This is a genomic window from Bradyrhizobium sp. SZCCHNR1051 (assembly GCF_032489615.1).
Taxonomy (GTDB): Bacteria; Pseudomonadota; Alphaproteobacteria; order Rhizobiales; family Xanthobacteraceae; genus Bradyrhizobium.
This window is the reverse complement of the sequence record NZ_JAUEYJ010000024.1, coordinates 55954-112515: the sequence shown is the minus strand read 5'-3', so window position 1 is coordinate 112515 and position 56562 is coordinate 55954. Positions and strand designations below refer to the sequence as shown.

The following is a 56562-nucleotide window of genomic DNA, read 5'->3' as shown; positions in this document are numbered from 1 at the left end:
TCCAGCGCATCGCGCTGCAGCCGAGCGTGCTTCTGCTGCTCCTGGATCATCCGCTGCGCGGCTTCCTCACGGCGCCAGCTGTTCTGACCGCCGTTGAAGATATCCCAGGACGCAACGACCTTGCCGCTGACCTCGTCGTAGCGATTGGTGTAGGTGATCGATTCCTTGCCGGTCGTCGCGCGGCCTTCGAGCGAAAGCGTCGGCAGGAAGGTGCCGGTCGTGGCATCGAAGCCCCGCTTGGCAGCCGTCACATCCGCCGCGGCGGCGCGCAGGGTCGGATTGAACTTGTAGGCGATATCGAGCGATTCCGCCTTGTCTCTCGGCATGTCGGACAGCCGGCCCGGGAAACGCAGGTTATAGGGCTCGACGCCGACGACCTTGCGGTACTTCGCCCGCGCCACTTCCAGGCTGAGACGGAATTCTTCGAGCGCGGCCTGCGCTGCAGCGACCCGCTCCTCGGCCTGCTGGGTGTCGCCCTCGCCGGCCCGGCCGCCCTGGAAACGGGCCAGCACGTTCCTGCGCAGCTCGAGATGAACCTTGAGGTTCTTCTCGGCCAGCGCGACCAGCCTGGAGTAGCGCACCACGTCGACATAGGCCTCGGCGGCATCGAGACCGATCAGCTCGGTTCGCTCCAGCACGCGGTACGCGGCGGCATCGACCCGCGCAGCCTGGCGCCACACTTCATTGATCGAGGAAAAGCCATCGAACAGCAACTGACGGACCACCACGCCGGCCTCGCGGCCGCGCAGGTAGCGGCCATTATTGGCCGGCGCCGGTGAAACATACTGCTTGAGCATCTCGGGCCCGGCGCTCGCATCGAGCCGGACCTGCGGCAGCAGCGTCCCCTGGGACTGGCGAAGCTCGGCTTCGGTGGCCCGCCGGCTGGCGGCGGCCTCCCCGACACCGGGATTGGTCTTCACCGCCTGGTTGATGGCGTCCTGGATGGTGAACGGCTCAGCGCCCAATGCCGGGCTAAAGCTCATTCCCACAACACATATCAAAATCGGTGTATATATGCTCTTGAACATATGGAACCGATAACAAACGTGAGATCAGCTCGCAACGCGACTCGCCACAGTTGCGACGAAAAACCGCCCGGTTGTGGCAGAATAGCTACGCTCCGCCACATTCTTCGAGGCGAAGGATTCAGGATCCTGAAGCAAAATCAATGCGATGGGGATGACGCGAAGCCGAGGCGGTTGATTTAAAGCCAGCTATTTTTCTTTTATAAAGAAAATCTCGCGACAGAGAATGTCGCGTTTCCCGTGGTTGCTTCAATATATCGATCGCTTTCGCGGCATTAACTCGGCTGTGGCAACCGGAACGTCACCCCGCGAGGGAGGACCGGCAACAAGCGATCAATAGCCCACCGTTGCCAAGCCGGCTTGTCCGGAGCCTGGGTTCTGGCGCGTCGTCATGGCAGCCGTGAGCGATTGCCGCCGAGGGATCGAGGAACAACCAAGGATACAATGGAGGTCACGATCGACCGTTGGATTTCCGGATCTCGCCATGACCCAGATGCGCCCCATTGATTTCGGCGCTCCGTCTGCAGGGAATGCGGCGGCAATGCCCAGGGGGGTCCCCGATCCTTGCAAAATCTCATGGAGCTGAGAGGCAGTAAATTGGTGGGGGAGGCAGGACTCGAACCTGCGAAGCCATGAGGCGGCTGATTTACAGTCAGCTCCCTTTGCCACTCGGGACACTCCCCCGTATCGACGGCAATTCGGGCCGGCCGCGGAACAGCAGCGTCGGGACCATCAGCGCCATGGAGACGGTAAGACCGCGGGGCCCGGATGAGTGGGCGCGCGCGGCCGGGGTCGTTATGATCGAACCCGCCCCTCGAAGTCAACCAAGGGACGACGAATTTTCCCGTCTCAGCGGTGCCAAATTGCCAGAATCCGCAGGCCGTGACAGAAGCTCGGGCCATGAGCGAACGCGACCGAAAGCCACCTTTTCGCCGTCCGGGCGGTAAATTCTCCGGCAAACCGCGCGGATTCGAGCGCCCCCAGCCGCGGCGGGAGCGCGGTCAGGACTCGGATGGCCCCGTCATTCTCTATGGCTGGCACACCGTGACCCTGGCGCTGGCCAATCCGAAGCGGAGGATTCGCAAGCTTTACCTGACCGAGAACGCTGCCCGCCGGCTCGCCGACGAGCGGATCGAGACAAGGGTGACGCCCGAGATCGTGCGTCCCAGCCAGATCGACCAGCGGCTCGGTCCGGACGCTGTGCACCAGGGCCTGTTGGCGGAGGCCGATCCCCTGCCCTCGCCGGACATCGACACGCTCGCCGCCGAGGGGCTGATCCTGGTGCTCGACCAGATCACCGACCCGCACAATGTCGGCGCCATCCTGCGCTCGGCGGCGGCGTTCGGCGTGAAGGCCGTCGTCACCACCGGGCGCCACAGCCCCGAGGCCACCGGAGTGCTGGCCAAGTCCGCCTCCGGCGCGCTGGAACTGGTGCCGATCGTCACGGTGCAGAACCTCGCCCGCGCGCTGACGCGGCTGAACGAACGCGGCTTTCAGACAGTGGGGCTGGACAGCGCGGGCGAGGAGGACATCGCGGCGGTCGCCTTGCGCGAGCCGCTCGCGCTGGTGCTCGGCGCCGAGGGCAAGGGCCTGCGGCAGTTGACGCGCGAGACCTGCAGCGTCGTGGCACGGCTCGACATGCCCGGCGCCATCAAGAGCCTCAACGTCTCCAATGCCGCCGTGCTCGCACTCTATGTCGGCGCGACCCGCATCGGATTGATGCCGAAATGACGAAGCGCCCGCGCGCATGCGGCGCGCGGGCGCTGGCGTGAACGAAGGTGCGGCTGATCAGTAGTAGCGGCGCAGCACGCGCTGGCCGTGATAATAAGGCGAGGCGCCCCAGCGATAGGCGTGGCGGGGCTGGGCATATACCACTTCGGGGGCGACGCGGGTCGCCTCATAAGCATGCCGGCGGTGGTGATAGCGATAGACCGGGAGCGCCTGCTCCTCATAGGCCGGATACGGCGCGAAGGCGCCGGGACCGCTGTAGGTCGGACCCTGGTTGACATAGTAGTACTGCCGCGTCGGCTCGGGCAGCCGCTCATAGCTCGCGCCGCAGGCACCGCAGCCGTGGCCATAGGTGTAGCCGGGCTGATAGAAGTATTGCGGCTGATACGTCACCGTGGGCTGGTAGGTCACGGTCGGCTGATAAGTGACCGTCGGCTGATAGGCGACCTGCGGCGCGCACGGCGTGGCGTAGCCGCACGGCGCGCAGGCGGAGGCGCCGCAGGCGGCGGCCGGCGCGCTGCCAGCGACGGCCAGACCGGCAATGGCGACTACTCCTGAAATTATTCCACGCATAACTCTCTCCTGTTGATCTATTTTTGCTTGATTTGACTGTTGATGGCGAGCTGCTCGCTAGCGGCGGTAGGCCGGCGGTGAATTAGAATACCCGCGCGGGCCGCCATCAGGCGGAGCCAGGATGACGGCAGGCGGATACATCGGCACCGCCGGCTCCGGCGGCTGCATCTGCGACTGGGCACCCCATGAGCGCGAATAGCTCTCGGCCGGCTTCGGCAGCTTGCGATCGGCTGGCGGCTCGATCTCCATGCGGCCATAGCCCGGCCTCGCTCCGAGAGTCGGATAGTAATGGCCGACATGGGGCTCGGGCTCGACCGGCCGGCCGCCATAGATCGTCGGCTGCATGTAGTTGCCCCTGCCAAGACCGTACTGGCCTTCGACAACGGCGTAGGACGCATCGATGCCGTTGATGACGACGGGCACGCCGGGCCGCTGCGGAATGACGATCTCGAAGCCTTCGCTGGCGAGCGCGACGGAAGACGCTCCAATCAGAATCACAAGAGCCGTTGTAATACGCATGAATTCACGCCCCGGTTGCCATCCTACCAATACCGCAACGCGCGCCCCGATGGGTTAAACGCGCACATCAATCTGCTGGTAAGACTAACGCGCGAGCCACCATTCCGGGTTAAAGCCCCGGTGGGGTTCGAGCGCGAGGGTTAATGGCTGATCATCAGCCGAGAGCGACAATACTGCCAGCATCAACCCCGCCTGCCCTGTCCGCGAGACTAACAGCCTTCGGGTCGGAGCAAGCCGGACCGCAACCGCTGCTCCGGCCTCGCAAAGCAATGGCCTCATGTCGTTCCAAAACATTCCCGGCGCGGCGGGAACGACGGGACCAGCTTGCGCTTAGCAGGAGGGGCGCAACGACGGAGTATTCCATGACACGATTTGCTGTACTTGGGGCTGCTGTACTCGCAACGGCGCTCGCCGGCCCGGCCATGGCGCGCGACATGCACCACCGGCATATGAACCACCAGCAGGAAGGAATGATGCAGCATCGGCACATGGCCCGCCAGGACGGGGCGATGATGCAGCAGCGCACCGATGCCGGGTGGAATACCGGATGGAACAACAACGGCTGGGATCGCCGCAACAGCGGCTTCTGGCCGGCTGACGTCGCCGCTGGAGCGGTCGGCACCGCTGCTGGCATCGCAGGCGCAGCCATCGGAACCGCCGGCGCCATCGCCACGGCGCCGTTCCGGACCGCGGATGCCTATGCCTACAGTCCCGGCCCCTCTTACGGCCAACCGAGCTATGATCGCGGCCCGAACGGCTACTATGGCGACTGGAACAGCTACGCGACCCGCAACGGCCTGGTCTGCCGCCCCGGCACCATGTTCAAGGGCAGCGACGGGCTGATGCACATCTGCCAGTAAAGATCGCGCCGGAGCGGCTTCGATAATCGGCTCCGACAAGGGCGGCCCAACGGCCGCCCTTTTTGCTGGGTTGATGGGAGAGGCGGCCCTCACTCGGGGAGTAGCCGGACTGCATCAACTCTGGTAGGAACACCGCGCTTCGCGAGACCTCGTCGCAATCTGAGGACGAGATCTTCGCCACCAATGTGCATTCGCCGGCTTAGCTCAGCGGTAGAGCAGCGGTTTTGTAAACCGAAGGTCGGGGGTTCAATCCCCTCAGCCGGCACCAGCTTCCGTGAAGTTGGGATTTGCTGCGGCAATCGCTATCACCGGCCTTAGGCGTCAATTCACCCTCGTCCTGACCGCTGGCTTGGCGATACCGGTCGCCGACGGCGGCTTGGGCGCAGTCCACTCTGGATCCGGCAACGGCCCGCCGCCCTCGCCGGTCGCTCCGATGAGTTGGCCGGGCACCTGATCCGTCACCAGCACCCAGCCTTGCGTCGCGCAGAACAGCCCGAGCAGACAGCCCTTGACCGCCAGCATCTTCGGGCTCTCGCGCCAGATCGAGACGGCATAGGTCTTGCCGTCCTCGGCGTTGTAGACCTCGCCGCTGTGGCGGCCGTCGGCGTTCAGCTTCAGGCCGAGCAGCATCTGGTGGCCGAGCAGCAGACGGCCGCGCCTGGCCGGATCCGGATTCAGCCGGTCACGGAACGGCTGCCCCTTGGCATCCGCCGTCTCCTTCATCCAGACGATGTAGCCGCAGACGCGATCGGCCATGGCACCACAACGCTCGACGCGGACGCGGGCGCGGCCGTCCTCAGTCAACCATGTGCCGAGCGGATCGCTGACGGGGGCGGCGTGACCGCGGCCCTCCGCCATCGACAGCAGCAGGCTGACGACGATGCGCAGGCCAACGCGCAGAACGAATCTCAATGTCATGTCCAGGGACCCCGTTGTCTCCACGGCCTCGATCCACGCGCTCGTACGGCGAGATTGACGTCGCCAATGGCTGCCGGACATTTGCCGGTGCCCTCGATGCGAAAGCACGCGAAAGACGGCTGCGCGGCGGGCCGCCTTCTGGGGCCCCTTCGCATGCGTCTGCACTGCTCGCTCACTGGAGCTGCGCGACCAGGGCATCGGCCCCCTTGTCGATCCCGGCTTCTGCGGCCGCGAGCGCGCCGACGCTGGCCTTGATGTCATACGGAGAGGGATATTGCTTGCTGACGAAAGCGTTCAGCAGCCGCCCGCTCGCTGCATCGAAGATCTCGGCCGCGTAGAACACCGAGCCGGTCAGCAGCCCCTCGCCGTCGCGGGCGCTTTGCACACCGTTGTAGACGGCGCCGGCGAGATCGAAGCGCGAGGCGGTGCCGAGCACCGGCGTGTTGGCGACGGCGCCGGTCAGGGTAAGCCGCACGCGCAACGTGGCCGGCCCTCGCTGGCTCACGACCCGGAAGCGCGCCGACAGATTTTCCAGGAACCGCGACCGCATGTAGGCGGCGAGCCTCGCCTTGTCCTGCTCGGACATGTCGCCGAACTGGTGATCCCTGCCGCGATAGATCACGACCGGATCGAGCATCACCTTGTCATAGCTGCGCCAGTCCGCGGCAGCCGCGTAGCGGTACGGCACCCGCCCCGACAGGTCGGCGGAATTCGGCGCCAGATAACGCGCCGAGGCCACCTCGGAATAGGCCACCGGCGTCACCGTATTGCAGCCGGCGCAAAGACCCGCCGCGGCAATCGCCGCAAAGCCGGACACCCGGACTCGAATCGTCATTCCCTTTCTCCTCACCTGCGCGGCTTGTTGCGAAGCACAACCAGCGCCCAATCAATAAAACCGACCAGACGGTTTGTAAAGAAGCTCGGTGAAGATTGCGTTAATGTCTCGGTGGGATGCGACCCGGCGCCTGCCGAAGAAGCGGCTTTCGAGGCAGATCAGCGGTCGGACGGGACGCGGTGCTCGAACCCCGTCCATTGGCGGTCGTCGAGCAGGCGCGCAAACAGGCGGTCCAGGTCCGGCTGCTCCAGCGGCGAGACGCGCAGCATCGTCATCAACGCAAGCCCACGGGCCGCCGCCCATCTTAGGACCGCGAGATCGGCGTCCTCGGCCTCGCCGCGGATCTCGGCTACTCTCTCGGCATCCTTGGCACGGGCATCGGCCAGCAATCCCGGCTCCTGGGCGAGCGCGCCGAGCATGGCCTGCGCCACCGAATATTGCTGGGCGATCAGCTCCCGCGAGATCGCGATCTGCGTCGCGAGCTCGGGCTGATCAGCCGCTTTGCCGGCTTCAGCCCTGTATCTGCTGGCGAATTCGTCGAAATGCAGGAATTGCTGTTCCAGCAGAGCCTTGAGCACCGCTTCCTTGTTGGGGAACTGGTGCATCAGCCCGCCCTTGCTCAGCCCGCTCTCGCGGGCGATGGCGTCGAGCGTCAGCCGCCCCGGACCATCGCGGGCGATGATGGTAAGAGCGGCGGTGAGCGCGGCCTTGCGCGACCGCTCGGAGCGTGAAGGGTTGTCCATCGAAGACTGCGAAGTGCTCGGGCGGCGCACGAAGGTTGCGAGCAGGAAGATGCCCCGACACCGAGGCGGCTCCGTCATAGGGGCGAGCCACCCTCCTCTGTCAAGAAGAGCTCCGGAAAAAAACCGCCGCGCCTCAGGAACCATCTGCGCGGGATTGAATTTCTGCTATCACCTTCCGCGGGTGGGAGACGAAACGAGTTCAGACTGTGGCAACATTGTTGTCACATCTCATCTAGAACTCCTGCTTATCCCCAGAAGTCACTGGTCTTCAACTTGATTTCGTCAGCCGCTTTTGTTGCAATTGAGGCATCGGGGGACAAGCGTCATGACGTGGAAGGAAGAGCGTGATGCACTGATCGCGCAGACCATGGCCTTCGTGCAGTCGGTCACCGGAAAGCCTGCCGACTTCGCCCAGTTCGAGCTGCCTGCCGTTCCAGCCGACACCCCCGCTACGCCGCAGCAGGCTGCGGTCGAGCGACCGACGCATGTCACCTTGGAGCGTGTGCTCGCCGCCCGAGCCGAAATCGGGGCATGGCGCGGCGGCAACGCGCAAGGCGAGATCCCCGGCGCGGTCGCGGAGGCTGCAAGGCCGAGTGCGCCCCACTCCATCGCGTCCGAGGCTTCGTCCTCAGCCCTGAGCCCAGCCCCCCCGGAGCGTTTCACGAGCATCGCCTCGCAACTCGATCTGCAGCGCGACATGCAGGCAGAGATTCGTGCCCGGGTTGCTCGCTTCCGGGCCCACCAGGAGCGCTTCAACCGGGAGCGCCAGGAATATTTCAGCGCGACACTCGCGCGCCTGAAAGCATCGGCCGAACGGAGCGCCCTCCCTGAGGACTAAAGCCGGCCGCGCCAGAGGTGCACAACGGCCGAGAGTGCACAAAAGAACGAATCCCGCAATCGACGCGCCCGCTCACAGCCAGGCGCACAGCAGCGCCACATTGGCGACGAAGGCGAGCAGCAGCCCAAAGGCGAGCGTCAGCTGGATCCGCCCGCAAAAGATGTGGAGATCGGTTCCCATGAGCTTAACCATCTGGCGATTCTAGCCCCGGAGTCCCACGGATTCTTTTTTCAAAAATTTAGGACTCGTTTACGACTCGGCCGCGCCGAAAAGGCCCCTTTCCTGCCCCAGGCGCGCCAGTGTCTCGCTACACGTGCCGTTCATTCTCGGTTCATCCTTCGCTTCTCTGGAGCTGCTTGGAATGCCCTACGCGCTATTTTGCAACGACGCCAAGTTGAGCAAAGCCTATCCGACCGAAGGGGATGTCTGGCGGCTGGCGCGGCAGAGCGGGCTTGTGGTGGACGTGATGATCAATGCGCGATCGACCGCGCATCTGCAGCTCGACAATGATTACGAGATCAGACCCTGCGCCGCCGAGCCCGAGGAAGATCCCTGGCAGAACCGTGCCGAAGCCGAGCAGGAGTTCAACATCCCGTTCGCATCCTGACCGGCTGCGGCGGAAGCCCGCCTTGGGTCACACGCGGCAGAAGAGATGCACGCCGTTATGCCCGTCCGCTCCCGCGGACGGCTTGCTTTCATCAAAGATTTTTCGACAGACAGACCCGCGATCAGCGGGCAGCCGGAGCTGCAGCTGGAAGGTCGCCATGAAGCCCGTTCTCAGGGCGTCGCCGTCGCCAGCGATACCGTCTCGGCCGGAAGGGCGACACAGGCGCGCTTGCGGCTGACACCGCGGATCGCACCGGTCACCTTCAGAACCTTGCCCGACGGGCAGGACGCGGTTTGCACCAGCGCCACCTCGTAGGGGGCCAGCATCAACGGTTCGGACTTCAGAACGGTCTGGGCGGAGCACGGCAAAACAGCCGCCGACAACAACAGCACGGACACCAAGATACGCATGTGGGATGATCCATCAAACCAGCGGGCTGATAATATCAACTGATGGCGAAAGTTTCACGAAGGTTTGAAAATTTTTTTGCACTGCGTGAGCGATCCCGAAACCGACGGCCAACCGCCGGACAGCAATACACCCGCACCAGATGGCGCGGGCGTGTTGGAAGTGAGGCGTGAACCGGTCCCCGCCGGTAGCCGCCGGCCGCGGGCTCGGTGACCTCGCTTAGTACTTGCTGGCGGCCGGCCCACCCCAGCCGAAGCGGTAGTTCACGCCGACCTTGACCGTGTACTCGTCGCTGTTGAAGCGGCTGCCCACAACCGGAGCCGGCCCACCCGTGAAGGTCGTATTGCCGAAATTGTAGTACTGGTATTCAGCCTTGGCCGACCAGTTCGGCGCGAACATGTATTCGAGGCCAGCGCCGACGGTGTAGCCGCCCTTGGTATTGCCGGACGTGGTGAAGCCCGTCGGCACGCCGGCGACGCTCACCCCGAGATTGTTGCCGTCCCGCCAGGCGTAGCCGCCCTTGGCATAGAGCAAGGCCGGTCCCCAGGTGTAGCCAAGACGGCCGGTGACCGAGCCGAGCTGGTTGGCGCCGGTCGAGGTCACGACCGCAGCCCCCGGGAAGCCGAAATTGGTCGTATTGCGATCCATCCAGCTGTACTGGGCTTCGATGCCGAGCACCCAGTTCGGGGCAAACTGGTAGTCGAAGCCGCCTTGCACGCCGCCGAGGAAGCGGCCGTTGTTGCCTTCCAGGCTGTTATTGCCCGCGAAGGCGCCACCAAGGTGACCACCGAGATAGAAGCCGGTCCAGTTGTAGATCGCCTGGGGCGGCGTGTAGACGGGCGCCTTGGTGTAGGTGCGCGGAGGCATGTCGGCGGCGAAAGCCGGGGCAGCCAATGTGGTCAGGGCCACTGCACTGAATAAAAACCGCTTCATGGGACGTCCCCGTTATTCGTCTGCGACATCTATCGAACATCATGGCCGCATTTGGGTTGCCCGGCGGCGGTGACACAGCTGTGATTGCTGCTGCGGTGTCACCAGAGGGCAACAAAGGCCTTTTGTTCCATAGGCTTCCCGAATATTTCGTGAAGCTGACGCCGCGCCCGATATTTGGTCGCCGCGAGGCGGCAAAGCGTTCGGGCCATCCCCGATTTGTGATCGGGCAAGCCGCTTGGCAAGGTGCTGCGACGACGTGGCAGGCGGCCGAAGACGTCGCGGCCTAACGCGTGAGGCCGGCAAGCTCCGGGAATGGCGCGTAGGTCGACCCGGCACAGAGCTCGCCTGCATCCTCGACCAGACGATCGAACCGGCCGTCGACGTACACCGCCGCGCGCTCCTGCGCCGGACGGTAGCTGCCGTCGGACTCGCGCGCCGCATAGCGGAGGCAGCTCACATAGCGCAGCCGGCCACCGACCGTCCGTTGCACCGGCTCCGCCATGACGCCGTCGCGCACCCCGACCGGATTGTTCAGGTAGGTCCTGAGATAGGACAGGATCTCGCTGCGGTGGTTGGCCGGAAACGGCTGGCTGCCGACGCCACGATCGCCGGTGTAGGAGATGCCGCGATTGTCCTCGCTCATGAACGCGGCGGGACCTCCGCTGGCGCACCCCGCCAACAGCAGCGCCAGCGCGGTTGCCGGCCACCAGCTCGTTCTCCCCATCCCCAAGGCGCCCAACTCTTGAAAGCCAATCCCGCGGCCGTTCTAGCTCAAAGCCGGAGGCCGGGAAATCCGTCCCGGCTCACGCCTTCGTCAAGCCGCTGCCGCCGGAGCGCTCTGGCGCGCTCCGGCGGTCAACGACCAGATCGGCTCTGCGTGACCTTGGCCGGATCAGCCGCGGCGGGTCGCCGGCGTCACGCGCTTGAAGCTCACCTTGTTGTGATGGCTGAGATGCGCCACGTGGCGATGCTTGTGGCGGACAAGCGAGGCATGCGGCTTGGTCTTCGTCTTGCCGACGGTGGGCTTCATCTCGTTCGCCTTGTCGCCGGCCTGCGTCGCGCCCGGCTTGGTGGCGTCGGTCTTGGCCGCATCGGTCTTGCTCACATCGGTCTTCGCGGTGCCAGTGGTCTGGCTGGACTTCGCGGACGTGTCGGTTTTTGCAGGACCAGCAGCGAACGCGGGCGCAGCCAGGATCGACGCGGCGAGCAGAGCAACAGACATTGACTTCAGCATGGTCGTCTCCGTGATGTGAAGATCTGGAGGCACCATCCAGTCTGGATGGGCTCGTGATCATGGAGGCGACGATAGGGAACCGGCACTGAACCGCCCCTGAAGTAAAGTGGTGTTTTCAGTTCATGGACATGAAGGGATAGTCATCGAGGTGACTGGTCTGTCATCATGTCGTCCGTATAATGAACCGATCGCGGCGCAAAATCCGCGCAAATGGCCGGGAATATTTCGCAGCTGCGGGAGTTCTTCTCCGTACGCAGTCACCTGTTGGATCGACAACTCGGGAGATACGAATGAAAAAGTCTGCGATCAGGATTGCCACGCTGGCTCTGTTCTCGATGGCCGTGGCCTCCGGGCCGCTGCTTCTGTCGAAGGCCTATGCCGCGGGCAGCGATACCCCGTCGTCGCCGCCGGCGTCGGATTCGGGCAAGAAGAAGAAGGACAAGAGCTCGAGCATCGAAGATCCGAAGTTCCTGGCGGCCTATCGCACGGCCTACACCTCGATCTACGATCGCGGCGACTACGCCACCGCGATCCAGCAGCTCAAGGCGCTGAACCGCGAGGACGTCGCCGACGTTGCCAACCTGATCGGCTACTCCTATCGCAAGCTCGGCAACTACCAGGCCTCCAAGCAGTACTACGAGCAGGCCCTGGCGGATGATCCGAACCACGTGCGGACCTGGCAGTATTACGGCCTGTGGCAGCTCGAACAGGGCAACCGCGAGCAGGCCAAGTACCACCTCGACAAGGTGGCGCAGCTCGCCGGCACCAACAGCGCAGAATATCGCTCGCTGGCCGACGCGCTCGAGAAGCAGCCGGGCACCGGCCTCGTCTACTAAGACGCGATCGGACCAGATCCGATCTCGACAGTGGCGCAACCCGAAGGGGTTGCGCCATTTTCTTTGTCCGCTGCCCTTCGTCCGCTATGGATGGGATGTCGTGCAGTCCATTTTCATCACGTCTTTTGAACGGGAGATTGCCTCGTGGAGTCCTGGCTGGGCGCAGCACTCGATTACATCAAGGATTGGCTGGCCTTTCAGGTCGCCGTTTCGGAGCAACCCGGCTGCATCCTTGCGATTGCCCATCGCGGTGAGATCGTCCTGGAGGCGGCCTATGGCCACGCCAATCTCGACAGCGGCGAGAAGCTGACGCCGCGGCACCGCTTCCGTATCGCCTCGCACACCAAGGCGTTCACCGCCGCCGGAATCATGCGCCTGCGCGAGCAGAAGCGGTTGAAGCTGGACGATCCGGTCGGCGGCTACGTCAAGGATTTGCATCCGGATGTCGCCGCAGCAACATTGAACCAGCTGCTGTCGCACACGGCGGGCCTGATCCGCGACGGCAAGGATTCCGGCCAGTTCACCGACGGCCGATCCTATCTCGACAAGGACGAGCTGCTGGCCGAGCTGAAGCAGCCGCCGGCGATCGATCCCAACAGCCGGTTCAAATATTCCAACCATGGCTACGGCCTGCTCGGCCTGGTCATCGAGGCGATCACCGGCGAGCCCTACCCGGCCTGGCTGCAGCGCGAGATCATGACGCCGCTGGCCTTGCGCGAAAGCGCGCCCGACATGACGCTGCTCGGCAAGGGTGTCCCGTTCGCGCGCGGGCATTCGCGCATCGTGCCCGTGGGCCGCCGGGTCGTGATTCCCGGCGACAATCCGACCAACGCGATCATGGCGGCCGCCGGCATCGTCGCGACGGCGGCCGACACCGCCCGCTTCTTCGCCCAGCTTGCCCCGAATGCGAAGAAGAGCCTGCTGTCGGTCGCAAGCCGCCGCGAGATGATCCGCCGCCAATGGCGCGTGCCCCAGGACGTCGAAGAGGCCTATTACGGCCTGGCGCTCATGAGCGGGACAACGGCCGGCTTCGACTGGTTCGGCCATGGCGGCGGCTTCCAGGGCTACATCTCGCGAACGTCGGTCATTCCCGCGCGCGAAATTGCGATCACCGTATTGACCAATGCCGTCGACGGCTGGGCGCCCGGCTGGGCCAACGGCGTCAAGTTCATCCTGCAGGCCTTCGCCACCCATGGCGCGCCGTCGCGCAAGACGCGCGATTGGACCGGCCGCTGGTGGACGCTGTGGGGCGCAGTCGATCTCGTCCCGTTCGGCGAGCAGGTCATGGTCGCCAATCCGGTGTTCATCAACCCGTTCCTCGATGCCGCCCGCATCGAGGTGACCGGACGCGACACCGGGCGCATCGTGCAGGCGGCCGGCTATGCCAGCCATGGCGAGGCGGTCAGGCGCGTGCGCACCAAGTCCGGCGTCGGCGAGATCTGGCTCGCCGGCGCACGGATACGGCCCGAGCGCGTCGTGAAGGCCGAGATGGAGCGGAAGTATCCGAAGGGCCGGCGCAAGAAGGACTCATAGCCCGGGTGTCGCTGCACTCATCGGGCCTCCTCCCTGCCCTCCTTCATCAACGCCTCGGCCTCACCGCGGAACGCTTTCCGCGCATCGTCGCGGGAATAGAACATGTGCCCGCCCGGATAGACCACGAGCTTGACCCGCGGCGGTCGCGCGAAGGCCGGCAATTGGTCGAGCAGGATCTTGGAGCCGTAATACGGCGTGGCGAGATCGAACAGGCCGTGGCCGACCAGCAGCTTGAGCTTGGGATCGAGCGCGAGGATCTGCCGGAGCTCGCCGGTGGACTCCGGCGGGCTGATGCTCCGGCCGAAATCCCATGACCGGTTCACGGCCCCGCTCAGCAGCTCGTAGGAGCCGTCGGGGTGCCAGTTCAGCCTGCGCGTCAGCTCGACCGCGGCACTGGTCAGCGGCGCGGTGAGCACATCCCCGGATGGATCGGAGCTGCGCGAGCGACTCGAATCCGGATAGGGATCGATGCCAAGCACCGAGCCGTCATAGCGTCCGGCGATGCGGCCGTTCTTGCGGTCGAACTCGCGGCGAAACTCCGAGACGTCGAACCGGCCGGCCAGCCTGCGGCTGACCGCCTGGTCGATGCCGGTGAGGCTCGCGACCCTGTCGGCGAGCCGGTTGGTGGCTTCCGTATCGGCCTCGCCCTTGACGAGGTCGAGCAGGAAGTCGCCGCTGGCGTAGCGCTCGACGTCGGCAAGATCGGCGCGGGTGACCGGCCCCTTCATCTGCTTGGCGACGGCGGCATAGCTTGGCAGGCTCGCGACATATTGCATCAGGCTCGAGCCGGAATAATCGCGAAAGTCCATCAGTGGTGAGAGCAGGATCAGGCCGCTGACGCCGATCCCCTGGTCATGTTGAAGGTTGTTGACGATCTTCGGACCGCGAATGCCGCCATAGCTCTCGGCCGTGATGAATTTGGGCGAGGCGAGCCGGTCGTGCTTCTCCAGCCAGCGACGCACCACGAGCGACAGCGAACGTACGTCGCCGTCGACCGAGAAGAACCGTTTGCGCACCTCGTCGCCGGTCGCGACGAAACGGCTGTAGCCGGTCCCGACAGGATCGATGAACACGAGATCGGTAAAGTCGAGCCAGGTGTCGGCATTGGGCATCAGCTCCGGCTTCGACGAGGGCGTCACGCTGGCCGCATCGATTCCGATCCGCCACGGACCGGCATTGCCGAGCTGCAGATAGGCGGACGAGGCACCCGGCCCACCGTTGAAGAAGAAGGTCACCGGGCGGCTGGCGCGATCAGCACCATCGAGCTGATAGGAGGTGTAGGCGATGTCGGCCTGCGGCTCGCTCTTGTCGTCGAACAGGCGGATCGAACCGGCAGTCGCCGTGAACGACAGCGTGCGATCGGGCAGCTCGACCTTTTGGGTCGTGGTGGAATCCGCCGGGAGCTTGTGCTGCTCGGCTGCCGATGGCGAGCTCGGCGGGCTTGCGGCGCGATTGCCGGCCGATCCGGTTCGGTGCGCGCCGGGAGCCGTGGTGTCCTGCGCCGCCGGTGGCGCGTCCTGCGCGTATACGGCTTGGCCGGCGAGCAGCGCCGTCAAGGTCAGGGCCATCACACGGGACCACACGACGGACGATCTCGAACCTGCCATCAACTCACTCCCTGGACGATGGATTGGCGCAACGCGCTACCCTTTATCGCTTGCTTTACAAACGCATGAACCGCGGCTTGGGACCAAGCTCAACCAACTCTTCCGTGATCCAGGTCACATCCGGAGCAGTGCCCGTTCTTCGTAAGGTGTGTTATGGGCTCGAACCTCTCCATCGCCTCCGGCGTCCCACCACTGGGACACCCAGGTTTGGGCCAAGAGGCGCGCCGCCGATCGCGATCACGGAGTTCATCATGAAGTTGCCGACGCTCATCATCGCAGCCCTCACCGGGCTCGCCGGACCGGCCATGATTGGACCGCCGGCGGCCTGGGCCGGTCCGCCGGCGGCGCTGGTCGAGGACGTCCAGGGGGATGTGGCCGGCGCCGAGCTGATGGACTATGTCGCGCCCGGCCAGGTGATCAAGCTCGGCCCGGATGGCGCCGTGGTGATGAGCTACCTCAAATCCTGCCGGCGCGAGACGGTCAACGGCGCCGGCAGTGTCACTGTCGGACCCGGCGAAAGCACGGTCGACGGCGCGACGCTCAAGAGCGACATCGTCAATTGCGACGCCAGCCATGCCCAGGTCACCTCGCGTGAGACCAGCGAGGTCGCGGCCACGATCGTGCGCAGCGTCGGACCGGACAGCGCGCCGGTGGCGCAAGCGGTCATCTACAGCGCGTCGCCCATCTTCGAGGCCAAGGGGCGCGGCACGCTGACCGTCGAACGGCTCGACCAGCCCGGCGAGCGCCAGCAGGTCGAGCTCTCGGGCCGGCAATACAAGGGACGATTCTACGATTTCGCCGGCACCAGTCACCCGCTTACTCCCGGCGGCACCTATGTCGCGAGCTTCAGCAACGCGCGCATCGTCTTCAAGGTCGACGCACAGGCCAAGGCGGGCCCCGGCCCTGCGGTCGGGCGATTGATCCGGTTCAACTGAGACCGAAAGCTCTTGTCGGTGGCGATCGGACGCCGGACGCGCGACGCGGTTGCCGTCATCGCCATTGCGCTGGCGTGCGCGGGCCTGTTCGTGTCGCCGGCCTTCGAGCGCGGCCGCGGCCTGTCGCTGGACGCGCTGACATGGCTGCACTTCGAGACCTTCGGCAACCGCCACGATGCAGCAGCGAGCCCGGCCGTGGTCATCGCGGTCGACGAGGAGAGCTATCAAGCGCCCCCCTTCAAGGGCGCGCCGCTGTTGACCTGGACCGGCGAGATCGGGCGCGTGATGACGGCCGTCCTCGACGGCGGCGCCAAGGTGGTCGGCTTCGACATCGTGTTCCAGACATCGATCGAGCAGTCGGAGATTCCGCTCGGCGACAGCACCCTTGGCGAGAAGACGCGCGGCTTCGATCGCGACTTCCTGCGCGCGCTCGCTGCCGCGGCCGCCGGCGGCAAGGTGGTGCTGGGCGAGATTTTTGCCGAGCCGCCGATCCTGCCCGCGCCCGGCCAGCGCATCGCGGTGCGCCAGCAGCAGAACCTTCGTCCGCTCAACACCTATACCGACAGCGATGATGTCGTCCGCCGCCATCCGTTGACGCTGTCCGTCGATGGCAAGGCAGTTCCGAGCATGGCGCTGGAATTGGCGGGGCGCGCAACCGGCACCGCGCCGGTCATTGCCGCTGATGGCGTCACACTCGGTGAGTACAAGGTGCCCGGCAGCGTGCCGGGCACCATGACCCTGAATTTCGCCGGCGGCGCCCAGGACATCCCGACGTACTCGTTCGCCGATTTGCGCGCCTGCGTGCTCAAGGGCGACAAGGACTATTTCCGCCGCGAGTTCGCCGGCAAGGTCGTCCTGCTTGGCACCGTCGGGATCGAGGATCGGCGGCTCACCTCGAAGCGCTTCGCGACCCGCGCCGAGGGCGCGCGCCGGCCGCGCTGCGTGCTGGACGAGCGCAGGATCACCGAGACGTTCGCCCGCAGCACCATTGCCGGCGTCTACATCCACGCCACGGCGGTGAACAATCTGGTGCGGCAGGACGCGGCCACCGAGCTCGGACGCCCAGCAATCTTCGCCATCGCCGCAACCATCGCCCTGCTGGCTGCGCTGCTCGCCCGATTGCTGCGCCCCGCCTCTGCAGCGGCCATCCTGGCAGGGCTCGCGCTGCTCTACACCGCGCTCGCCGCCGCCTTCTTCGACCATGCCTACGCGCTGCCCTTGACGGAGCCGCTCGCGGCCGGCGTGCTCGCGCTGGCTGCGACCACCGGCTATCGCTTCATGGTCACCGACAAGGACCGCAGGCTGCTGCAGAAGAGCTTTGCCTATTATCTCGCACCGCACGAGATCGACCGCATGCTGGCCTCGCGCCGGCTGCCGCAGCTCGGCGGCGAGACCCGCGAGGTCACCGTATTCTTCTCCGACATCGAGGGCTTCTCGCGCCTCGCCGAGCAGATGACGCCGGAGCAGCTCATGGCGCTCACCAATGAATATCTCTCGGCCATGACCGACGTCATCGAAAGCCACGACGGCTATGTCGACAAATACATCGGCGACTCCGTGGTCGCCGTGTTCGGCGCTCCGCTCGACGATCCCGACCATGCACGCAGCGCGGCGCGTGCGGCGCTCGACTGCAAGGCGAAGCTCGCCGAGCTCAACCTGATGTCGACGGCATTCCAGGGCATCAAGGTGGCGCAGCGCATCGGCATCAACAGCGGCGCCGCGCTGGTCGGCAATTTCGGCTCGCAACGCCGCTTCAACTATTCCGTCATGAGCGACGCCGTGAACGTGGCCTCGCGGCTCGAGGGCGCCAACAAGTTCTACGGCACCACGATCATTGCCTCCGAGAGCACGGTGACGCTCGCCGGAAACGAGTTTGCCTGGCGCGAGCTCGACACCATCCGGGTCAAGGGGCGCGAGCAGTCGTTGAAGATCTACGAGCTGCATGGCCGCGCAGCCGAGCTCACGCCGGAGGAACAGGCTCTCCTCACCGGCTACGCCGCAGGCCTCGCGCATTGGCGCGCCGGCGAACTGCCGCAAGCGGTCGACTGCTTCGCGCGGGGCGCACCGAGCGATGCTCCAAGCCACTTCTTCGCGGAGCGGGTGAAAGCAACCTTTGGGACCGGCTCCTTGGCCTGGGACCCCGTGCGCAGCCTGCAGGAAAAATGACGCGGCGATGACGGCCGCGCGTGCGCGCACTTCCGGGCCATATCAGCCTCATCCCGGCCCCATTGCCCCGGGATACCGGCCGCGATGGACAAGCACGGGCAAGGTCGGCTAGACGACACGGCGCCTGTCACCGGCCAACCGACCAGCGAGCCCTGCGACGCATGACCACGTCCAAGCGATATGAGCGGATCGCCTTCGTCGCGAGTCCGAGTGCCGAAGCCCAGGCCGCACTGACGCAGCTCTCCGCGCTGTACGGCAACTCCGATCCGGACCTGGCGGACGTCGTGGTCGCGCTCGGCGGCGACGGCCTGATGCTGCAGACGCTGCACGACCACATGCGCTCGGGAAAGCCGATCTACGGCATGCATCGCGGCACGGTCGGCTTCCTGATGAACGAGTTCAGCACGATCGATCTGCACGGACGGCTCGAAGCGGCGCAGGAATCGGTGATCCATCCGCTGCTGATGCGGGCGACCGATGCCGCGGGCGTCGTTCACATCCACCACGCCATCAACGAGGTCTACCTGTTTCGCCAGACGGCGCAGACCGCGCGGCTGCGCATCCTGATCGATGAGCGCGAGCGCATGCCGGAGCTGATCGCCGACGGCGTGCTGGTGGCGACGCCCGCCGGCTCCACGGCCTATAATCTCTCGGTGCAGGGCCCGATCCTGCCGATCAACGCCGCGCTGCTGGCGCTGACGCCGATCAGCGCCTTCCGGCCGCGGCGCTGGCGCGGCGCCCTGCTTCCGAACACGGCCTATGTGATCATCGAGGTGCTCGAAGGCGACAAGCGCCCAGTCGCGGCGGTGGCGGATCATGACGAGGTCCGCAACGTTCAGCGAGTCGAGGTGCTCTCGGACAAGACGATCTCGATGCGGATGCTGTTCGACGCCGGCCACAGCCTGGAAGAGCGGATCCTGAGCGAGCAGTTCGGCTACTGACATCGGGCGCTTTTCCGCGCCTTTTTCCTCCTTCGCCGCCCTGGGCAACGCTTTGTTAACCCGCGGCTCCGTATGGTTAATGCGGGTATACCGCCATCACCGGTGATCCTTTCAGGCCGGCCAAATGTACCGCATCGACTTCAACAAGCTGCGCTTTCTCGTCTGCGACGACAACCCGCACATGCGCCGTATCCTGCGCACGCTGCTGCATTCGTTCGGCGCCCGCGAGGTCAACGAGGCCGAGGACGGCGCGACCGCGCTCGAGATGTATACTCATTTCTCCCCGGACATCGTCATCACCGACTGGGCGATGCCGATCTTCGACGGGCTCGAGCTCGCGCAGATGATCCGCCAGCCGGAAGCCAAGGGCAATCCCTACGCGCCGATCATCATGCTGACGGGACATTCCGAGAAGCGCCGCGTCACCGTCGCGCGCGATGCCGGCGTGACGGAATTCCTCGCCAAGCCGATCTCGGCGAAGGGACTGTATCAGCGCATCCTCAACGTGGTTGCCAATCCGCGTCCGTTCATCAAGACCAAGACCTACTTCGGTCCGGACCGGCGCCGCAACACCAACACCGCTTATATCGGGCCGGAGCGCCGGATCGGCGGCGAGGCCGAGATCTTCCAGCAACCGTCACTTCTGGATAAGGCGCGCTCCGCGGTTTAAGAGCGCGGCAGTGAGCCCGCGTTAACGCAATCCGGGGATCGACGCCCAGAGCGCCCAGTTCCTCGGCTATGAATCGGGGCAATGAGTCGATTTGCGTTGGTCGGCATCATCAGGGGATATCGAGATGGCGAAAGACAAGGCCCCGGCGATCCAGGTCAAGACCTACGCCTCGCATCACGTCATCACCCAGCCCAATCCGCTGAAGCAGGTGCTGCGCCGCGCCGAGGAGAAGGATCTCGACGATCCTATCGCGCGCGCGGAAGCCGCGCTTGCCGGGCTATCCGGCGAGTTCAAGTCGTGGATGGACACCGAGGCCGATCGCCTGACAAAGGCTTACGGTGCCGTTCTGAACAATGGCTTCGACGACGACGCCTGCGAGGAGATGTTCCGCGCCGCCCACGACATCAAGGGCGATGCCGCGACCTTCGGCTATCCCGCGGCCGCCGAGGTCGCCGACAGCCTGTGCCGGATCATCGAGCACGCGCCGGATCTCGAAAAGGTCCCCGTCGAGCTGTTCGAGCATCACGTCAACGCCATCCAGGCGATCGTGCATGATCATACGAAGTACCACAGCCCGACCGTCGCTGCCGAATTGAGCCGCCGGCTGCGCCGCGTCGCCGACGACTACCTGCTCCAGGTCAACCGCAACCGGCCGGAGCATCTCGAAGCGATCCTGGCGCCGAGCCTGGTGCCGAGCGATCAGCCGTAATCGGATGGCGATCACGTAGGGTGGGCAAAGCCGCCGCCGCAAAGCGGCGGCAGCGTGCCCACCATGGATCAGCAATCTCTGCGGCAAGTCGGTGGGCACGGCGCCACCGCGCGCTCGAACGTGGCGATATCTGCGACGCGCCTTTGCCCACCCTACGGCAGCGGACGCGCCTCACGCCGCGATCAGTCCGAACTCCAGCCCGGCCACGAAATCCTCCGCCATCACCTCGTCGCAGAACTCGCGGGCCTCGTCGCGGGCGGATTCGGTGGCGAAGCGGCGCAGCAGGATCAGCAACGGCTCGGCGGCATCACGGTCGGTGGCGCAATGGGTGAGCACGCGCTCCACCATCTTGCGGCGCAGGATCGCTGCTCCGCTCAAGGTGTCGGCAAATCCATTCTCGCGGCAGACTTCGAGCGCGATGCTGAACGCGTCGAAGGTGGTGTCGGGAATGCCCGCCTTGCGCAGCAGCCCCTGCAGGCTGGCGCGGCCGCGATCGTTGAGCAGCGCCGACACCCGGGCCCGCGGCATGTCGGCGAGCTCCGACAGCGCGATCTCGAACAATTCGACGTTGCCGGAGAGAAGTGCGCGCAGGATCAGGCCCGCGGTGAGTTGCGAGGTTGCACGCAGATGCTGGACCAGCCCGCGCAGCTCCTCGCCGCGCGACCGCGCCGCGATGGTAATGGTCGAGCGGTCGCGCGCCTCATTGGTGATGCGCCCTGCTTTGTCGGCACTGAGCCAATTCCTGGCGACGACGAACTGCGCCAGTGTCTCGGAGAGCTTGTCGACCAGCGCCGCCCGCGTCGCGGCCGGCAGGTCGTCCAGGACCAGCATCGCTTCGCGGATGGCGGCGAGATGGCCGTGGCGCTCGACGATGCGGTCCCAGGAGAACGGCGCTAGCTCGGCATAGGCGTTCTCGATCAGCTCGAGCGCGGCGGCGGCGCTGCCGACTTCGGCGATCGCGGCGCAGACCGGCGCCGGCAGGCCGACGCGGCGCGCGATCGCGCATTGTGTGTCGGAGTTGCCGGTCGCGACGATGTCGACGAGGTCGGCATCGATCAGCAGCGGCGAATGTTCGAGGATGATGGCGGCGACAGAAGCCTGGTCCGTGGCGAGCGCCTGGACGATGGCGGCCGGCGCCTCCTCCGAGCGGGCGAACACCTCCGCCATGGCCTGACGCACCAACGGCGACGGATCGTCCAACAGCATGAGGAGCGCGCCCTCCGCGGCGCCGCGATCCTCATCGCAGAGATCCGACAACAACCACGCCCGCGCGAGCGCCCTGGTGGCCTCTGCCCGCTCACCGGCGGGTGCGGTTCTGACCCAACTGAGAAACTGCCGAACGATCATGGTCTTTCCGGCTTACGCAACTTGCAGACAAAGGCCACGAGGGCCTCAACAGCACCGAAAATAAACCACGACGCTTAACAAAGCGTTCACCATAAGTAGCTGGTTTTGTTGATGTTTTGTTAAGGAGGGAAATTAAAACTATATTATGCTACCTCTGAATGTCTCATTTGGCCGTAATCCAACGGGCGAAATGCGGCCGCCGCCGGCAGTGCAAGCCGTGGCGAAAGGTCGAAAATAGTTCTTTTTGATCAATGGTTCAGCGACGAGTGCGGACCGCCTTAGCCGGCACATCAGCCCGAAAAGGTGCCGTGGGGATCGCTGAACAGGTCGAGTCTGCGCTGGCCATTGCCGCCGCCATCGTTACCGCCGCCCTCCGACGAGGCCGCGCTAGCGACCGATGAGCGGCCCCACAATTCGCGGACGGTCGGCGAGACCGCCTGGCTCGACTGGCCGTCAACCTGGAATAGCGAGCGAAACATCGGGTCCGCCGGCCGGTTGGCGGCCGATGCGTCGGCCGTCGTCGAAGATGCGGCTTGCGACGAGCCGCGCGCATCCGGAAACATCGACAGGAAGGTGGCGGTGTCCGTCGTCGGCAGCGCACCACCGCCGGCCGCATTGGCCGCGACATTCGCCGATGCCCCTCCATAAAGGGCGAGCGCCCCGCGCGTCGCCGAGGAGTTGGCGGCGCCGGCATAGCGCGTGTTCAGCACCGCATAGACCTGGGACACGCTGCGGGCTTGTCCGTCGCGATCGTAGAAGATCGGCCGGTTGGCCGCGGCGGCGCTGGGAAACATCCGCGCGGCCGACGCATTCGGCGTCTCTTGGGTGCTGGTGATCAGCTTCGCGGCGCCGCCGACACCCATGAAGTGCGCCATGTAGAGCTCGGCATCGGTCGGCCGACGGCCGATCTTGCCGGCGAGCTGGAAGCTGTTCGATTGCGTGAGCGCAGCGGCCATCGCGGACGACGCCTGCGGATCGTCGCGCAGCTTCATGATCGCCTGCCGCATTCCGGGATCGCTGACCGTGTAGTCGCCGGACGATGTCCGGGTGATCGCGTCGGCATATTGGCCATAGCCGAGATCGGCGCCGGCTTCCTTCACCGTGCCGAGCCAGGTCTGGTCGATGAACTGGTAGAGCCCGCGCGCTGATGACGTCGAGGCGCCGGCGGTCGGATTGAAGTCCGACTCCATCTTGGCGGTCGACAACAGATATTCGAAGCTGGTGCCGACGCTGTCCGCGGCCTGCTTGATCGCGCCGGCGACCTTCGCCCGGACGCCATCGAGGAAACCGGTGGACGAGGAGTTGGATGCGTCGACCGACATGGGAAGACCCGCTGTTTGCAGATTCGCTGGCAGACGAACGCGCCGGAAACGTCCGGCAAAATGCGGCGGGTATGGTTAATGGCGGGTTAATTCGCAGGGCCCGACCGGGCCAATGAACGACCGGGCACGTCAGGACGCAGGTCGCTGGCCTACTTGCGATAGACCTCGGCGGGATCGAACAGCCTGTCGGCATCGACGAACACGAGCCGCGCGCCGCTGCCGTCATCCGATCGCTCGACCTTGCGATAGAAGCAGGAATGGCGGCCGGTGTGGCACGCCGCGCCGGCCTGCTCGACGCGCAGCCAGACCGCGTCCTGGTCGCAATCGGTGCGCATCTCGACCACGCGCTGAGTCTGGCCCGAGCTCTCACCCTTGCGCCACAACGCATTGCGCGAGCGGCTGAAATACCAGGCTTCGCCGGTCGCCACCGTCTTGCGCAGGGCCTCCTCGTTCATGTGGGCGACCATCAGCACGTCGCCGCTCACGGCATCGGTCGTCACACAGGTGACGAGGCCGGCCGCGTCGAACTTGGGCAGGAAGGCCAAGCCCTCCTCGCGCTCAACTGAGGATGAAGACACGAAACTCTCTGCTCAACGGGTTGGCAGGCTTACCGTTGCGGCGACCGCACCATGGACAGGAAGCGCGACTGCTCGGCCGGATTGTCCCTGAACATGCCGGTGAAGCGGCTGGTGAAGGTGATGGCGCCGTGCTTGGCGACGCCCCGCACCGACATGCAGGTGTGCTCGGCCTCGATCATGACGGCGACGCCGCGCGGCTTCAGCACCTCGTCGATCGCGGCCGCGATCTGGGCGGTGAGATGCTCCTGGGTCTGCAGGCGGCGGGCGAAGATGTCGGTCAGGCGCGCCAGCTTGGACAGGCCGACCACCCGCTCGACCGGCGTATAGGCGATATGCGCGCGACCGTAGAAGGGCATCATGTGATGCTCGCATTGCGACGTGAACTCGATGTCGCGAATCAGCACGAAGTCGTCGTAGCCGGCGGTCTCGCCGAAGGTGCGGTCGAGCACCTCGGCCGGGCACTGGTGATAGCCCTGGTACAGCTCGTCATAGGCCTCGACGACCCGGCGCGGCGTATCGACCAGCCCCTCGCGGGTCGGATCCTCGCCGATGTAATTCAACAGCGTATAGACTGCGGCCTCGGCCTCGGCCCGCGACGGCCTGGCACGGTCGGGCCGCACGGCGGCAGCGAGAAACTCGGCGGGATCGAGCTCTGCAGCGCGAGCGTCAGTCAGCTTGGCGTCTAACGGCTTGCCCTCGGGCTTGTTCGCACGCAACGTCTTGATCAAAGTGTCCATCTCAACTCCGTTCGACCGGTCGGCGGTCCGACCGGAGTGTCACCGGCACAGCATCACCTTGAGGGCGTCACCTGCAGAGGTGCCACACGCAGGCTTGGCGCCTCTCGCGCCGGACGCCTGTGGATGTGGCTGGAATTCCTGCCAATCGTTTCCATATACTCGCAATATAGGGCGATGAAACCCGGCCGCCAAGGCCGCCACGCCGGTAATTCCGGGACGTCAGGCACATGCTGAACGACATCTACAACAAGCGCATCATCGAGCTCGCCGGCAACATTCCGCGGCTCGGACGGCTGGACCACCCGGACGCCACTGCCACCGCCCATTCCAAGCTGTGCGGCTCGACCGTCAAGGTCGACCTCAAGATGGACGGGCCCGTGGTGACCGACTTCGCCCATGACGTGAAGGCCTGCGCCCTCGGCCAGGCCTCCTCTTCGATCATGGCCCGCCACGTCGTCGGTTCCAGCGCCGCGGAGCTGCGCGAGCTGCGGGAGACGGTCCGGAGGATGCTGAAGGAGAACGGTGCGCCGCCGGAGGGCAAATGGGCCGACATTGCCCTGCTTGAGCCGGTGCGAGACTACAAGGCCCGCCACGCCTCCACGATGCTGACGTTCGACGCCGTGGTGGATGCCATCGGCCAGATCGAGGCCAAGACCAACGGCGAGCAGCCGGCCGCGGCTCAGGGCTGAGGCGGCACCGCTTCCCACCCGTGCGTGCAGACTGACAGATCCATAGCCCGCATGAGCGCACCGGCATGCGGGAGCGGTCGTCGGCAAGCTCATGATTGGACGCGGAGGTCCGGCTCGCCCCGGCGACGTCGATGCCTATTGCTGCGGCGTCGTGGCGACCGTCGCTGGCGGCAGAGCCTCGGCGGTACGCGACAGTTGCCCCTTGTCGCGGTCCAGCGCCACGGAGAAGCGGTCCTGCTGCTTGTCCTTGGCCTGCGGCTTCTGTGCGAGCTCGGCGACCGGCACGGCCCCCTTCGGCGGCAGCACCTCGGCAACCAGATCCGTGGTCACGACGTTGGTGAGCCGCAGCTCGGCGCGTGACAGCTCATGCAGGTCCTCCCAGGGCGGCACGTTCAGCGCCAGCGACAGCAGATCGCCCGCTCCGCCCATCTCGAAGGTGTATTTGGCGAGACGCCCGATGTCGCGCTCGACGATCATCAGGTCCTGCGCCGTATAGCTCGCCGCCTTGGCGTCGTCGGCGCGGTCTCCCATCCAGATCTGGTGAACGCGGACATGGGCCGTGTCCGGAACATAACGCGTGGTTCCAGCCAGCAGCAGGAACACGCACATCGACTCGCAATAGGCCTCGGGCATGACGCGCGGCCGGTCACCCGCGCGGCTCGGACGCTGGGTCATGCCGACGGTGGTGCGCATCTTCAGCCCACGGAACCGGCGGCCCAAGGTGATGGCGTCGTTGACCGAGCCGCCGCTGGAGTCGAGCACCAGGGTGGCCCCCGTCAGGTCGCGATCCCTCGCGAAATCCTCGAAATCCTTCGGCGTATCGCCGGTGACGATCCCAACCGCACTGACCCAGCCGCAATTCGGCTCGCAGGCGACCCAACCGAACCGCATCGGGAGTTTGCGCTCTTCGAGCGCGCCGCCGGCGCGCGCCGTGTTTGACATGATGGTGATCGCGCTACCGACCACCGCACCAAGCGCTGCAACACCAAGTAGCATCCAGCGCAATTCACGCGACCGCAGCAATCTCACGCGCAATCCGTCCCCCTCGTCAAGCTCGGTACGCAGTTCCTCAGTTTTCTCGCGGAAAGACCTGACAACCTGGCCTCAAATCCGTTATTAGTCTGTCACATCCTTGTCGGGAAACGTATCCGGGCAATCACCGACCGTCCAGCTGCGGCGTGCTGCGGCGCCGCTGAAAACCGGCCATTGTTGCATCACATCACCACAAATGAACGCGAGCCGGGTTCCCTGCCGAGGAACCGGTCAAAAGTTCGCACATCCATCTGGCATCGCGCTCATGAAGCACTCATGCTCTGACATCGGCTGCCATTCTGCGCACATCGGGTCGCTGCTGGCCCGACTCCCGCGGCGCGCTGCTCACGCGCTGATCTGGCTGTACCGCCACACATTGTCGCCGCTGGTCGGCTACAATTGTCGGCACCTGCCGACCTGCTCGGTCTATGCCGATGAGGCCATCGAACGCTTCGGACTCTGGGCGGGCGGGTGGATGACGCTCGCCCGTCTGCTGCGCTGCCAGCCCTTTGGCACCTCGGGCATCGACAACGTCCCAACAACGGCTCCCGCAGGCGCTCACTGGTATCTGCCTTGGCGCTACGCGCGATGGCGCGGCGTCAACGGCCCGGGCTGATGTGCAGCGCAACAGACGTCGCGCTCGTCAATTGATCTGCAGCACATGGCCCTGGCGAAATCTCGGGCTACGATTATTCTTACGTCACGAGCCGGCGCTCCCATCAGGAACCGCGCTGCCTCGACCTGCATTGATGTGATGCTTCCTTCGGGAGGAAAACAACGATGCGCTGGACAATCAGCCCCAGAAGCAACCGTTCCCGCAAGAGCATCGGTCCCGATCAGGCCGGCCACCACGACGCACGCCAGGTGGATCTACTCTGCATCATCGCTTTGTTGATCGTCATTGTCGGTGCCTGGCGCTATCTTGCCGACAGCACCGCCCTGCCCCCGCCGACGACGTCCTACATCGTGCCCAGCCAGAGCGTGCACTGGTGATATTCACCCCCTACCATCTCGGCCAGAAGATGAAATCGTCGCGCCGCGGCGGCGGATAGAGAGGAACCGGCTCCAGCGGCCGCGGCACGCGCCGGGCGCGCGGCGGTGGCTGGTAATCCGTTTCTGCAGGGGCGCTCGCTTCGGCCGAGACCGTCGCGTCGGCCGGAGGCGATCTCACCGCAAGCAGGACATTCGATTCACGCGTGCGCCAACGATAGCCGATCCCGAATTCCAGCGGCTGCGCACGCTCGAACAGCCTCGCATAGCTCCTCTGGTACATGTCCGGGAATTTGTCGATCGGCCCGGCATAGCGCCCGAACGGCAGGAAACGCCAGGCCCGCGCCTCATAGCTCGCGAGCGGGATGCCGGAATCGTCCTGGATGACGGTGGCGCTGTTCTTCAGCAGCCAGCTGCGGACCCGTGCGAAGCCGTTCTCATGCAACAGATAAGACGCGCTCTTCAGGAGACTGTCGCCCGGCCCCAGCGGCTCGCAGAACTTGAACAACCCACTGGCCTTCACGCCGGAATCGGAGAGATCAGCGGAGAAGTAGTAGAGCGTCTTCGCGACCCCGTCGGCGCCGGCAAACAGGATGCGCGCGCCCTTGGTCGCATTGCGCGTCGGCGGCTCGTTGTTTCCGTGCAATCCGCCATTCTCGTCCAACCAGATCAGACTGGCCTCGCGGATCGTCTTGCCGGTGCGCGCCAGGAAGACGTAGAGGATTGGCAAGGTCCCTTCGAGTTCGCCTTCGCGCAAGTCGACCTTCATGTCCCTGGTGATAAAGAAGGAGAAACTCAGGATCGATTGCAACGAGCGTTCGACATAGGACAGCGCAGGGCCGATGCTGCCTCGGGGCAATCTGGTCAGGTCCGGGATCGGGCCGGTCGGCTCGAGCGCCACCAGGACATAGGTCGTTGCCTTCGGATGAAAGGCATCGGCATAGAGAAAATCCGGCCCGGAGAAGAAATAGAACATCGCCGGCCGCGGCGCGGCCAGATTGGCATCCGCCCAGGCCCTGATCTTCGACAATTGTCGCTGCTCGAGCTGATTGAAGGCGTTGTCGAAGAACGCCGCGTGCCGCCGCCATGCCGGATCCTGCACGAAGGGCACGAGCGGCGAGCCCGCCGCTGGCGCCATGCCCGCCAGCACCCGCGCCGTATCGTCCGGCGTGATGGTCTGAGCTCGAGCCTCGAAGCTCATGGCAAGGATCAGACATGCGACGGCGAACCAGACTCTCGAGGCCAACAGCATTTCAATCCGAACCCGATGCGAGCGTTGCGGTGATACGGCGCGATCGCGCGTGAGCGAGCCAATAGATCAGCAATCCCGACGCCATTGCGCCTGCGCCGAGCCCTGCCTGCAAGGGCCGCGTCGCGACGAGATAGTACATCATGAAGAAGGTCACGCTGAGGAAGATCAACGGCGTGACCGGATAGCCCCAGGCGCGGTAGGGTCGCGTGAGTTCGGGCTGCGCGATGCGCAGCTTGAACAGTCCGAGCACAGCGAGAAACGAGCAGGACAAGAGCGAGAACTGGACGAGATCCAGCACCGCCTCGAAGCTCTCCGTGAACAGCATCAGGGTGGCCACCGTGAGCTGGAACAGGACGGCATATGCCGGCGCCCCGTTGCGCGAGCGCCGCGCGAACACCGACAGCGCCGGAATGTCCTCGCCCATTGTCATCAGCACGCGCGGGCCGATCCACATCATCGCGGCAATGGAAGGAACCAGTCCGATGCAGATCATCGCGGCCACGAAGCGCCCGCCGGTCTCGCCGAAGATATGACTGCCCGCGATGCTCGCGACCTGGAGTTGGCCCGCGAGCGCGTCCATCGGTGCGGCTCGCAGGAAAACCGCGTTGAGCGCAATGTAGAGCACCAGAACGATCACCGTGCCCAACAGCAGCGCGCGCGGCAAGGTCCGCTCCGGCGCATGCAACTCGCCGATGATGTAAGTCGCCGCGTTCCAGCCGGAGAACGCGTACATCACGAACACCAGTCCGGTCGCGAACGCCGCGCTCGTCACGTGACCGACATCGGTCACGGTTGGCAGGAACGTCACCGGTTGCGGGGTGGCGATGGTGTAGCCGGCGATCAGGAAGGCGGTGATGAGCCCGAGCTTCAGCACGGTCGACAACAGCTGGAAACGGCTCGACTGCCTGATGCCGCCGAGTTGCACTGCTGTCACGAGCCAGACAGCGCCGGTGGCGAGCAGCAGCGGCGGAGCGCCCGGGATGACGGCACGACCATATTCTCCGAACGCCATGGCCGCGAGCGCCACCGGCGCCGCGAAGCCCACCGTCGCCGAGACCCACCCGGCCATGAAGCCGATCGCCGGGTGGAACGCCCGCGTGAGAAAATTGTACTCGCCGCTCGAGCGCGGAAACATCGTGCCGAGTTCGGCATAGGACAGTGCCCCGCAGATCGACACCAATCCCCCGACCGCCCACAGCACCAGAATGGAGAAGCCCGACGGGATGTCCCGGACCTGGAAGCCGAGGCTGGTGAAGACGCCGACCCCGATCATGTCGGCGATGACGATAGCAGTCGCGACCGGAAGCGACACGGATGGAACCCGGTCGCCGTCTGTCCGGCCCCGGCCGGGATCGTCCGCCTCGGATGCAGCCATCTCGTCGAAGGACGCCCGGCGCCCCTTCCTCTGCCTCGGCCCAGGTTCCCGCCGAAGCATTCAAACATCGTTAACGGGCGTTAAATATGACCTTCATCAAGGGTATTTATGAACCGATTTCGGACAGGCTGGGCTGCGACATTGCATTGGGTCGCCAGGCGTCCCACAATCGCGACACGTTCGCGTGGTGTGTCCCGGTGCGCCCGGGGTTGACCGGACACGATCCTTAACGCGACCTCAATTTCGGCGGCGCAGGTTGAACGAAATCCGCTGGTTGAAGAGCCGTGTTGCGCTCGAACTCGTCTTTGGGGACGGATGATCGGGGAAGACCATAACGTCTTGAGGTCTGTGCGCAGAGGTTGGTGCCTCTGGTGGCGCGCGGCATTCGCGCTGGCGATCTGCCTTTCGTTCACGCATTGCGGCAAGGCCCCCAATCCCGAGGCGTTGGCCGCCAACGCGTCGACGGCCCAGGGGCTGACCTTCGACGATCGTTTTCCGGCACCTGAATTCAGCGACCGTTTCCCGTCTGCGCAGGAGAGCTTTCGGCTTCACACGCCCTCCGACTTCGCCCCGAAGCCGGCGCCCTCTCAGATCGCATCGCTGGAGCCGCAGCGGCCGGGACGGCCGCAGCGTGAGGAACTGACGACCCTCGTCAGCATGAAGTCGTCGGCCTTTCCCTATTTCGGCAACAATCCGGCGTCCGACGCACCGTTCCTGAACGTCAGCAGCGGTGAGCGCCGCGGCCACCGCAGCTTCTCCGGCCGCGTCTACTGGCAGGACCAGACCTACAACGACAGCCGTGTGCTGGTGCACGTCCCCGAACAATTCGATGTGCGCAAGCCGGGCGTGATCGTCGTGTTCTTCCATGGCAACGGCGCCACGCTGGAGCGCGACGTGCGCGACCGCCAGTTGGTGCCGCAGCAGATCACCGCGGCCGGCGTCAACGCGGTGCTGCTCGCGCCGCAGATGGCCGTCGACGCCGCCGATTCGAGCGCCGGCAAGTTCTGGCAGCCCGGCGGCTTCAAGCGCTTCATGGACGAGGCCGCGGCCAGCCTCGCCCGCCTGACCGGCGATCCAGCAAGCGCGAAGACTTTCGCCGGCATGCCCATCGTAATCGTCGGCTACAGCGGCGGCTTCCTCCCCACGGCATGGAGCCTCGAGGTCGGCGGCATCAGCGACCGCGTGCGCGGCGTCGTGCTGCTCGATGCGGTCTACGGCCAGCTCGACAAGTTCGCCAACTGGATCGAGCGCAACCGCTCCGGCTTTTTCATCAGCTCCTACACGCGCTATACCGCGCGGCATGATCAGGAGCTGATGACGATGCTGCGCGATCGCGGCATCCAGGTCTCCGAGGACATGGACCGGCCGCTGCGCCCGGGCAGCGTCGTCTTCGTCGAGACCGACGAGGGCATCACCCATCGCGACTACGTCACGCAGGCCTGGACTCGCAACCCGATCAAGGATGTGCTGGTCAAGATGGCGGCCGCCCAGCCGCCGATCCGGATTGCGGCCGGAGCCCAGGACATGTCGAACCGCGTGTCGAGCCGCTGAGAGAGCGGCCGCCGCAACGCCTCAGGACTTCGGCAGCTTCTCGACGAAGCCGTTGAAGCAGGCGAGCCGCTCGTCCTCTTCCTTGGTGAACTTGCAGTCGCCGACCGCCTTGGCCTTCATCGCCTTCGGCTTGGCGGCTGGCGGAATGACGGCGTCGTAGCAGTTCAGGCGCTCCTTGGTTCCGTCATCGATCTCCAGGCAGGCCTGGAGCTTGGCGGCCGCCGATTGCGGCTTGGCCGGCGCTGCGGCGGCGGTCTTCGTCCCCTTCGGCTTGACCTGCACCAGCGGTCGGTCACCGACCATCGGCGCGCTCTGGGCCAGCGCAGGGGTGCACAGCAGCACTGCAGCCAGGCTCAACATCATCTTCTTCATGCCATATCTCTCTCATCCGACCCGTGGGCACGCGAGGACGTCCGTCGATGCTACTCGCCGGCCGTGGCAGAATCCACGCCCCAGCAGCCCCCACGACATCGGCCTTTAATCCGGTCGGGCCGGCTTTGCCAAGCGTCAACCCGCTGCTCAGGCCGGAACCGCGATCCGCGCGCGCTGGCGGCTGGCCAGGATTGCCAGCAATGCCAGGGTCAGGAACATCAGTGCGACGTAGCCGGTGGCGCCGAGCAGGTCGCGCGCGAACAGGCTGCCGCCGATCGCGGAGCCGATGGCTTGGCCGATATAGAGCACCGAGGTGTTGAGCGACACCGAAGCCGAGGCGAGCGGCGGCGCGGCTGCCACCAGCCGAACCTGCTGCATCGAATTGGTGGACGCAAACCCCAACCCCCAGATTGCGACCGCCACCGCCATGAGGCCGTAGGTGCCTGCCGCCAGCGTCCAGGCCGACACGCCGGCGAACATCAGGCAGGTGAACAAGAGCGATGTCCGGTAGGCCCCCCAGCCATCGACGATCCGGGTTGCGATGACGACGCCGAGAAAGCCGCAGGCGCCGTAGATCGCGAACACCAGGCCGATCTGGTTGGAGTCGGCGCCAGTCAGGCGCTTCAGCAGCGGTCCCATGAAGGTGAAGATGACGAACTGTCCCGACATCTGCAGGGTCGTGACCAGGAGCAGCAGGACCACCAGGCGGTTGCGGCCGAGTTCGGTCCAGGTCTTCAACGCGACCGGCGCGCCCTTCAGGCCGGATGGCAGGCGCCACGTCAGCAGCACGAAGCTGACCGCGCCGGCCGCACCGACCGCGAGATAGGCGGCTCGCCAACCGGAATGACTGCCGATGAAGGTGATCATGGGCAGCCCCACGGCGGCCGCCAGCGACCAGCCCAGGAAGACATAGGCGATGGTGCTGCCGCGTCTCTCGACCGGGCTGATCAGCGCCGCCGTTCCGGCGGCCTGCGGTGTATAGAGAGCGCCGACCGCGAGCATCACGAGGCGCAGCGCGAGCAGGCTCGCATAATCGGGCGCAAACGCCGAGCCGAGATTGCCGAGCGTGAGCACCAAGAGCGTCGCTGCGAGCAAACGGCGGCGGTCGAAGCGGCTCGTCAGCCAGGCGGTCAAGGGCGAGCAGATGCAGAGCACCACCGCGCCGAAGGTGATCAGGAGCCCCGCCGTCTGAACGCCGACAGCAAGATCTGAGGCGAGCTCCGGCAGCAGGCCGGCGGGCGCGAGCACCGAGCAGCCGGTGACGAGATTGCCGAGCATGAGCGCGGTCGGCGCAAAGCGCCCGGGAGCGGATGTGGATGTCATCGCGCCTCAATAGCAGAGAATTCCATGCATTTGCATGAAAATGTCTCATGCCGTCCATGACTTTCTCTCGTCCTGCCTCCTTCGTCCATTCTCGTCAGCGCGCGGGGGCGGACTGCGCCGCCGAGGCCTGCGGCGAGGGAATCTGCGTCCACGGAACCGGCGTACTCGTCGGACGGGCGATGGCCTTGGACGGCGGGCAGCTGTCGGTCAGCATCTTCAGGGCAGATTGCAGGCCTTCGCTGCTCACCGGAAATGTCGAGACATTGCGACGCGCGACATTCAACAGGGAATCGCTCAGCTCGGCCGACGGCATCAACGACAGCGTTTTCACCTGGCTTGCATTCAGGAACACGCCCCAGGTCTCGCGATCGCCCGACCGCCGCGGCGGCGAGAGGAAATTGAGCCGCATATCTCCGCTCGCCATCGCCAGCGGACCCGGCGGCGAGCCGGCCGGCGCGATGCGCTCGACGTCGAGCTCGAAGCGGTCCTGATCGAAGCAGACCATCTGCAAGCGCGTGGTCTGGAACGTGCTCTCACCGTCCCTACGTGCGAGAATGGTCTTGTAGGCAATCCCTCGGCTGGCGGTCTCGAACATCCAGGGGCTTTCCACCCGCTGCCGCCTGTCGAGCGCAAACCGCGCGATCTCCTCCCGCGTCAGGATGCGCATGCTCTCGAACGGGACAGACCGCGCCACCGTCAGCAGACCGGGATCCGCGCCGAGCTTGGTGATGTAGTCGAGCACCATCTTGTCGGCCCGAGCCATCGCCTGCTGCATCGCCTGCGCCCGCATCTCGCGGGTCGGCACGCCGCCCGTGAAGTTCAGGATGACGCGCGGAGAATGCACCGCGAGCGTCGCATCCGCTGCGATGTCACGTGTGGACGCGCCGAGCAGCAGGTAGGGACAGGCCGAATTGCACGTCGCCCCCCGCGTCCAGACCTCGCCATGCAGCTCGCGTCCGGACAGCTTCAGCTTGCTACAAGCTTCGCCCTCCTGAGGCTCGAAGCCGCACTCGCGCAAGGTGGTACGTCCCACCCGCACGGCGGCCTTGCGCTCGCGCAGCATGTCGCCGATGGCGAGCGCCTGCTGCAGATTGCCGCCTGGAGAATTGAAGTAGATCGGCAATCTGCGCTCGCCGATCTGCTTCATGAACTTGCGGAAGCGCGCGGCGGCGCCGCCGTCGATCTTGCCTTCGGCGGCGATCCAGCTGTCACAGCCATGTCCACAGGCGTCCGAGGAGCCCTTGACGAGCGCGAACGCAATCGGCGCCGAGCCATCTGCGATCCGCGGCGACGGGGCGCGGCGCGCGGCCGGCCTGGACTCCGTTGCAGGTCTGGCCGGGGGCCTTGGCTGCGCCGCCGGCTTCGGCTGCAAAGCCTTTTGCTGCGAAAGAGGTCTCGGCTGGACCATGGATCTGGACTGGTCCGCGGGCCTTGTTGCCGCCGGAACGGCCGCGAGCGACGACAGGCTCGACAGCACGCACATGATCAGTGCGGCCCCAACATGAATGCCGCCGCGCCGACAAACGGAGAGCGGCGCCTCCCCTGCAGACTCCATCGCCAAACGCGTCCCCACGCCCCGAACACTTGAAGTTGTATCATACCGGCCCGCGGCAGCAATCTCCGCATCGCCGCACCGGCCGCAATTGGGCGGTTTTCCCGTCCCTCTCCCGGTTGCAGCCTGAAAATCCCCTGCTATACCCCTTGCTCCCGCTTACCTGCGCTCGTTCGCAGGAGTGAGCTCAAGGAGTGACCCATGTCCGATCCGAAATCGCCTGATTCCAAGTCCGACCAGCAAAAGTCCAATTTCCAATACAGCCTCAGTAACCTGAAGCCCGCCACCCCGGTCGAGAAGATCACCATCAGCTTCCCAGACGGCGCCCGGCGTGAATATCCCAGGGGCACCACCGGTCTCGACATTGCCAAGGGCATCTCGCCCTCGCTCGCCAAGCGCACCGTCGCGATGGCGCTGAACGGCGACCTCGTCGACCTCGACGATCCCATCACCGATGACGCCAAGCTCGAACTCGTCGACCGCGACGACCCGCGCGCGCTGGAATTGATCCGGCACGATTGCGCGCACGTGCTCGCCGAGGCCGTGCAATCGCTGTGGCCGGGCACTCAGGTCACGATCGGTCCGGTGATCGAGAACGGCTTCTATTACGACTTCTTCCGCAACGAGCCGTTCACGCCCGAAGACTTCGCCGCGATCGAAAAGAAGATGCGCGAGATCATCGGCCGCGACAAACCCTTCACCAAGGAGGTGTGGGACCGCGAGAAGACCAAGCAGGTGTTCCGCGACAAGGGCGAGGCATTCAAGGTCGAACTGGTCGACGCCATTCCTGGCAGCGAGCCGATCAAGATCTACTACCAGGGCGACTGGTTCGACCTGTGTCGTGGTCCGCACATGACCTCGACGGGGAAGATCGGCAACGCCTTCAAATTGATGAAGGTGGCGGGCGCGTATTGGCGCGGCGATTCCAACAACCCGATGCTGACCCGCATCTACGGCACCGCCTTCGCCAAGCAGGAGCAGCTCGACGCCTACCTCAAGCAGATCGAGGAGGCCGAGAAGCGCGACCACCGCAAGCTCGGCCGCGAGCTCGACCTGTTCCACTTCCAGGAGGAAGGTCCGGGCGTCGTGTTCTGGCATCCCAAAGGCTGGAGCATCTTCCAGGCGCTGATCGCCTATATGCGCCGGCGTCTCGCCGGCGAGTATGACGAGGTCAACGCGCCGCAGATCCTCGACAAGTCGCTGTGGGAGACCTCCGGTCACTGGAACTGGTATCGCGAGAACATGTTCGCAGCGCAGTCCGCCGGCGACGAGGCCGAGGACAAGCGCTGGTTCGCGCTCAAGCCGATGAACTGCCCGGGTCACGTGCAGATCTTCAAGCACGGCCTGAAGAGCTACCGCGACCTGCCGCTGCGGCTCGCCGAGTTCGGCGTCGTGCATCGCTACGAGGCCTCCGGCGCCATGCACGGCCTGATGCGCGTGCGCGGCTTCACCCAGGACGATGCGCATGTGTTCTGCACCGAGGACCAGCTCGCCGACGAGTGCCTGAAGATCAACGACCTGATCCTGTCGACCTACTCGGATTTCGGCTTCGAGGGCGAATTGACGGTGAAGCTCTCGACCCGGCCGGACAAGCGCGTCGGCACCGACGAGATGTGGGATCACGCCGAGCGCGTGATGGCCACCGTGCTGAACGAGATCAAGGCGCAGAGCAACCACATCCGCACCGAGATCAATCCGGGCGAAGGCGCGTTCTACGGGCCGAAGTTCGAGTATGTGCTGCGCGATGCCATCGGCCGCGACTGGCAGTGCGGCACCACGCAGGTCGACTTCAACCTGCCGGAGCGGTTCGGCGCGTTCTACATCGACGCCGACGGCGCCAAGAAGGCGCCGGTCATGGTCCACCGCGCCATCTGCGGCTCGATGGAGCGCTTCATCGGCATCCTGATCGAGCACTATGCCGGCAGCTTCCCGCTGTGGCTGGCGCCGACGCAGGTGGTCGTCACCACCATCACCTCGGAAGGCGACGAATACGCCAAGCAGGTGCTGGCGGCGTTGCGGCGTGCCGGCCTGCGGGCCGAGATCGACCTGCGCAACGAGAAGATCAACTACAAGGTCCGCGAGCATTCGCTGCAGAAGATCCCGGCCCTGCTCGTCGTCGGCAAGAAGGAGGCCGAGACGCATTCGGTCTCCGTCCGCCGGCTCGGCCGCGACGGCCAGACCGTGATGCCGACCGCGGACGCCATCGCCGCCCTGGTCGACGAGGCGACGCCGCCGGACGTGCGGCGCCGTCAGCGCGAGGCGGCGTGAGCTGTCCCGGTTCGTAGCCCGCATGAGCGCAGCGACATGCGGGAACAGTTTCCCCGGGTGTCGCTTGCGCTCACCCGGGCTACGGGCGCTGCTATGCCGATAGGCTGGCCGCTGCATCCGTCGCACTCCCATCCCGGCCCGCCGCCTGCCGCGCCACCTCGGCGCATTCGGCCATGTAGAGGAACATCGTCGCGAGCATCCGCTCGATCGCCTCGCGTCCCCTTGGCAGGATGGTGATGGCCTCGGTGCCGCGGACGAGCAGGCCCTTCTCCTCCGCATCCCGCAGCAAGGTCAGCACGTGCTTGCGCGACACCGAAAAGCGCGTCGCCAGTCCATTGATGGAGAGCGGCACGGGACCAGCGGGCGGGAACGGCTGGTCCGGCCCGCCCCCTTGGGCCAGGCTGAACAGGATCACCATGCCAGCGGTGCGCTCGGCAAACGGCTCCAGCTCCGGCGCGCCATCGAGCACCCGCACGCCCGCGATGAAGCGGCGGCCAAGCTCGAGCACGAAGGTCTTCACGAAGGCCGGATCGTTCAGCGCCGCCCGATAAGCCACGGCGGCCGGCAGCACCGCGCTCATCGCGTCGAACTGCACGCCCCACCGCTCGCGATGCAGCGCGATGAGCTTGTCGGTCGGCACCAGCGGACGCCGGCGTCGGTCGAGATTGGAGGCGGACGCGACCAGCCCGGCCGCGCGCATAAGCGCCAGCATCGCCTCGCAGCGGCCGCGGCTGCACAGGCCGAGCCTGACGCACATCTCCTTCATGGCGCCGACGGTGAGGCCGAGCTCGCCATCGCGCTGCTCGGCGAAGTGCAGGTACAGCGCGACATGTGGAAACAGCGCCCGCGCCCGGTCGCTCAGCAGCGCATTGAGGATGCGGTCGCCCCGGTAGAGCCTGACGGCAGCCTCGGTCGACGCCCGCATCGCCACGGCGAAACCCGGCTCGCGGCGCAGCCGCACGACGGCATCAACTGAAGGCGTCAGCGCTGTCATTCCCACCGCAAGTCTGCTGCCCCGGCCGGCCGCGAGCTGCGGTCTCCAGCGTCATCTTTTTACCGATCCACCCAAATTTCCACAATTGCCACGGCCGAGGCTGGCGGCGGACCGATGGCCGCAGCCAACCAGGCCGGGGCCGGCGTGTGAGGCGAAAGATTGCAGGATTCACGTCACGGCTGCACGGCAGCTTGAGCAGAGCGCGCACCGCCTGCGGCTGCGGCAACACGCGGTAGAACCGATCAAAACGCCGTTCCGTGGTCTCGTTGCAGGCGAAGGCGCATGCTATCTGTCCCGCGTGCAACCAACGAGACATCACGACGTGACCGATGCGATTGAACTGCTGAAGACCCGCCGCTCCGTGAAGCCGCGCGAGATGAGCGGCCCCGGCCCCTCGCCCGCCGAGCTCGACACCATCCTGACCATCGGCGCCCGCGTGCCCGACCATGGCAAACTCGCGCCGTGGCGCTTCATCGTGTTCGAGGGCGACGGCCGCCGCCGCGCCGGTGAGGTCATCGCGTCCGTCTTCGCCAAGAACAACCCGCAGGCCAGCGCGGCCGAGCTTGAGGTCGAGAAGAACCGCCTGATGGAGGCGCCGCTGGTGATCGGCCTCGTCAGCTTCACCCGGCCGCATCCCAAGGTGCCGGCCTATGAGCAGGAGCTCTCCGCCGGCGCCAGCGCGATGAACATCCTGACCGCCGCCACCGCGCTCGGCTATGGCGGCTGCTGGCTGTCCGGCTGGTTCATGTTCGATCGCGATGTGATGAACGGGCTCGGCCTGAAGCCGGAGGAGAAGCTCGCCGGGCTCATTCATATCGGCAAGCCGACCAAGCCGAACGAAGACCGCCCGCGGCCGGCGCTGGCGGAGATCGTGACGCGGTTCTGACAACGAAGCCCGCAGTCCGTAGCCCGCATGAGCGAAGCGACATGCGGGGACGGTGTTCCCGGGGCCGCTCCGCTCGCCCGGGCTACGCACTGCGCACTCGTCAACCATCACGCTGCCTTCGACGACCGCGCGCCGAATTGCGCCAGCAACCCCGCGATCTCCGATGCCGGCTTTGCGGCGCTGAACAGAAAGCCCTGGACCTGGTTGCAGCCTTCGGCGCGCAGCCAGTCGAGCTGATCCGATGTCTCGACGCCCTCGGCGGTGGTGATGATGTTGAGGCTCTTGCCGAGGCCGGAGATGGCCCGGACGATGGCGAGGCAGTCGGAGCGCTGCGCGAGGTCCTTCACGAAGGAGCGGTCGATCTTGATCTTGTCGAACGGGAAGCTGCGCAGATAGCTCAGGCTGGAATAGCCGGTGCCGAAATCGTCCATCGAGATGCGGATGCCGAGCTGGCGCAGCTGATGCAGCGTCGCCAGATTGGCCTCGGTCTCCGCGAGCAGGATCGACTCGGTGATCTCCAGCTCGAGCCGCTCCGGCGCCAGCGCCGACTGCGCCAGCGCCTGGACCACGACCTGCACCAGGTTGCGGCTGCGGAACTGCACGGCGGAGAGGTTCACCGCCACCTTGATGCCATCGGGCCATCGTGCCGCCTCGTGGCAGGCCTCGCGCAGCACCCATTCGCCGAGCGGCACGATCAGGCCAATGTCCTCAGCCACAGGGATGAAGTCGGCCGGCGAGATCATGCCCTTGTCGGGATGACGCCAGCGCAGCAGGCATTCGAAGGCAGAGATGGCGTTGGTCGCGACATCGACCAGCGGCTGGTAGTGCAGCTCGAACTCGCCATGCGCGAAGGCGCGGCGCAGATCGTGCTCCATGTCGCGCCGCTTCTGCGCCTGGCGGTCCATCTCCTTTTCGAAGAAGCGATGCACGCGGCCGCCGTCCTGCTTGGCGCGATACAGCGCCATGTCGGCGTTCTTCATCAGCTCCTCGCAGCTCGCGCCGTCGCCCGGCGACAGCGCGATGCCGATGGAGGCGCCGATCACGAGCTCATTGCCGTCGATGTCATAGGGCGCGCCGAGCGCCGCGATCAGGCGGGCGGCACATTCGCTCGCGTCGTTGACGCCACTGCTCTGGCTGATGATCACCGCGAACTCGTCGCCGCCGAGCCGCGCCGCCAGCTTGCCGCCATGCATCTGCTGCGTCAGGCGGCCGGCGACCGCCTGCAGCAGCCGGTCGCCCATCGGATGACCGAAGGAGTCGTTGACGGTCTTGAACAGATCGAGGTCGATGCACATCACCGCGATGCGCCGGTCGGCCGCGCCGGCGCCGTCGAGCTCCTGCGTGAGGCGCTGCTGGAAGAACTCGCGGTTCGGCAGGCCGGTCAGCCCGTCATGGTGCGCCATGTAGGCGATGCGCGCCTCGGCGCGACGGCGCTCGGTGATATCGACGATCGCAACCAGCACGCCGTCGCGGCCATCGAAGGTGATCTCTCGGCCATAGGTCAGCACCTCGATCTCGCTGCCATCGGCCTTGCGATGGCGCCAGTCGCGATGAAACAGGTCACCGTCGGCAAGCCGCAACAGCGCGTCATCCAGGCTTTCCCATTCGCCCGGCGGCCAGAGATCCCAGACGTTCATGCAAAGGAGGTCCGCCCGGCCGTAGCCGTAGTGGCCGACCATCGCATCGTTGACATTGAGGATCTGCGCGGTCTTCGCGTCGAGAATGCACATCGGCACCGGATTGGCGTCGAACAGCAGCCGGAACGACGCCTCGCGCCGCTTCAGCGCGGTCACGTCGGCAATGGTCAATGAGATGATGTCGCCAAAGGCGTGGGCGCCGAGCCTGAGACTGCGGGCTTCGCTGTCGAGCTCGAACTGGTCGCTTCGCCCCTGCGTGACGACATCGAACAGCCGCGCCATCACCTCGGGCGTGCACAGCATGTTGCCGCCCTGCTTCAGGCGATGCCATTGCAGCGTCGCCGATGGCAGCCTGAGCAGCTCGGCCGCCGCGCGATTGTGATGGACGACCTGAAAATCGCAGGGCATGCCGACGCTGTCGCGGATGGTTGCGAGCGAGACCACGCCGTCATCCGTCGTCGAGAAGATCGCATCGAGCAGATTATATTGCGCGTCGCGCTCGTTGACATAGGTCCCGACCAGCGTGCTGCCCCACCGCGAGTTGGTCGGCAGCGCCAGGACGTCATAGCTGCGAACCATGCCGTCGCGCACGCAATGCGCATGGGCGAGATAGGGCTGGCCGCTGGCGAGCGCGCAGTTGGCGGCCTCCACCAGCACGGTGGCGCAATCCGGCGACACGGCCTCGACCGCGACGCCCGAGCGTTCGTCCTGCAACCATTGCTGGACGTAGCGGCCGCTGCGCGAAATCTGCAGACCGCCGTCTTCGTTGTTGAGCACCGCGATATGATCGGCGAGACGGCCGAGGCTGCCCAGCATGACGTCCTCGTAGCGCGGCAGGCGCTGGCCGGGCTTCAACGCGGCCTGCCATTTGCGCCTGAGCACCGGGATGTCGTCAAACAGATCGCTGCTGATCGTCGTCAACGCCTTGGTCGTCGCGGCACTCATCATTTCCACTCAATCGCCACCCTGTCGGTCCCGGCGGTATCTGAAGCAGACGCGGCTTTAACGAGCTGTAAATGCATTGGCTTCGCGCGTGGCGCGCAGCCATTGTGACAGTTTTAAGTGGTTCCATGGTTATCGCGCATTAGCGACTGTGACAGCATCGCTTCACGTTCGTCGCCTATGTCGCAACGGCGAGGTCGATACCGATACGGCATAGATGCGGATGTGAACCTGCGATCTCGCGACAATATCTGCCCGAGTTTTGCTAATCGAACCGCCCTCTTCGAACGGAGGGCGCAGGGAGAGCCGGACCTCGACTGAGGTCCGTGGCCCGCCTGCGAAAAAAAATGCAGGCGGCAGGTACCACGGGTCAGCCGGAAACCCGGCCCTCCCTGCGCGATGGCTGAACGGCTGCTTCGCGTTCTCCCTGGCGCGCCGGGCTTTCTGGCCACCATCCCCACGCGAAGCGAAGCCTCAACGTGAGTTGATATCAGCATCGGGATATCAGGACCGCGCGACTTGACCGTGCGCAGCGAATTGTTCGTCGGCGCGAGAGACTCGCGCTGCAATCCACCACGCCCACCGCTCCCCGCCTCGCGTCTCGTGACGACCGCGATACGCCCCTCATCTCGAGGCGGGATGCGCGGAAAGATCGACCTGATTTGCCCGACGGCGCAAGAACTAATAAGTGCGACAAAGTAACCCGACGGGCAGATGTGGCACGACTTAGCGAGTCGCGTCGCGCACCACTGCCTCGACAATCACCGCTGTCGTCCCGGCCTTGAGCCGGGACCCATAGTCACCGGCCGCGGTGATGCGGGCCACTGACAGCGACGTCCCCCGATAGCATCCGCGGTATGGGTCCCGGCGTTCGCCGGGACGACACCCGTGGTCAGGCGCGCTCCTGCCAAAAACGCTGTTCTTGCATCACTCCTCCTCCAGACGGATGCCTGCGTCGCTCAGCGCCTGCATGATCCGCTCGATGTCCTCGGGTTCGACTGTGTTACCCGGGCAAAGTGCGTTCAGCTCGTCGAACGTGATCCAGCCCTTGCGCTCGCCGATCTCGATGGCATGGCGGATGACGTCGGATATCTGCATGCGGCTCTCCCGGAGACTGGCTCTCATAGATGGCGGGGAGAGTCGGTGTCCTTCTGCGGGGCCATTTCGCGTGCGAGCCGCTTACCGCGCGAGCACCTCGACCTCGCCGTCGACGCCGTTGACGACGCTGAAGGAGCGCTCGAACACCTTGCCTTCGTTCTTGGCGATGGCGCGGTAGTCGCCTTCGGACAGCACGACCTTGGGGAAGGCGCCGATCGATTCCTTGATCACGTCGCCGCCGGGGTTGATGACCGACCAGGCCGTGTTGGCGAGCGCCTCGCCGCCCTTGTCGGAGACGAGCTTCAAGGTGATGACCGCGGCGCGATGCGTCACCGTGACATCGGTGAGCTTGCCGGCCTGGACGCGGATGTCGGAGCGCACCACCGAGTTGGCGTCGCCATAGTTGGAGACGATGTAATAGGTCCCCTCCGGCAGCATCAGCATGTCGCCGGCGGCGACGTTCGGCACCAGCGGCGCCCGCTCGCGGCCGTCGAACTGGCTGCCCTTGTAGATGGCAAACGAGATCTGGTTCTGCGGGATCTTGCTGGTGCCGACCCTGCCCTCGAGACGCAGGCCCCCGGCCGGCAGCACGAAGGATTCGCGATCGGTCTCCGGCTTCAGGTTCACGGACCTGACCGCGCTGACGAGGCCGAGCGCGACATGAACGACATAGGTGCCGGGCGGCAGCACGATGTTCGGCGTTGCGCCGCGATCCTCGCGCAGCATCTTGAAGGCGCCGGATTCGTCCGGCCGGTCGGCGAACACGCGCCAGACCAGCCCGCCATTGATGTTCGGCAGGTCCTTGCCGAACCGCGCCGACAGCGACAGCACGCCCTGATTGGGGGCTGCGGCCGGCGGAGCGGCAACCGGGGGGATCGCAGCCGGCGCGCCGGGCGGAATCGCGGCGACCGGCGGTCCCGGCAGCGCCTGGGGTGCCGGCGCCGGAATGGGGCCGGAGGGTGGTGCCAGGCTGACCGCTGCCCCGGGATCGGGCACCGAGGCCGGCGGAACCGGCGGCGGCCTGTCGCTGAACAGTTGCGCTGCGGCCGGCGACATTGAGAGTCCGGTCAGCGGGCACGACAAGGCAAGCACAAGCCATAGCCGCCCGCTGCGCCGGAATCTGGTGAACCCGCGACCTGTCGTCATCGTCCTGCTTTTGACCGAAAACGCGGCAAATTCAAGCCTCTACTCAACTGTCCCCGAGGAACCGCATGAGCGGCGTGCGACTTGGTCGCATTCTCCGGCGGTGAGCGGCCGGGGCGCGCAGTTCCGTCCAGGGGAGCGTTCACATCAGCGGCATCCGATGCTTCCGTCGACCCGGCATAAAGGATGCTTCTGGTAGGCTGGTGCTAGACTGTCATGCGTCATGAGTCCGTTGCCGACTCATTGCACACAGTATGCGTAGGCGTGGAGATCTCGGTGCTGGATATTCTGAAAGGACGCCGTGCGAGCGGAACCGAAGGTTCCGATGTCGGTCTTGGGACGATCCGCAAGCCGGTCATCGGCTTGGCACTCGGCGGCGGTGCGGCGCGCGGCTTTGCCCATATCGGCGTGCTCCGAACCCTGATGGCGCACGGCATCGTGCCCGACGTCGTGGTCGGCACCTCGATCGGGGCCGTGGTCGGCGGTGCCTATGCGGCCGGCCAGCTCGATACCCTGGAGGAATGGGCGCGCAGCCTGCAGATGCGCAACATCCTCGGCTATCTCGACATCCGCCTCAACGGCTCCGGCCTGATCGGCGGCGAGAAGCTCGCCGCCCAGCTCGAAGCCTCGCTCGGCCGCGTCACCATCGAGGAGCTGCCGATGAAGGTCGCAACCGTAGCGACCGAAATCCGCACCGGTCACGAGATCTGGCTGACCCATGGCAGCCTGGTCGATGCGATGCGCGCCTCCTACGCCCTGCCCGGCATCTTCGCGCCGGTCCTGATCGGCGACCGCTGGCTGGTCGACGGCGCCATGGTGAACCCGGTGCCGGTGTCGGCGGCGCGCGCGCTCGGCGCCGAGATCGTGATCGCCGCCAACCTGTCCAGCGACGTGTTCACGCATTCGACGACGATCTACTCGCATGGCCAGCCGGTCGAGGTGCCGGAGACGGTGATGGAGAGCGCGCCGCCCAAGCGCCGCTTCGGCAGGCTGTTCTCGCCGGAGCGCGCGGTGAAGCGGCAGTTCTTTGGCGGCGGCGGCCGGCCGGGCATCTCGTCGGTGATGGTCGATGCCTTCAACATCATGCAGGACCGCATCACCCGCGCACGTCTCGCCGGCGATCCGCCGGACCTTCTGATCTCGCCGCGCGTCGGCCAGATCGGCTGGTTCGACTTCCACCGCGCAGCCGACCTCATCGCGTTCGGCACCAGGGCGGCCGAACGTGCGCTGGATTCGATCCAGGAGACCATCGGCCAGGCGACCGGCGCGGTGACGCCGACCGGCGGCGGAGCGAGGACTACGCCGTCTTGATGTACTGACGCAGGGCTTCCTGCTCGGTCTCGTATTCCTGGACGCGCCACTTCACGACGTCGCCGATCGAGATCAGGCCGACGACGACGCCGCCCTCGATCACCGGCAGATGGCGGAACTTGCCGTTCGTCATCACTTCCATGATCGAGGCGACGGTATCCGCCGGCTTGCAGCTCACCACCCGCCGCGTCATCACGTTCGACACCGGCTCGGTCAGCGCCGAGGCGCCGCGCTCGCCGAGCGCGCGGACGATGTCGCGCTCGGATAGGATGCCCTCCATCCGGGAGCCCGACATCACCAGCACCGCGCCGATCTTGCGGTCAGCAAGCCGCTTGGCGGCTTCGGCGAGTGTGGTCTGGGACTCGACGCTCTCGACCTGATGGCCCTTGATGTCGAGGATCGCACGTACTGTCATTGCTCGTCTCCTTCAGGGGCCGGTGTGCCTTCTTGAGCGAGGCGTCGTTGCGGCCGATGCTTCCAGCGATCGTCAGTCAAGCGAGTCTTCAATCAACAGTCTGGCAACGCAACGGATCCAATCCTCCCGATCACGCTTTGGTTGCATTGCACTCGGCAGGCTGGCCTGCGCGGCACAAAATGGCCTGCTTTCGTTCATCCGGAATCGTGCTCCGGTTGCAGTGGACGCAAATGATGAATGAAATCACCTGCGCTCGCAAGCGCAGGATTGCGGCAACTAACGGTCGACCACGTCGGACGGCAACGCAGGCGCAGCATCGTCACGCACATGCGGGGTGGGATCGAACAGCGCAAACAGGATCAGGCCGGCGATGAAGCCGCCGATATGAGCCTGCCAGGCGACGTCGGCGCCCTCGGCGCCGGGCGTGATGCCGCCGATGCCGAACACGATGTTGACGCCGAACCACACTGCCAGAAAGCCGAGGACGCGCGGATTGCGCAGCGCACGCGACAACGACAACGCCGGAACCCTGGCCGCCGCCTCGGCATCGCCGCGGGTGAACGACAGGAAGCTGCCGCTCACGAAGGCAAAGCGCATCGCGGCCGCCATGGTGCCGGACACCGAGGCCGAGGCGCCGATCATCGGCGCCAGCGCGTGCTCATGGGTGAGCAGATGAGCCAGCGCACCGGCCGCCGCCGTCACCGCCATGAACAGATAGAACCGGGCCGCCCCGAAGCGGCGCGCGAGCGCGCTGCCGAATGGCAGCAGCCACAGCACGTTGAAGCCGATATGCGCCAGATTGGCGTGCAGCAGCGAATAGCTGACGAAGGTCCAGATCTTGGCCGGCGTGCCGCCGGGAAACGCCCCGTCCATCAGGGTCTGGTCGTATCGTTTCGGGACGAAGGCGAACAGGTCGATGATCCAGCCGTTCCACTCGTCCGGCAACAGCACGCGCAGATGGATCACCGCGATCAGCAGGATGTAGGCGGTCAGTGCGCCCGGCAGATTGAGGATCGGCTCCCGCGCCTGCTGGAGCGGCGGATCCTGCGTGAGGTCTGACGAGGAGGAATCCAACGGAACGCACGCCTTCGACGAGAGGAACAGATCCGTCAGATAGGCGGCTTTGGCCGGCCTGTGCAAGCGCACGGCGGCAGAGTTGATGTGCGGCGCGGTGGCAGCGGTGGAGAAAGGGCGGCGGATCCGCAAAAAGAACGAGGGAGGGTCCTGAGAAAACCCTCCCTCCGAGACTTGCCGGCCTTTGCCGCGTCCGGAGCGCCCGAGGTTGTTTTCCCCACCCCGCCCCGTCGCGACGACCAGACTTGTTTGACGCCGCCTGCGTGTACCTCACCGTATCGCGGCGGACCTTCCACCGTCCGGCCGCGATCTGATGAACGCATTGTTAACGATCGCTCGGCTGCCGCCAAGCTCATCGTTAATTTAACCTTAACGCGCGGAAGGCCGGGGGAAAGCCGGCACGATCGCACCATCGGCATGGACGCTGCACCGCCCCTCCTGCGAAAACAAACCAGGGAGGCGCCTGGACGAAAGCGGGACAGCAATGTCCTCCGTGACGTCGAGGGCGCGAGGGATCACCGAGATGAAACATCCGTCCAATCGCGAGCTCTTCGCCTATTGGAACGACAGGCGCGGCCATGCCAAGGCGCCAGAGCGCTGCGACTTCGAGCCGTCGGCCGTGCGCGAGCTGCTCGGCGACATCTTCGTCTTGTCCTGCGACGCCGACAGCGGCTTTCCGTTCCGCATGGCCGGCACGCGGCTGTGCGCCCTGCTGGGCGGCGACGTCAAGGACAGGAGCTTCCCGGCGCAGTTCGCGCCCGCCAGCCGCCGCGAGATCGAAGAGATCACGATGGTCGTGTGCGAGGAGACGCTGCCGGCGATCGCCGGCGTCAAGGCGCAGGGACCGGATCGCACGACGGCGCATTTCGAGCTGCTGCTGCTGCCGTTCGCGACGCGCGCGCACGAGCCGATCAGCCTGACCGGCCTGCTCGCCCCGTTCGAGACGCCGCGAGGCGCGCTCGGACCGCTGGAGATGGTGTCATGGCGCTACATCCATCCGCCGGCCGAGCCGATCGTGCCGCGCGCGCTGCGCAAGCTCGCGCTCGCCCGCGGCTTGATGGTCTATGAGGGCCTGCGCTGACTGCGGCGCGCGTAGTTAGGACTTCTGTGCAGAAGCAACCGCAAATACTCCAATTGCGCTACCGCTAGCGGATTGTTGTAAGGGCCGAGAGTTTCGTCTGGAACCTTTCGCGCACCTTCTCTGCCCCGCTCTTCGGGTCGTTGGCTATGAGTGCGTTGACGACGACGAGGCCCTTGCGATAGGCGTCGACGGCGTCTTGCAGGGAGCGGTCATCTTTTCCCGGCTCGCTCTGCTCGCGCGCGGCGTCACCGATGCGCTCGTAGCCTTCCGCCAGCTCAAGTTGACGCTTGCTATCGTCGGGAAACCTTCCCGCGAGCTGCAGCCGGATTTGCAGACCGGCATCATATTCCTTGAGCGCGTTTACGAAGTCGTGCTGCCTTCGCCAGGCGCTCCCAAGCCTATCGTGTGTGTCGGCTACGTCGCGCGTCCATGCCACTTTATTGAGGTCCTTTGCGGTGATCTCCTCGCGAATTGCCAGGGCACTGCGGTATCTTTCGATCGCGCCCGCCGGGTCCTGCTCTGCCACCGAATCGCCGATGATGACGTATTGCCGGGCGAGGCGAATTTTCCAGTCGACCTTGTCGGGATCGTCGCGGGCGAGGCCGGCTGAGAGGTCGACTGCCATCTGGAAGTACTTCAGTGCGTCGTCGAGCTGGTCTTGCATCCTGTGCACTCGGCCGATCTGCTCGTAGATCCTCGACAAATTGGATCGATAGATGTTGTTTTTCGGCTCCCTGCGGACCAGGGCTTCCCGTATCGTCATTGCCTGCTCGTATTCCGCCAGAGCTTCCTTCGCACGATCGTGCGCAGCAAGGACATCGCCGATCCGGGTCCGAGCATCCGCCACGGCCTTCTGGGCATCCGGATCGTTCCGGTCCTGAGCCAGGAGAGCGGTGCCAATCGCAAGGGATTTCCGGTACCAATCCAGAGCCCCCTTCCAGTCCGTATTCAGGAGGCTGTCCGCAATCTTGTTCTCGACGAATGCGATTCTTGGGCGCGCTGCGCCGTCCGCGGGGTTCTTGTCAGCCAGCCGCTGCGCAATCCGTAGCGCGTAATCAAGTTCCGCTGCGGATCGCTTTAGGTCACGGCCCTCGAAGGCGTCTCCGAGTCGGAACGCAACCTCATAACGCAGCTTCTTCCACTCGTCGTTCTCGGCGTCGTTCTCGAGGAGCTGGTCAGCGAGGTCTTTGGCCTCTTCGATTTGTGTTAAGGCAGCGTCATGTGCTCCAACCAGCAGGTACACATCCGAGAACTTCGTCAGCAGCTTGGCGCGATACTCCATGACTTCCGGCCGATTCTCGACGGCACCGAAGATCTTCTCGGCGCCGCGCAGCAGCCGTTCAGCACTCGAAACCTGGATTGCGCCGGTATTGAGCTGATCCTGAATTACATCGAGCACGCTCCCGACGACGGAAAATGCACTTTTCGCGCTCCGCAGCGCGGATTGCTCCTCCAAATCCGCCTTTCGCCAGCCCCACACCGCAAAAACGAGCAAGGCCGCCATGACAATCAGCGCGCCGTTCCTGGCGCGGGAATATCGTCGCGCCTGCAGCTCGTTGTGGGCCCGACTGGCCGCCACGAGCTCCTTGAGCTCCGGCGCGCCCTCCATGTAGGACGCCGCGTCGTCCAGAGCGGCGCCGGAGAGCAGATAACCGGCGTCGAAGCCGGATGCCTGCCAGCGCTGCGCCGTCGCGATGAGCTGCAGCTTCGCCTTGGAGCGGTTCCGCTCGTCCTGCAGCCAGTCGCGCAATCGCGGCCAGCCGTCGATCAGCGCGCTGTGGGCCAGATCGAAGCGATCGTCGTCCCAGCCGACGCCTGGACTACGCCGGATGAGCTCGGCATCCACATATCGCTCCAGAACATGGTCGACGCGACCGGCAGGCGCGATCTGCACCAGAACGTCCCGCCGCACCCGGCGGCGGATGAACCCCTCCACGTCGGGCTGCACCAGTTGCAGGAAGACGCACCTCGCGGCCGCCTGGTCGTCAGACGTCAGACCGGCGTAAATCGCTTCTGCCGTACGGATCAGAGCGTCTCGCGGCTTGCCCACCTTATGATAGGCTTCCCAGGTGATGCGGTTGCGCTCGCGCTGGTCCCACAGCCTTCCAAGGGCAAATTGCAGCATGGCCAGCGCGCCCGCATCGCCGGCAACACTCTTGGCGAGGTCCTCGACGATTCCCTCGTCGAACTTGAGCCCGACCGTGGTGGCCGCGCTCTCGATGATGTGCTGCACTTCGGCAGCGTTGGGCGGCGCAAGCGAGAAGCGCGCGGCCGGGTTCTCCCCGAGTGACTTGAGCGCGGCGAGCTGAAGCGCCGGTTGCTGGTACCGCTCCTCGATAATGAGGATGGTCCGGTCCGGCTGGCCACGCGCTCCGACCAGTGCCTGAACAAAGCCCTCCCTCGTCTTCTCGTCCGAGCAGATCGTAAAGATCTGCTCGAGCTGATCGACAACCATGATAACGGGCCGCCCCGGAAATACGCCGTCGAGCAGGGCGCCAAAAAGCTCTGGCGAACGTTCGAGCTTCTGCTTCTGCTCGGTGATCCATGTTTCGAGTTTGGGTAATGCGGGATTGGCAGCCGCCTCATATATGCTCGTGAGCAACGCGGCGAACGGATCTGCTCTCGGAACTACGACCAGAACGAGCGGGCTCTTGCCTTCCCCGACAATCTGCGACTTCATCCTTGGGATGGCGCCGGCCATTACAATCGATGTCTTGCCGCTTCCCATCGGGCCGGTGACGAGCACTACTCGCTGTTCGCGAAGCTGCTCCAGAAGTCTTCGGACAGCCTCCTCGCGCCCGAAAAAGCGCCCTGCGTCGCCTTCGTCGAACGGGTTCAACCCTATGTAGGGATTGGCGGCGCTGGTGAGGTCCGGGGCGTGCGATGGGTCGAAGGGGGCGAGGGCGGGCAGCGTGGCAGAGAGAGCCTCCCGATCGCCGGCCGAAAACTGATACGACGTCCAGTAGGTAATGATGTTCTGGGCAGCCTCGCGGTCGGCCGGCGAATCTATCCATCGTCCCGCCGCCTGCGCCCGATCGACGAACTTATGGACGTCGGCAAGCAGATCTTGGTCGTTCTCTCGATCGCGGGCCGCGCGCATCAACGCGATGTGTTCGGCGCGCAATTCGGTTAGCGAGGTGAATGTTGACGGCACCGGTCCTGAGGCGTCCGGCGCAACTTGGTGATCTTTCGACATGGCTCACACCTTGTCAGACAGTTCTCGCAAAGGCTCACGGATCTTCAGGATGTCTCCACACTGCGCCTTGAGATCTCGATCGACATTGAAGAAGTGAAGAAGCGCCGTATCGCGGAATAGTTTGAAATTTCTGCGCAGCGTGCCGAAATTGGTAACGTGGCTGGCGATCGTCTCGTCGACCCGGCTGGCGTACTCCTTCGCATCCTTCGCCCAGTCCGCTTCAGCCTGCGTGGATGCGATCTCGTCGACGCGCGACTTGATCGCCGGCCAGAATTCCTTGAACAGGTCGAGCGATTCCGGTGTGTTCTTTTCGATGTTGTCTTCAGCCTCCCAGAAATCCTTCTCGATTCTCTGCCATTTGTCGTGTTCCGCAACCCGGCTACTCAGTTGCGACTTGATGTTCCTCAAAGATGCGATCGCCTCTTGAAGGTCGGCAGCCGACGCATCCCCTGCCGGTTTGGCGGCGACAGCATTGGCGAGGATTTCGCTCAGCTCTCGCAACGGGAGCTCTTCGGCATATCGGTTGAGCGATGCATTGACCCTGCTCTGTTCGGAGACGATCACGCTCCGAAACGGGAACACCGCAGTGATCACATCGTGCGTATCCTCGTCGCGAACGGCCTTCCGCAATTTCGGAATCGCCGATTCGAGCTCCTCTATCCAGCCCCGCACATGCGTCCTATCGGCGCCGACCTCCGGGAGCAGCTCGGCCGCCTCGCGCACGCGGCTGCAGATTTTCGCGAGGTCGATGACGTGTTGTTGGAGCCCGAACGATGCTTGCGGATCGCGCCCCAGTTCCTTGGCACAATCGATGATCTCGCGGTAATGTCGCAATTGGATGTCGTGCAGGCAATCGTGCAGCTCCTTGTAATGAAAAAGAGCGTCGATTCTGCTGCTGACCTGGTCGAGCGTTTTGCGCGAGGCCGCGACGACGGAGCGTATCCCGGCGTCCTCCTCGACTTCCCGACGCAGGCTATTGATCCCGGTGTTGAGTGTCTTGACGCTGGCCGGGGTGGAAATGCGATCGAGGTGCTCGTCGACAACCCTCTGAAGGGCCTCGTTGGACTGTTGATCCTCCCAGTTCTTGATGCCATTGAGCAGGTCGAGAAGCCGGCCGTCCCCTTCGACCATATCCAGAAGATCGAGGACGATGTTCGGTTTCGGCTGGTCCCAGGACAGTCGATTGAAAACGACTTTGCCCATCGTCGTGCGAACCAGGATCTTCAGATCGTTCATGTTGAATGCATCGCAGATGCCATGGAGCAGCTTCTTGTCCAAGAGAGAGTCCGCCCCTTTCGCGGAGCCGGCAGCGTCTGTCTCGACCATGGCCTCTACGCCCTTTCACTTGAAGCGAAGCGGACCCAGCGCATCATGGCGCCTCGAACTCGATCTTGCCTGCAAGCCGCTGGCGGATCATTCCAATCGGAATGCCCTGATTGAATTTCGGCGAGCCCCAGGCAGGGTCGCCCATGTGATGCATCGCAACCAGCGACCATTCCATATTGAAGCACGGGGATCCCGATGAGCCTCGGTCGCTGTTAGTGGCATAGCGAACCCGTGTGCCGTTGCCGTTCACGCCGAGCACAGCTTGCGTGTCCACGGCGAGCTTCAAAGGGCTCCCGTCCGGATGTTGGGCTATCAGCAGCGGCATGTCGATCTCAAGTGGCGGCTGTGTCTTGGGCATTGCGATCCAGCGCCGTCGCGGGGCACCAGAGCCGGCGTTCTTGTCGATCGGTTCGTTGCCGATGGATCGCGCCAAGCGGGCGAGTACGAAATCGAGTTCGTCGACCGCTGGAAGATCTCGGTCCGGCTGACCTTCGGCCTCGGCCTGGCTGTAACGCGCGAAGTCGATGCGCCAATCTGAATCGTGCAGCGGCACGACAACTCCTTCCGAGCGCGAGCCATCGGTGAGAACCTTGTAATCAAAATGGCAGGCGATCGCGGCCGGACGTGCCGTCCCCTCGATCGCGGACTCGAGCACGTGATAGTTGGTCAGGATGAGATCCGGTCCGATCAAGAAGCCGGTCCCCATCGCGTTGCCGTCAAACTCAATGCGGCAAACTTGGCCCTCGATCTGTGCCATGCATCCCCGCCACACGCCCATATCGAAGGTCTTAAGTCGCGGACGCACGATCGCTTCGAGGCCGCTTGCGGTGGCACGCTCGGGTGCCGCGGTGACGGACTTGCCCGCGTTCTGTACCGACATCGTCGGCGCCATGCCGAATTTCTCGTAAAGGCGTCGTATCTTCTCGTGGTCAGGCTTCGCAAGATACGCAGCGCGGGCCAAATCGACGACGATCGTCGCGCCCTTTCGCTCCGCCCAGTCGATCAGTTGAAACGCCACGTAGTTGTTCGGACCGGGTGTAACAATGTCTTCCAGCCGTTCGTTTAATCGAACGCGGACCATCATCTCCAATTCTCTAGGATTAAACGCTGCGACAAGCGCTTCCTGGAACTCGCCGAAATCGATGCCCGGTATCATCGCACCAGATCCTGCGCGAACTGAGGTGCCCGCCCGGCCGATGACCGGCACACGACGTCTCGTTGAAGCCGATGGGCTCGTCGTCTCGGTGCCCCTCATTGCTCCAAAGAACAATGTGCTGCGCTCAAGCTCTACTTTCAAGAGTGTTGTTTACGGTATGTAACCTCCCGATGAAGTCACCGGAGGGACGGGAGGCCGCCAGATCCGGTCTGGAGAGTGTGGATCTTGTCGCGACGACCTCTGGTCGCATCGCATGCGGGCCACGCGATCGGGGCTACGTCCCGCGCCTCACCGCGAGCCGGTCAGCGGGGTGAGCCGACTGCCGTCGGAAGCGAACGCGGCGACGTGATCCGAGATGACGAACGAAGTAAGATCGCGCCCGACGACAAGCGGGCCCTGATAGGCCGTGCGCGTGCGCGCGACCAGCGCACCCTCCGGCACGTCCTGGACCGGCTTCACGGTCGCAAACACGACGTGCGAGTAGACTGCGAGCTTCGGCTTCGCCTCGCTGAAGATCCTGCCGGCCTCCTCGGGCGAGGTGTGGTGGTCCTCGATGGCGCGGTAGTTCGGGTAGGATTTCAGCAGTTCCGGATCGATGACGGCGACCTCATGGATCAGAAGATCGGCCCCCTCCGCCGCCTTCTCCACCCGCGGATCGGGCTTGGTGTCTCCGGACAGCACGACCTTCTTGCCGTCGAACTCGACGACATAGCCGAGCGCCGGCTTGATCTTCTCGCCGTGATTGACCTCGATGGCGCTGACCCTGACGCCGTTACGCTCGTAGACGACGCCCGGCCCGATATCGGCCGCGGCGAAGGCGACGCCTTCGGGCGGATAGTGCTCGTCATCGATGCGGATGCGGATGTCCTCGGAGAAGGCTTTGGTGAGATTCTCCGTCATCGCCACTGTCCCCTTCGGTCCGAACACGACCATCGGCCCCTTGCGCGAGGCCCAGGGCGTGCCGATCCATCCGCTCAGCCACATGTCCGGCAGCCCCACCACGTGATCGGAATGCAGATGGGTGAGGAAATGCGCGGTGACGCTGCCGAGTGGGATGTTCTTCTGGAACAGGCGGATCGTGGAGCCGCGTCCGAGGTCGAACAGCAGCCGCTCCGGCCCGGCCTCGATCAGGGTGGAGGCGCTGAAGCTCGACAGGCGCGGCGTCGGCGTGCCCGTCCCGAGCAGGGTCACCTTCATCTCGGCCGCCGCGGCCGGCGACGATCCAACCGCTGCGCAGACCACGACTGCCACGGCTCCCAACCAACTCCGCATGAACGTCTCTCCCGTCTTCACTGGTGTCATTGGCGCGATGCCGCGCCTGCCCATTCTATCAGCTCGTCAAAGGCCGTGGCAGCGTGCTGCAGGAGCACAACGTAACGCTGAATTAACCGTGCAGGACTTAGTTTCAACACTGGATCATCCGGCACGCTAAGAGCCGGCTTTGAGTGGCGAAACATGGCGTTGCCGAACAAAAAACTCTCTCTTCCGGCCGCCGAGGAGCGCCGCCGTTTCCAGCGGGTCAAGGTCCACCTGCTCGGCCGCTACATGCTGCCGGACCGCCGTGAGTTTCCCTGCCAGGTGATCAACATGTCGCCGGGCGGCCTCGCGCTGCTCGCGCCGGGCATCGGCAATGTCGGCGACCGCGTGATCGCCTATCTCGACCATATCGGCCGCGTCGAAGGCAAGATCACCCGCATCATCGACAACGGTTTTGCGATGACGATCGGCGCCACCGCGCGCAAGCGCGACAAGCTCGCCGCGCAGCTGACCTGGCTCGCCAACCGCGACATCCTCAACCTGCCGGAGGATCGCCGCCACGACCGTATCATTCCGCGCAACCCGATCGCGGTGCTGACGCTCGAGGACGGCACCAAGATGACCTGCCGCATCATCGACATGTCGCTGTCGGGCGCGGCGATCGCGGCCGAGACCCGGCCGCCGCTGAAATCGCAGGTCATGCTCGGCCGCGTGCAGGCGCGCGTGGTGCGAAATCTCGAAGGCGGCTTCGCGATCGAGTTCCTGCACGCCCAGATCGCCGAAACGCTCGAAGACAGCGTTACCGCGCGGTAAAGCCGCAAGCCTCTGAAATCCCGCAACTTCACGGAGCACACGGCGTCCGCCACCGCGGGCGCCGTGTGGCGTTCGGCCAGCGCACAGGTGGTCCGGCGCGGTTAATGGCTGGCGGGCAAAGCGCGGCAGACCCTGCAACGGCAGCGGTTCCCGGCTTAATGCCGCGCATTCGATTCAACCCCGAACGATTCAAATTTTAGCTAAGTTCGATTCAAGTGAAAGTCGAATAAGCCCTTTGTTTTACTTGGATTTGCGTCAAATCCATCGTGGCGATTTAGCGGCAGCGAAAAATCTTTATGAGACACATGGTCCCAACGAAAACGGGGGGCCAAAAATGGTCAAGCGGACGGGACAGGCAAAAGGGTGGGCGGTCGCAGCCTTCCTGATGGCGATGGGCGGGATGGCGCATGCCGGCGATGACCGGGTGCTCTATGCGAGCCTTGGCGACACCGCACGGGCGCCGATCGGCTGGGTCGAGTTCTGCACCGAGACGCCCGAGGAATGCCGCGGCGGCGCGTCGCAGCCCCGCGACATCGTGCTGTCCCAGACCGCCTGGCGCGATCTGCTAAAGGTCAATCGCTGGGTCAACGAGAACGTCAAGCCCATCACCGACATGGACCATTGGGGCGTGGTCGAGAAATGGTCGCTGCCGACGGACGGCTACGGCGACTGCGAGGATTACGTGCTGCTGAAGCGCAAGCTGCTGATCGATGCCGGCTGGCCCCGCGAGGCGCTGCTGATCACGGTGGTGCGCGACAAGAAGGGTGAAGGACACGCCGTCCTCACCGTGAAGACCGACAAGGGCGAATACGTGCTCGACAATCAGAACGAGAGCGTCGTCGCCTGGACCGAGACCGGCTACCGCTTCGTCAAGCGGCAGTCGCAGGGCGATCCCAACGTCTGGGTCTCGCTCGGCGACGGTCGCCCGGCAGTGGCCACCGCCAGCGCAAGAGAACGCTAAGGCGTCCGCGAACGCTGATCAGAGAGGCGAGACACGAATTCGAGTTACGCGACCCGGTCACATCCCCACCCCTCCCCGTCCCAGACCGGTTCGCGCGCGGCCAGGCCTCCCCCAAGGCCTGGCCGCAACTTTTTTGAGCCAGCCGAAATTCACGAAAACCGCTTGAATTCCACGGCTTGGCAGCACCGTTCCGGTCCCGCTCGCCGGTCCACCCGTCACTTCGGCCGCTCGGGCCAGGCCCGACTGACCTGATCGCGCAGTTCCTC

The 56562-nt window shown here is 65.2% G+C and carries 53 protein-coding genes and 2 tRNA genes (1 of these 55 only partly in view); 22 read left to right on the top strand and 33 right to left on the bottom strand.

The genetic code is table 11. The annotated features are described in order from the left end of the window. Together QW868_RS27015 and QW868_RS27010 are read right to left on the bottom strand one after the other, a co-directional pair. Positions 1-983 carry the 5' portion of a TolC family outer membrane protein gene (locus QW868_RS27015; RefSeq protein ID WP_316231943.1) on the bottom strand. 547 nt of this gene lie to the left of the window's left edge, so only the first 983 of its 1530 coding nucleotides appear in the window; the start codon lies at positions 981-983; the stop codon falls past the left edge of the window. Positions 984-1623: 640 nt separating this feature from the next. Next, positions 1624-1709 (bottom strand) — tRNA-Tyr (locus tag QW868_RS27010). A gap of 216 nt (positions 1710-1925) precedes the next feature. On the opposite strand from QW868_RS27010, the gene rlmB reads away from it, so the two are divergent. After that, positions 1926-2756, top strand: coding sequence for a 23S rRNA (guanosine(2251)-2'-O)-methyltransferase RlmB (rlmB, locus tag QW868_RS27005; protein WP_316231942.1), 831 nt, complete (start codon positions 1926-1928; stop codon positions 2754-2756). Positions 2757-2813: 57 nt separating this feature from the next. Here rlmB and QW868_RS27000 read toward each other — a convergent pair whose 3' ends face one another. Together QW868_RS27000 and QW868_RS26995 are read right to left on the bottom strand one after the other, a co-directional pair. Next, positions 2814-3326 carry a hypothetical protein gene (locus QW868_RS27000; RefSeq protein WP_315754097.1) on the bottom strand — a complete coding sequence of 171 codons (513 nt, stop codon included), beginning with the start codon at positions 3324-3326 and terminating at the stop codon, positions 2814-2816. A gap of 57 nt (positions 3327-3383) precedes the next feature. After that, positions 3384-3845: a hypothetical protein gene (locus QW868_RS26995; RefSeq protein ID WP_315737538.1), complete on the bottom strand. Its 462-nt coding sequence runs from the start codon at positions 3843-3845 to the stop codon at positions 3384-3386. A gap of 362 nt (positions 3846-4207) precedes the next feature. Between QW868_RS26995 and QW868_RS26990 the strand changes: the two genes are divergently transcribed. Both QW868_RS26990 and QW868_RS26985 read left to right on the top strand, forming a co-directional pair. Beyond that, positions 4208-4705 carry a hypothetical protein gene (locus QW868_RS26990; RefSeq protein ID WP_316231941.1) on the top strand — a complete coding sequence of 166 codons (498 nt, stop codon included), beginning with the start codon at positions 4208-4210 and terminating at the stop codon, positions 4703-4705. Between the two features lie 193 nt (positions 4706-4898). Further along, a tRNA-Thr gene (locus QW868_RS26985) sits at positions 4899-4973 on the top strand. A 53-nt stretch (positions 4974-5026) separates the two neighbouring features. Here QW868_RS26985 and QW868_RS26980 read toward each other — a convergent pair. The 3 genes from QW868_RS26980 to QW868_RS26970 form a co-directional block, all read right to left on the bottom strand. Beyond that, positions 5027-5623, bottom strand: a complete 597-nt coding sequence (locus tag QW868_RS26980; protein ID WP_316162939.1) for a DUF2147 domain-containing protein — start codon at positions 5621-5623, stop codon at positions 5027-5029. 172 nt (positions 5624-5795) lie between these two features. After that, the gene (locus tag QW868_RS26975; RefSeq protein ID WP_316162940.1) at positions 5796-6458 is read right to left on the bottom strand and encodes a DUF3313 domain-containing protein; all 663 of its coding nucleotides are present in this window, start codon (positions 6456-6458) and stop codon (positions 5796-5798) included. A 158-nt stretch (positions 6459-6616) separates the two neighbouring features. Then, on the bottom strand, positions 6617-7201 hold the full coding sequence (locus QW868_RS26970; RefSeq protein WP_315780753.1) for a TetR/AcrR family transcriptional regulator: 585 nt from the start codon (positions 7199-7201) through the stop codon (positions 6617-6619). Between the two features lie 325 nt (positions 7202-7526). Here QW868_RS26970 and QW868_RS26965 point away from each other — a divergent pair, with 325 nt between their 5' ends. Next, entirely contained in the window at positions 7527-8039 is a 513-nt protein-coding gene (locus tag QW868_RS26965; RefSeq protein WP_315737534.1) for a hypothetical protein, read from the top strand. Between the two features lie 72 nt (positions 8040-8111). On the opposite strand, the gene QW868_RS26960 is transcribed toward QW868_RS26965, so the two are convergent. Then, positions 8112-8219: a hypothetical protein gene (locus QW868_RS26960; RefSeq protein ID WP_041750859.1), complete on the bottom strand. Its 108-nt coding sequence runs from the start codon at positions 8217-8219 to the stop codon at positions 8112-8114. 181 nt (positions 8220-8400) lie between these two features. Here QW868_RS26960 and QW868_RS26955 point away from each other — a divergent pair, with 181 nt between their 5' ends. Beyond that, on the top strand, positions 8401-8646 hold the full coding sequence (locus QW868_RS26955) for a hypothetical protein (protein WP_315714645.1): 246 nt from the start codon (positions 8401-8403) through the stop codon (positions 8644-8646). A gap of 170 nt (positions 8647-8816) precedes the next feature. On the opposite strand, the gene QW868_RS26950 is transcribed toward QW868_RS26955, so the two are convergent. The 4 genes from QW868_RS26950 to QW868_RS26935 form a co-directional block, all read right to left on the bottom strand. Continuing rightward, entirely contained in the window at positions 8817-9056 is a 240-nt protein-coding gene (locus QW868_RS26950) for a DUF6719 family protein (protein WP_315737532.1), read from the bottom strand. Positions 9057-9273: 217 nt separating this feature from the next. Continuing rightward, positions 9274-9987 carry a porin family protein gene (locus tag QW868_RS26945; protein ID WP_316231940.1) on the bottom strand — a complete coding sequence of 238 codons (714 nt, stop codon included), beginning with the start codon at positions 9985-9987 and terminating at the stop codon, positions 9274-9276. Positions 9988-10270: 283 nt separating this feature from the next. After that, on the bottom strand, positions 10271-10717 hold the full coding sequence (locus QW868_RS26940; RefSeq protein WP_316231939.1) for a hypothetical protein: 447 nt from the start codon (positions 10715-10717) through the stop codon (positions 10271-10273). 162 nt (positions 10718-10879) lie between these two features. Beyond that, on the bottom strand, positions 10880-11221 hold the full coding sequence (locus QW868_RS26935) for a hypothetical protein (protein ID WP_315771107.1): 342 nt from the start codon (positions 11219-11221) through the stop codon (positions 10880-10882). Between the two features lie 290 nt (positions 11222-11511). Here QW868_RS26935 and QW868_RS26930 point away from each other — a divergent pair, with 290 nt between their 5' ends. Beyond that, positions 11512-12057, top strand: coding sequence for a tetratricopeptide repeat protein (locus QW868_RS26930; RefSeq protein WP_315737528.1), 546 nt, complete (start codon positions 11512-11514; stop codon positions 12055-12057). Between the two features lie 144 nt (positions 12058-12201). Continuing rightward, positions 12202-13590, top strand: coding sequence for a serine hydrolase domain-containing protein (locus tag QW868_RS26925; protein ID WP_316231938.1), 1389 nt, complete (start codon positions 12202-12204; stop codon positions 13588-13590). Positions 13591-13607: 17 nt separating this feature from the next. On the opposite strand, the gene QW868_RS26920 is transcribed toward QW868_RS26925, so the two are convergent. Further along, positions 13608-15197: a S10 family serine carboxypeptidase-like protein gene (locus tag QW868_RS26920; RefSeq protein WP_316231937.1), complete on the bottom strand. Its 1590-nt coding sequence runs from the start codon at positions 15195-15197 to the stop codon at positions 13608-13610. Between the two features lie 251 nt (positions 15198-15448). Between QW868_RS26920 and QW868_RS26915 the strand changes: the two genes are divergently transcribed. The 5 genes from QW868_RS26915 (at position 15449) to QW868_RS26895 (ending at position 20618) form a co-directional block, all read left to right on the top strand. Further along, positions 15449-16132 (top strand): hypothetical protein, encoded by a 684-nt coding sequence (locus tag QW868_RS26915; protein WP_316231936.1) that lies wholly within the window; start codon positions 15449-15451, stop codon positions 16130-16132. 12 nt (positions 16133-16144) lie between these two features. Further along, positions 16145-18298 carry an adenylate/guanylate cyclase domain-containing protein gene (locus QW868_RS26910; RefSeq protein WP_316231935.1) on the top strand — a complete coding sequence of 718 codons (2154 nt, stop codon included), beginning with the start codon at positions 16145-16147 and terminating at the stop codon, positions 18296-18298. Between the two features lie 161 nt (positions 18299-18459). Beyond that, positions 18460-19239, top strand: a complete 780-nt coding sequence (locus QW868_RS26905) for an NAD kinase (protein ID WP_315714654.1) — start codon at positions 18460-18462, stop codon at positions 19237-19239. A gap of 124 nt (positions 19240-19363) precedes the next feature. Then, positions 19364-19909 carry a response regulator gene (locus QW868_RS26900; protein ID WP_172107934.1) on the top strand — a complete coding sequence of 182 codons (546 nt, stop codon included), beginning with the start codon at positions 19364-19366 and terminating at the stop codon, positions 19907-19909. A 124-nt stretch (positions 19910-20033) separates the two neighbouring features. Further along, positions 20034-20618 carry an Hpt domain-containing protein gene (locus QW868_RS26895; protein WP_315754073.1) on the top strand — a complete coding sequence of 195 codons (585 nt, stop codon included), beginning with the start codon at positions 20034-20036 and terminating at the stop codon, positions 20616-20618. A 171-nt stretch (positions 20619-20789) separates the two neighbouring features. Here the strand turns inward: QW868_RS26895 and QW868_RS26890 are convergent, their stop codons facing one another. The 4 genes from QW868_RS26890 to folE form a co-directional block, all read right to left on the bottom strand. Next, positions 20790-21965 (bottom strand): DUF2336 domain-containing protein, encoded by a 1176-nt coding sequence (locus QW868_RS26890; RefSeq protein WP_315776675.1) that lies wholly within the window; start codon positions 21963-21965, stop codon positions 20790-20792. 290 nt (positions 21966-22255) lie between these two features. Then, complete coding sequence (locus tag QW868_RS26885; protein ID WP_315737521.1) at positions 22256-23287, bottom strand: lytic transglycosylase domain-containing protein; 1032 nt, start codon at positions 23285-23287, stop codon at positions 22256-22258. A 149-nt stretch (positions 23288-23436) separates the two neighbouring features. Beyond that, a complete protein-coding gene (gene hisI / locus QW868_RS26880; RefSeq protein WP_315749472.1) occupies positions 23437-23865 on the bottom strand; it encodes a phosphoribosyl-AMP cyclohydrolase in 429 nt (142 codons plus the stop codon). A 29-nt stretch (positions 23866-23894) separates the two neighbouring features. After that, positions 23895-24602: a GTP cyclohydrolase I FolE gene (gene folE, locus QW868_RS26875; protein WP_315737519.1), complete on the bottom strand. Its 708-nt coding sequence runs from the start codon at positions 24600-24602 to the stop codon at positions 23895-23897. A 227-nt stretch (positions 24603-24829) separates the two neighbouring features. On the opposite strand from folE, the gene QW868_RS26870 reads away from it, so the two are divergent. Then, positions 24830-25291: an iron-sulfur cluster assembly scaffold protein gene (locus QW868_RS26870; protein ID WP_315798710.1), complete on the top strand. Its 462-nt coding sequence runs from the start codon at positions 24830-24832 to the stop codon at positions 25289-25291. Positions 25292-25426: 135 nt separating this feature from the next. Here QW868_RS26870 and QW868_RS26865 read toward each other — a convergent pair whose 3' ends face one another. Then, positions 25427-26326, bottom strand: coding sequence for a hypothetical protein (locus QW868_RS26865; protein ID WP_315780744.1), 900 nt, complete (start codon positions 26324-26326; stop codon positions 25427-25429). Between the two features lie 262 nt (positions 26327-26588). On the opposite strand from QW868_RS26865, the gene yidD reads away from it, so the two are divergent. Both yidD and QW868_RS26855 read left to right on the top strand, forming a co-directional pair. Then, a complete protein-coding gene (gene yidD / locus QW868_RS26860; protein ID WP_315780742.1) occupies positions 26589-26939 on the top strand; it encodes a membrane protein insertion efficiency factor YidD in 351 nt (116 codons plus the stop codon). A gap of 164 nt (positions 26940-27103) precedes the next feature. Beyond that, positions 27104-27316 (top strand): hypothetical protein, encoded by a 213-nt coding sequence (locus QW868_RS26855; RefSeq protein WP_315737515.1) that lies wholly within the window; start codon positions 27104-27106, stop codon positions 27314-27316. 10 nt (positions 27317-27326) lie between these two features. Here QW868_RS26855 and QW868_RS26850 read toward each other — a convergent pair whose 3' ends face one another. Continuing rightward, positions 27327-28565, bottom strand: a complete 1239-nt coding sequence (locus QW868_RS26850; protein WP_410051331.1) for a hypothetical protein — start codon at positions 28563-28565, stop codon at positions 27327-27329. 1 nt (position 28566) lies between these two features. Beyond that, the gene (locus QW868_RS26845; protein WP_315737728.1) at positions 28567-29940 is read right to left on the bottom strand and encodes an APC family permease; all 1374 of its coding nucleotides are present in this window, start codon (positions 29938-29940) and stop codon (positions 28567-28569) included. Between the two features lie 348 nt (positions 29941-30288). On the opposite strand from QW868_RS26845, the gene QW868_RS26840 reads away from it, so the two are divergent. Next, a complete protein-coding gene (locus QW868_RS26840; RefSeq protein WP_410051330.1) occupies positions 30289-31491 on the top strand; it encodes an alpha/beta hydrolase in 1203 nt (400 codons plus the stop codon). Between the two features lie 21 nt (positions 31492-31512). On the opposite strand, the gene QW868_RS26835 is transcribed toward QW868_RS26840, so the two are convergent. From QW868_RS26835 to QW868_RS26825, 3 genes are all read right to left on the bottom strand, one after another. After that, entirely contained in the window at positions 31513-31863 is a 351-nt protein-coding gene (locus QW868_RS26835; protein WP_315737513.1) for a hypothetical protein, read from the bottom strand. Positions 31864-32010: 147 nt separating this feature from the next. Further along, positions 32011-33186 (bottom strand): MFS transporter, encoded by a 1176-nt coding sequence (locus QW868_RS26830; RefSeq protein ID WP_315776681.1) that lies wholly within the window; start codon positions 33184-33186, stop codon positions 32011-32013. A 94-nt stretch (positions 33187-33280) separates the two neighbouring features. Then, entirely contained in the window at positions 33281-34558 is a 1278-nt protein-coding gene (locus QW868_RS26825; protein WP_316176456.1) for a hypothetical protein, read from the bottom strand. Positions 34559-34939: 381 nt separating this feature from the next. On the opposite strand from QW868_RS26825, the gene thrS reads away from it, so the two are divergent. Then, a complete protein-coding gene (gene thrS / locus QW868_RS26820) occupies positions 34940-37006 on the top strand; it encodes a threonine--tRNA ligase (protein WP_316231934.1) in 2067 nt (688 codons plus the stop codon). Between the two features lie 91 nt (positions 37007-37097). On the opposite strand, the gene QW868_RS26815 is transcribed toward thrS, so the two are convergent. Continuing rightward, positions 37098-38000 (bottom strand): hypothetical protein, encoded by a 903-nt coding sequence (locus tag QW868_RS26815; protein ID WP_410051335.1) that lies wholly within the window; start codon positions 37998-38000, stop codon positions 37098-37100. Positions 38001-38322: 322 nt separating this feature from the next. Here QW868_RS26815 and QW868_RS26810 point away from each other — a divergent pair, with 322 nt between their 5' ends. After that, positions 38323-38886, top strand: coding sequence for a nitroreductase (locus QW868_RS26810; protein WP_315737508.1), 564 nt, complete (start codon positions 38323-38325; stop codon positions 38884-38886). 107 nt (positions 38887-38993) lie between these two features. Here QW868_RS26810 and QW868_RS26805 read toward each other — a convergent pair whose 3' ends face one another. The 3 genes from QW868_RS26805 to QW868_RS26795 all read right to left on the bottom strand — a co-directional run bounded on the left by QW868_RS26805 (position 38994) and on the right by QW868_RS26795 (position 43709). Beyond that, the gene (locus QW868_RS26805) at positions 38994-41468 is read right to left on the bottom strand and encodes a putative bifunctional diguanylate cyclase/phosphodiesterase (RefSeq protein WP_315780726.1); all 2475 of its coding nucleotides are present in this window, start codon (positions 41466-41468) and stop codon (positions 38994-38996) included. A 924-nt stretch (positions 41469-42392) separates the two neighbouring features. After that, positions 42393-42563: an RNA polymerase sigma factor region1.1 domain-containing protein gene (locus QW868_RS26800; protein WP_315771094.1), complete on the bottom strand. Its 171-nt coding sequence runs from the start codon at positions 42561-42563 to the stop codon at positions 42393-42395. 81 nt (positions 42564-42644) lie between these two features. Further along, entirely contained in the window at positions 42645-43709 is a 1065-nt protein-coding gene (locus tag QW868_RS26795) for a hypothetical protein (RefSeq protein ID WP_316231932.1), read from the bottom strand. A 273-nt stretch (positions 43710-43982) separates the two neighbouring features. On the opposite strand from QW868_RS26795, the gene QW868_RS26790 reads away from it, so the two are divergent. Beyond that, positions 43983-45017: a patatin-like phospholipase family protein gene (locus QW868_RS26790; RefSeq protein WP_316231931.1), complete on the top strand. Its 1035-nt coding sequence runs from the start codon at positions 43983-43985 to the stop codon at positions 45015-45017. On the opposite strand, the gene QW868_RS26785 is transcribed toward QW868_RS26790, so the two are convergent. Both QW868_RS26785 and QW868_RS26780 read right to left on the bottom strand, forming a co-directional pair. Then, complete coding sequence (locus tag QW868_RS26785) at positions 45004-45432, bottom strand: CBS domain-containing protein (protein ID WP_315737503.1); 429 nt, start codon at positions 45430-45432, stop codon at positions 45004-45006. The two genes, QW868_RS26790 and QW868_RS26785, sit on opposite strands and share 14 nt — an antisense overlap. 276 nt (positions 45433-45708) lie before the next feature. Beyond that, positions 45709-46506, bottom strand: a complete 798-nt coding sequence (locus tag QW868_RS26780) for a rhomboid family intramembrane serine protease (RefSeq protein ID WP_315737726.1) — start codon at positions 46504-46506, stop codon at positions 45709-45711. A 523-nt stretch (positions 46507-47029) separates the two neighbouring features. Between QW868_RS26780 and QW868_RS26775 the strand changes: the two genes are divergently transcribed. Beyond that, positions 47030-47587 (top strand): PAS domain-containing protein, encoded by a 558-nt coding sequence (locus QW868_RS26775; protein WP_315737502.1) that lies wholly within the window; start codon positions 47030-47032, stop codon positions 47585-47587. Positions 47588-47651: 64 nt separating this feature from the next. Here the strand turns inward: QW868_RS26775 and QW868_RS26770 are convergent, their stop codons facing one another. The 4 genes from QW868_RS26770 to QW868_RS26755 all read right to left on the bottom strand — a co-directional run bounded on the left by QW868_RS26770 (position 47652) and on the right by QW868_RS26755 (position 54537). After that, positions 47652-50783: a tetratricopeptide repeat protein gene (locus QW868_RS26770; RefSeq protein WP_316231930.1), complete on the bottom strand. Its 3132-nt coding sequence runs from the start codon at positions 50781-50783 to the stop codon at positions 47652-47654. Between the two features lie 3 nt (positions 50784-50786). Next, entirely contained in the window at positions 50787-52061 is a 1275-nt protein-coding gene (locus QW868_RS26765) for a hypothetical protein (protein WP_315771090.1), read from the bottom strand. A 91-nt stretch (positions 52062-52152) separates the two neighbouring features. Then, positions 52153-53265 (bottom strand): trypsin-like peptidase domain-containing protein, encoded by a 1113-nt coding sequence (locus tag QW868_RS26760; RefSeq protein WP_316231929.1) that lies wholly within the window; start codon positions 53263-53265, stop codon positions 52153-52155. Between the two features lie 288 nt (positions 53266-53553). Then, on the bottom strand, positions 53554-54537 hold the full coding sequence (locus QW868_RS26755) for an MBL fold metallo-hydrolase (RefSeq protein WP_316231928.1): 984 nt from the start codon (positions 54535-54537) through the stop codon (positions 53554-53556). A 183-nt stretch (positions 54538-54720) separates the two neighbouring features. On the opposite strand from QW868_RS26755, the gene QW868_RS26750 reads away from it, so the two are divergent. Together QW868_RS26750 and QW868_RS26745 are read left to right on the top strand one after the other, a co-directional pair. Further along, the gene (locus QW868_RS26750; RefSeq protein WP_315737497.1) at positions 54721-55335 is read left to right on the top strand and encodes a PilZ domain-containing protein; all 615 of its coding nucleotides are present in this window, start codon (positions 54721-54723) and stop codon (positions 55333-55335) included. A gap of 334 nt (positions 55336-55669) precedes the next feature. Next, the gene (locus tag QW868_RS26745) at positions 55670-56296 is read left to right on the top strand and encodes a transglutaminase-like cysteine peptidase (protein ID WP_315737496.1); all 627 of its coding nucleotides are present in this window, start codon (positions 55670-55672) and stop codon (positions 56294-56296) included. Positions 56297-56562: the final 266 nt, after the last annotated feature.

Excerpts from the sequence above, each read along its gene's own strand:
- rlmB (WP_316231942.1), top strand. The coding sequence starts at position 1,926 with ATGAGCGAACGCGACCGAAAGCCACCTTTTCGCCGTCCGGGCGGTAAA.
- QW868_RS27000 (WP_315754097.1), bottom strand. The coding sequence starts at position 3,326 with ATGCGTGGAATAATTTCAGGAGTAGTCGCCATTGCCGGTCTGGCCGTC.
- QW868_RS26995 (WP_315737538.1), bottom strand. The coding sequence starts at position 3,845 with ATGCGTATTACAACGGCTCTTGTGATTCTGATTGGAGCGTCTTCCGTC.
- QW868_RS26990 (WP_316231941.1), top strand. The coding sequence starts at position 4,208 with ATGACACGATTTGCTGTACTTGGGGCTGCTGTACTCGCAACGGCGCTC.
- QW868_RS26980 (WP_316162939.1), bottom strand. The coding sequence starts at position 5,623 with ATGACATTGAGATTCGTTCTGCGCGTTGGCCTGCGCATCGTCGTCAGC.
- QW868_RS26975 (WP_316162940.1), bottom strand. The coding sequence starts at position 6,458 with ATGACGATTCGAGTCCGGGTGTCCGGCTTTGCGGCGATTGCCGCGGCG.
- QW868_RS26970 (WP_315780753.1), bottom strand. The coding sequence starts at position 7,201 with ATGGACAACCCTTCACGCTCCGAGCGGTCGCGCAAGGCCGCGCTCACC.
- QW868_RS26965 (WP_315737534.1), top strand. The coding sequence starts at position 7,527 with ATGACGTGGAAGGAAGAGCGTGATGCACTGATCGCGCAGACCATGGCC.
- QW868_RS26960 (WP_041750859.1), bottom strand. The coding sequence starts at position 8,219 with ATGGGAACCGATCTCCACATCTTTTGCGGGCGGATCCAGCTGACGCTC.
- QW868_RS26955 (WP_315714645.1), top strand. The coding sequence starts at position 8,401 with ATGCCCTACGCGCTATTTTGCAACGACGCCAAGTTGAGCAAAGCCTAT.
- QW868_RS26950 (WP_315737532.1), bottom strand. The coding sequence starts at position 9,056 with ATGCGTATCTTGGTGTCCGTGCTGTTGTTGTCGGCGGCTGTTTTGCCG.
- QW868_RS26945 (WP_316231940.1), bottom strand. The coding sequence starts at position 9,987 with ATGAAGCGGTTTTTATTCAGTGCAGTGGCCCTGACCACATTGGCTGCC.
- QW868_RS26935 (WP_315771107.1), bottom strand. The coding sequence starts at position 11,221 with ATGCTGAAGTCAATGTCTGTTGCTCTGCTCGCCGCGTCGATCCTGGCT.
- QW868_RS26930 (WP_315737528.1), top strand. The coding sequence starts at position 11,512 with ATGAAAAAGTCTGCGATCAGGATTGCCACGCTGGCTCTGTTCTCGATG.
- QW868_RS26920 (WP_316231937.1), bottom strand. The coding sequence starts at position 15,197 with ATGGCAGGTTCGAGATCGTCCGTCGTGTGGTCCCGTGTGATGGCCCTG.
- QW868_RS26915 (WP_316231936.1), top strand. The coding sequence starts at position 15,449 with ATGAAGTTGCCGACGCTCATCATCGCAGCCCTCACCGGGCTCGCCGGA.
- QW868_RS26905 (WP_315714654.1), top strand. The coding sequence starts at position 18,460 with ATGACCACGTCCAAGCGATATGAGCGGATCGCCTTCGTCGCGAGTCCG.
- QW868_RS26900 (WP_172107934.1), top strand. The coding sequence starts at position 19,364 with ATGTACCGCATCGACTTCAACAAGCTGCGCTTTCTCGTCTGCGACGAC.
- QW868_RS26895 (WP_315754073.1), top strand. The coding sequence starts at position 20,034 with ATGGCGAAAGACAAGGCCCCGGCGATCCAGGTCAAGACCTACGCCTCG.
- QW868_RS26890 (WP_315776675.1), bottom strand. The coding sequence starts at position 21,965 with ATGATCGTTCGGCAGTTTCTCAGTTGGGTCAGAACCGCACCCGCCGGT.
- QW868_RS26885 (WP_315737521.1), bottom strand. The coding sequence starts at position 23,287 with ATGTCGGTCGACGCATCCAACTCCTCGTCCACCGGTTTCCTCGATGGC.
- folE (WP_315737519.1), bottom strand. The coding sequence starts at position 24,602 with ATGGACACTTTGATCAAGACGTTGCGTGCGAACAAGCCCGAGGGCAAG.
- QW868_RS26870 (WP_315798710.1), top strand. The coding sequence starts at position 24,830 with ATGCTGAACGACATCTACAACAAGCGCATCATCGAGCTCGCCGGCAAC.
- yidD (WP_315780742.1), top strand. The coding sequence starts at position 26,589 with ATGAAGCACTCATGCTCTGACATCGGCTGCCATTCTGCGCACATCGGG.
- QW868_RS26855 (WP_315737515.1), top strand. The coding sequence starts at position 27,104 with ATGCGCTGGACAATCAGCCCCAGAAGCAACCGTTCCCGCAAGAGCATC.
- QW868_RS26850 (WP_410051331.1), bottom strand. The coding sequence starts at position 28,565 with ATGCTGTTGGCCTCGAGAGTCTGGTTCGCCGTCGCATGTCTGATCCTT.
- QW868_RS26845 (WP_315737728.1), bottom strand. The coding sequence starts at position 29,940 with ATGGCTGCATCCGAGGCGGACGATCCCGGCCGGGGCCGGACAGACGGC.
- QW868_RS26835 (WP_315737513.1), bottom strand. The coding sequence starts at position 31,863 with ATGAAGAAGATGATGTTGAGCCTGGCTGCAGTGCTGCTGTGCACCCCT.
- QW868_RS26830 (WP_315776681.1), bottom strand. The coding sequence starts at position 33,186 with ATGACATCCACATCCGCTCCCGGGCGCTTTGCGCCGACCGCGCTCATG.
- thrS (WP_316231934.1), top strand. The coding sequence starts at position 34,940 with ATGTCCGATCCGAAATCGCCTGATTCCAAGTCCGACCAGCAAAAGTCC.
- QW868_RS26815 (WP_410051335.1), bottom strand. The coding sequence starts at position 38,000 with ATGACAGCGCTGACGCCTTCAGTTGATGCCGTCGTGCGGCTGCGCCGC.
- QW868_RS26805 (WP_315780726.1), bottom strand. The coding sequence starts at position 41,468 with ATGAGTGCCGCGACGACCAAGGCGTTGACGACGATCAGCAGCGATCTG.
- QW868_RS26800 (WP_315771094.1), bottom strand. The coding sequence starts at position 42,563 with ATGCAGATATCCGACGTCATCCGCCATGCCATCGAGATCGGCGAGCGC.
- QW868_RS26795 (WP_316231932.1), bottom strand. The coding sequence starts at position 43,709 with ATGACGACAGGTCGCGGGTTCACCAGATTCCGGCGCAGCGGGCGGCTA.
- QW868_RS26785 (WP_315737503.1), bottom strand. The coding sequence starts at position 45,432 with ATGACAGTACGTGCGATCCTCGACATCAAGGGCCATCAGGTCGAGAGC.
- QW868_RS26775 (WP_315737502.1), top strand. The coding sequence starts at position 47,030 with ATGAAACATCCGTCCAATCGCGAGCTCTTCGCCTATTGGAACGACAGG.
- QW868_RS26770 (WP_316231930.1), bottom strand. The coding sequence starts at position 50,783 with ATGTCGAAAGATCACCAAGTTGCGCCGGACGCCTCAGGACCGGTGCCG.
- QW868_RS26760 (WP_316231929.1), bottom strand. The coding sequence starts at position 53,265 with ATGATACCGGGCATCGATTTCGGCGAGTTCCAGGAAGCGCTTGTCGCA.
- QW868_RS26755 (WP_316231928.1), bottom strand. The coding sequence starts at position 54,537 with ATGCGGAGTTGGTTGGGAGCCGTGGCAGTCGTGGTCTGCGCAGCGGTT.
- QW868_RS26750 (WP_315737497.1), top strand. The coding sequence starts at position 54,721 with ATGGCGTTGCCGAACAAAAAACTCTCTCTTCCGGCCGCCGAGGAGCGC.
- QW868_RS26745 (WP_315737496.1), top strand. The coding sequence starts at position 55,670 with ATGGTCAAGCGGACGGGACAGGCAAAAGGGTGGGCGGTCGCAGCCTTC.